We start from the raw sequence: 53,998 nt of genomic DNA, 5'->3' as shown, positions 1-53,998 counted from the left end.
CCGGCGCGGTGGCCGCCCTGCAGGCCGCGCTGGCCGCCGAGCACGCCGCCGTCTACGGCTACGGCGTGGTCGGTGCCCGGATGCCGGCCGGCCCGCAGCGGGACGCAGCCCGCGCCGGATACGCCGCCCACCAGGCCCGGCGGGACGCGCTGCAGCGCGAGCTCGACGGGGCCGGGGCCACCCCCGCGGCCGCCGCGGCCGGCTACCGGCTGCCGTTCGCGGTCGCCGACGCCACCGCCGCCGGGCAGCTCGCCGCGCACATCGAGACCCAGCTGACCGCGGTGTGGGCGGACGCCGTCGCCGGTACCACCGGGGTGCTGCGGCAGACCGCCGCCACCGCCCTGCGGGAGACCGCGCTGCGCGCCGCGCAGTGGGGGGCCGACCTGTCCGCGCTGCCCGGCCTGCCGGACGGGGATGCGGCCGACGGGGCGAGCGGCACGCCGAGCACGAGCGCGTCGGCGAGCGGCTGACCAGCGGCTTCCTGCCGATGGCCGACAATGGACGGGCCGCAACACGGTGCGGCGCACCGAACGAGAGGCCACCATGTCGGCACTGCCAGGCCAGCAGATCACCGTCCCCGAGCGGCTCGCGGACACCGTGCAGGCCGTGGCGGGCGAGGAGGGGCGGGTGTGGCTGTCCACCCTGCCCCAGTTGGTCGCCTCCCACCTGGACCGCTGGGGCCTGACCCTGGAACGGGTCGCCGACCCGGGCGGCCCGATCAGCCTGATCGGCTTCGTGCACCGGGACGACGACCTCGCACCGGCCGTCCTCAAGGCCGGACTGGTGACACCGGAGACCGACCGGGAGCACGCCGCGCTGCGGCACTGGGCGGGCCGCGGGGCCGTGCTGCTGATCGACGCCGACCCGGAGGCCGGGGTGCTGCTGCTGGAGCGGCTGCACGGTGACATCCCGCTGCGGTCGCTCGCCGAGTCGAAGGCGATGCTGGAGGCGACCGGTCTGCTGCAGCGGCTGTGGGTGCCGCCCGCCGAGGGCCATCCGTTCCGGCTGGTGGTGGACGTGGCCGCCGAGCTGTCCGGGCGGATCACCCAGCGGCGTGCGCTGCCCGGCGCGGAGGCCGCCGGGGAGCTGATCGACGAGGCGCTGGAGACGGCCGCCGCGCTGGCCGGGTCCGAGCCCGAGCGGTTCCTGCTGCACGGGGACTTCCACCACGGCAACGTGCTCGCCGCGGACCGCTCGCCCTGGCTGGCGATCGACCCGAAGCCGGTGGTCGGCGAGCGCGCCTTTGACCTCGCCCGGCTGGCCCAGGACCGGATGGACACCCTGGCCGGCTCGCCCGGCCCCCGGGCGGCCGTCCGGCGCCGGCTGCAGCAGCTCTCCGGCGCACTGGAGGTCGACCGGGACCGGCTGCGCGGCTGGACGCTCTTCCGCACCGTGGAGGCCGGCCTGGCGAGCCTGTCGGCGGGCGACCGCGCGACGGCCGAGCTCTACCTGGAGTTCGCGGCCTGGCTCTGAACCGCGGCGAGCGGCAGCCGCGCCCCCATCACCGCGTACGGGCGGACGGTGTTCGGGAAGCGCACCGCCCGGGCGAGGTCCCGGTAGCCGAGCGAGCGGTACAGTCGCCGGGCCGGGGTCTCGGCGTCGATCGCGGACAGGATGCTGCGGTCCTTGCCGGAGCGGTCGCACAGGCCGCGGATCAGCGCGCTGCCGAGGCCGCGTCCCTGGTAGCCGGGCAGCACGTGCAGCTCGGTGACGGCGAAGACGCCGTCCAGCCAGTCGCCGTACCCGCCGGCCTCCAGATAGGGCTGGATGACGGTTGACCACCAGTGCTCGCGGGAGTTCGGCATGCCGTAGCCGAAGCCGACCAGCCGGCCGCCGCTCATCGCACCGAGGGCGAGCACACCGGGCTGCTGGGCGTGCCGCCCGACGATGTGCAGCCGGACCGCGACCTCTTCGGGCGTCAGCCCGAAGGCGAGCGCCTGGACCTCCAGCGCGTACGGCGCCCAGGCCGCCAGGTCGATGGCCTCGATCGTCACGTCGGTGAGCTGCTCCATGACCGGGACGTTACTCCTCGAAGGTCCGCCGTGACCTGCGAAGACCGGGATCCGCCGGCGCTCAGAACAGGACGCTCATGAAGGCGCCGACCTCGGTGAAACCGACCCGTTTGTAGGCGGCCCTGGCACGCAGGTTGAAATCGTTCACATAGAGCGAGACGACGGGGGCGACCTCGCGCAGCGCGATGTCCAGGACGGCGGCCATGCCGGTCTTGGACAGGCCCCGGCCGCGGTGCTCGGGGGCGACCCAGACGCCCTGGATCTGGCAGGCGCCCTCGGTGACCGCGCCGACCTCGGCCTTGAAGAGCACCTCGCCGTCCTCGGAGAAGCGGGCGAAGGAGCGGCCGGCCGAGACCAGTTCGGCCACCCGGGCCTGGTAGAGCAGGCCGCCGTCGCCGGCCAGCGGCGAGATGCCGACCTCCTCGGTGAACATGGCGACGCAGGCCGGCATGAGCGTCTCGATCTCGTTCCGCCGCACCCGGCGGACCAGCGGGTCCGGCTCGACCTCCACGGAGGGGGCGCTGGCGGCCATCAGCGGCTGGTGCGCCCGGACGTCCCGGGCGGGGCCCCAGCTGCGCTCCAGCAGGGCCCACAGGTCCGCCGTGGGCCCGGCCGGGCCGACGATGGAGGAGCAGCGGCGGCCCTGTCGCCGGGCGCGCTCGGCGAAGGCCCGGACGGCCTCCGGTCCGGCGTTGACCAGGACGAGGTTGGCGCCGGCGTAGCAGAGCGATTCGAGCCGCCCGTCCTCGCCGTACCAGCCCCACATCTCGCCGCCGAGCCGCCACGGGTCGAGGCCGACCGCCTCGACGCGGGTCGCGACGAAGGCGTTGGCCACCGGGTCCCGGTGCAGGACCTCCAGCGCGTCGTCGAGATCCGGGGCGTCGAGCACGCGGGTGGCCGCCAGGGCCCGCGCGACCTGGAAGGGTCCGGGGAGCATCACACCTCGATCGAGCACGGGCACCTCACTAGACACGCCCCACGGGAGTTCTGCCGCACCCTACTCCCCCGGGCGGCGCGGCAGGGAACACGAGGGCCGTCCGTACACCCCCGCCGGCCCCCGGGCGGGGGTGCGGGGGTCGTGCGGACGGCCCCGGAGTCAGCGTTGGCTACCGGGTCACTCGGCGGCGACCACGACGGGGGCGCCGGACTCGACGCCCTGCTCCTGCATCTGCTCGGCCAGCTTGAGGGCCTCCTCGATGAGGGTCTCGACGATCTTCGACTCGGGGACGGTCTTGATGACCTCGCCCTTGACGAAGATCTGGCCCTTGCCGTTGCCGGAGGCGACGCCGAGGTCGGCCTCGCGGGCCTCGCCGGGGCCGTTGACGACGCAGCCCATGACGGCGACGCGCAGCGGCACCTCCATGCCCTCGAGGCCGGCGGTGACCTCCTCGGCGAGCTTGTAGACGTCGACCTGGGCGCGGCCGCAGGACGGGCAGGAGACGATCTCCAGGCCGCGCTGGCGCAGGCCGAGCGACTCCAGGATCTGGTTGCCGACCTTGATCTCCTCGGCCGGCGGGGCGGAGAGGGAGACCCGGATGGTGTCACCGATGCCCTCGGCGAGCAGGGCGCCGAAGGCGACGGCCGACTTGATGGTGCCCTGGAAGGCGGGGCCGGCCTCGGTGACGCCGAGGTGCAGCGGGTAGTCGCAGGCGGCGGCGAGCTGCCGGTAGGCGTTGATCATCACGACCGGGTCGTTGTGCTTGACCGAGATCTTGATGTCGCGGAAGTCGTGCTCCTCGAAGAGCGAGCACTCCCACAGCGCGGACTCGACCAGGGCCTCGGGGGTGGCGCGGCCGTACTTCTCCAGCAGTCGCTTGTCGAGCGAGCCGGCGTTGACGCCGATCCGGATCGGGACGCCGGCGTCCTTGGCGGCCTTGGCGATCTCGCCGACCTTGTCGTCGAAGGCCTTGATGTTGCCGGGGTTCACCCGGACCGCGGCGCAGCCGGCGTCGATCGCGGCGAAGACGTACTTCGGCTGGAAGTGGATGTCGGCGATCACCGGGATCTGCGACTTCTTCGCGATGATCGGCAGCGCGTCGGCGTCGTCCTGGGAGGGGACGGCGACCCGGACGATCTGGCAGCCGGAGGCGGTGAGCTGCGCGATCTGCTGGAGGGTGGCGTTGACGTCACTGGTCAGCGTGGTGGTCATCGACTGGACCGAGATCGGGGCGTCGCCGCCGACCGGGACGTTGCCGACCATGATCTGACGCGAGTAGCGGCGCTTGGCGAGCGGCTTGAGCGGCAGGGACGGAATACCGAGCGAGATCGCGGACATGTGCGCAGGGTTCCCCTGGGTGAGGTCGGTGAGCCGGCCGGTTTGCTCTGGCCGGGCCGGGTGCGTCGATGAGGCCGCACCCGGCACACAACGGTACGGCACGCCCGTGGGCCCCAGCACATCCGGCAGTGCCGCGCCGGGCCGGGCGGGCGGTGGGCGGTCAGTTCAGCTTGACCGGGTTGACCACGTCGGCGGCCATGACGAGCACGGTGAAGCAGATGAAGACGGTGGCCACGACGTAGGCGAACGGCATCAGCTTCGCCACGTCGAAGGGGCCCGGGTCGGGGCGCTTGAGCAGCCCGGCGAGGCGGCGGCGGACCGACTCCCAGACCGCGCCGGCGATGTGGCCGCCGTCCAGCGGCAGCAGCGGCAGCATGTTGAACAGGAACAGCGACAGGTTGATGCCGGCCAGCAGCTGGACGAAGAAGGCGATCTGCTGGGTGGCCGGGATGTCCATCGCGAAGACGTCGCCGCCGAGGCGGGCGGCGCCGACCATGCCGATCGGGTCGTCGGTGGAGCGGGGGGTGCCGTCGACGACGGCGTGCCACAGGCCCGGGATCTTGCCCGGCAGGGCGACCAGCGAGGAGACGCCGTGCTCGGCCATCGAGTACATCTCGTCGGTGGACTCGCCGAGGCTCATCCGGACGACGCCGGTGGTCGGGGTGAAGCCGAGGAAACCGGCGGTGACCGGGGCGCCCTTGACGGTGCGGCCGTCCTTGTCGACCGGGTTCACCGTGTTGCTGGTGATGGCGGCGGTGAGCGTGAGCCGCTGGCCGCCGCGCTCGACGACGATCGGGACCTGCTTGCCGGGCGACTTGCGGATGTCCGCCTGGAGCTGCTTGTAGCTGTGGATCTCGTCGCCGTCGAAGGAGACGAAGCGGTCGCCGGCCCGCAGCCCGGCCAGGTTCGCCGGGGACTTCGGCGCGTCGGCCGGGCAGGTGTCGGTCGGCTGGCCGGCCTTCACGACGCACTGGCTGACGGTGGAGACGGTGGGCACCGCCGTCTGCACGCCCATGCCCATGAACAGGAACAGGAAGAGCACCACCGACAGGATCAGGTTCATGAACGGGCCGGCGAACATCACGATGACCCGCTGCCAGGGCTTGCGGGTGTAGAAGAGCCGGTGCTCGTCACCGGGCTGCAGCTCCTCGTAGGAGGCCTCCCGGGCGTCCTCGATCATGGTGCGCCAGGGCGAGCTGCTGCGCTTGGTGATCCGGCCGTCCGCGCCCGGCGGGAACATCCCGATCATCCGGATGTAGCCGCCGAGCGGGATCGCCTTGATGCCGTACTCGGTCTCGCCCTTCTTGCGCGACCACACGGTCGGGCCGAAGCCGACCATGTACTGCGGAACGCGGATCTTGAACAGCTTGGCGGTGGAGAGGTGCCCCAGCTCGTGCCACGCGATCGAGAACAGCAGCCCGATCAGGAAGATCAGGATGCCGAGCACCCACATCAGATTGCTCACCGCTCGCCCTCCGCCATGCCGTCGTCGCTCCGCTCGCCGCCGTCGTGCTCTCAGCCCGCCGCCAGCTCGCGGGCCCGGGCGCGGGCCCAGTCCTCCGCCTGGAGGACGTCCGCGACCGTGAGCGAAGTTCCCCGCGCGGGGGTGCCGTGCTCGGCGACGACCTTCGCCACAGTGTCCACGATTCCCGTGAAGGGCAGCCGGCCGCCGAGGAAGGCGTCCACGCACTCCTCGTTCGCCGCGTTGAAGACCGCGGGGGCGGTGCCGCCGAGCGTACCGACCTCGCGGGCGAGCGAGACGGCCGGGAAGGCCTCGTCGTCGAGCGGGAAGAACTCCCAGGTCGCGGCCTTCGTCCAGTCGCAGCCGGGGGCGGCGTCGGGCACCCGCTCCGGCCAGCCGAGGCCGAGCGCGATCGGCATCCGCATGTCCGGCGGGCTGGCCTGGGCGAGCGTCGAACCGTCGGTGAATTCGACCATCGAGTGGACGACCGACTGGGGGTGCACCACCACCTCGATCCGGTCGAACGGGACGTCGTAGAGCAGGTGCGCCTCGATGACCTCCAGGCCCTTGTTGACCAGGGTGGCGGAGTTGATCGTCACCACCGGGCCCATCGCCCAGGTCGGGTGGGCGAGCGCCTCGGACGGAGTCACCCCGGCCAGCTCGGCCCGGCTGCGGCCGCGGAACGGGCCGCCGCTCGCGGTGACCACCAGCTTGCGGACCTCGGCCCGGGTGCCGGCCGCCAGCGCCTGGAAGAGCGCTGCGTGCTCGGAGTCCACCGGCACGATCTGGCCGGGCGCGGCCACGGCCTTCACCAGCGGGCCGCCGACGATCAGCGACTCCTTGTTGGCGAGCACCAGCACCCGGCCGGCCTCCAACGCGGCCAGGGTCGGCCGCAGGCCGATCGAGCCGGTGATGCCGTTGAGCACCGAGTGGCACTCCATGGCCGCGAGCTCGGTCGCGGCGTCCGGGCCCGCGAGGATCTCCGGCAGCGGGCGGCCCGCGGCCCCGGCGGCGAGTGCCTCGCGCAGCGCCGGGACGGCGCTCTCGTCGGCCACCGCCACCGTCCGCACGCCGAGCTGCAACGCCTGCTCCGCGAGCAGCGCGACCCGGCCGCCGTTGGCGGACAGCGCCACCACGCGGAAGCGGTCGGGGTTGCGCAGCACCACGTCGATGGCCTGGGTGCCGATCGAGCCGGTGGAGCCGAGGATCACGAGCTCCCGCGGACCGTCCGGGTCCTTGACCGCCGGGGTGAAACGGAGCTGGGGGTGGGCGAGCGAGTTCATGCCCCCATTGTGTCGTGCGGTGGGTGGTGCCTGACGCAGGGTTGTGCGGTACGGCCTACTTCCAGGCCCAGATCTTCCCCACCGCCTTGCCGTCCGCGCCGACCTCCCACTCGAAGGCGCCCGCGACGCCCCTGAGGTCCGCGAACTCGGGCGAGTCGCTGCTGTAGACGATGGTGCCTCGCCAGCTGGTGCCGCCGCCCTCGGTGAAGCGGCCGACCCCGCCGCCCTGCCAGGAGGCGTGCGCGCCGGTGGGGCTCATGATGACGCCCTGCCCCTCGCCGTACAGGGTGCCGTCGGGACGCAGCCGTCCGGTGTAGCTGCCCATGTCGTTGACGGTGACGCCGAGCAGTTGTCCCGTGCCGGTGAACGAGGTCTCCACGACGGGCGGCAGCCCGTGGTCACTGCGGACCACCCGCTGGCCGGTGATCTGTGCCTGTTCCTCTCCGATGAGGTCGCCGAGCATGGTCGACCTCCCTTCCTCCCCTTCCGGACTACGCCCCCTCCCGGGGGCTGTCAAGGCGGGGCCGACCGGCCCGGGGACGCGGAAACGCCCCGCCACCGGGAGCCGGTGACGGGGCGTCGGGTCGGCCGGACATCGACCGTCCGTAACTGTCCGGGCCGTCAGAGGTCCAGGCCGGTGAGCACCAGGACGCGCTCGTAGGTGAAGTCCTCCATCGCGTACTTGACGCCCTCACGGCCGACGCCGGAGTCCTTCACACCGCCGTAGGGCATCTGGTCGGCGCGGTAGGACGGCGCGTCACCGATGATCACACCGCCGACCTGCAGCTCGCGGTGGGCGCGGAAGGCGGCCTGCACGTCGTGGGTGAACACGCCGGCCTGAAGGCCGAAGGCGGAGTCGTTGACCGCGGCGAAGGCCTCGTCGGTGGAGTTCACCTTGTGCAGCGAGAGCACCGGGCCGAAGACCTCGGCGGTGGCCAGGATCGCGTCGTCGGAGAGGTCCGCGACCACGGTCGGGGCGTAGGCGGCACCCTCACGGACGCCGCCGGTGAGCACCTTGGCGCCCTTGGCGACCGCGTCGTCCACCCAGGACTCGACGCGCTTGGCGGCGTTCTCGTCGACCAGCGGGCCGACGTCCACCGAGTCGTCCGACGGGTCGCCGGTGACCTGGTCCTGCACCTTGGCGACGATCCTCTCCACCAGCGCGTCGTAGACGGCGGCGTCGGCGATCACACGCTGCACCGAGATGCAGGACTGGCCGCCCTGGTAGTTGGAGAACATCGCGATCCGGGTCGCCGCCCAGTCGAGGTCGGCCTCGGAGTTCCAGTCGGCGAGCACCACCGCGGCGGCGTTGCCGCCGAGCTCCAGGGTGACGTGCTTGCGCGGCACCGAGTCCATGATCTGGTAGCCGACCTTGTCCGAGCCGGTGAAGGAGATGACCGGCAGGCGGTCGTCCTGCACCAGGGCCGGCATCTTCTCGTTCGGCACCGGCAGGACGCTCCAGGAGCCGGCCGGCAGGTCGGTCTCGGCGAGGATCTCACCGAGGACGAGCGCCGAGATCGGGGTCGCCGGGGCGGGCTTGAGGATGATCGGGGCGCCGACCGCGATCGCCGGGGCGACCTTGTGCGCCACCAGGTTCAGCGGGAAGTTGAACGGGGCGATGCCCAGCACCACGCCCTTGGGGAAGCGGCGCACCACCGCGAAGCGGCCCGTGCCGCCCGGGTCGGTGTCCAGGCGCATGGTCTCGCCGTTGGTGCGGCGCGCCTCCTCGGCGGCCCAGCGGAACACCGAGACGGCACGGCCGACCTCGCCGCGCGCCCACTTGATCGGCTTGCCGTTCTCGGCGGTGATCAGGCGGGCGATCTCCTCGGTGCGCTCGGCCAGCCGCTTGGACACGTGGTCCAGGGCGGCCGCGCGGACGTGCGCGGGGGTCGCGGCGAAGACCGGCGCGGCGGCGGCCGCGGCGGCGACGGCCTCCTCGACCTGCGCGTCGGTCGGGACGCTGACCTTGCCGACCAGGCTGCCGTCGAACGAGTGGCGGACCTCGAAGTCCGACTCGCCGCTCGCCCGGCGGCCGGCCAGCCAGAACTCATGGGTGGTGGTCACGGTCGTACCGGCCCTTCCCTCGATTGGTGGATACCAGCCCACGGTAGGGCGGCCGGAACACCAACCGGATTGGACACCGCGGAGTGGATCCGGCCGACGGCCGTACACAGTGGCGCGTTGCGGAGTCCGGGATCACCCTCCGCGGATCACTCCTCGCCGGCGCGCAGCGCGAGCCACAGCTCCATCCGGACGTCGGTGTCGTCCAGCGAGCGGCCCAGCAGTTCCTCGACACGGCGCATCCGGTAACGCAGGGTGTGCCGGTGCACGCCCAGGTCGGCGGCGGCCGCGTCCCACTGGCCGTGCCGGGACAGCCAGGCGCGCAGGCTCGCCACCAGGTCGCCGCGGGCCGTCCGGTCGTGCTCGCGCAGCGGCCGCAACAGGCCCTCGGCGAAGGCCGTCACCGCCTCCTCGCCGAGCAGCGGCAGCAGCGAGCCGGCACCGACCTCCTCGTGGTCGACCGAGCGGCGGCCGCCGCGCAGCGCCACCGCGAGCGCCCGCTCGGCCTGCGCGTACGCCGTACCGGCGTCGTCCAGCGAGGTCGGCGCGGAGACGCCGAGCGCCAGACCCTCGTGCTCCTCGACCGCACCCAGGCACGCGCGGTGGGCGGCGCCGTTGTCCTGCGCCAGCACCAGCAGCCGCGGCCCGTGCGGGCCGTCCTCGCGGGAGACGAGCAGCCGCTCGCCGACCCGGCCGCCGGCCTGCTCGGCCCGGTCGCCGAGCTCGCTCAGCGCCTCCGCGGCCTCCGGGCCGTTGCCCGCGCCGGCCACCATCACCCGGGCCTCGCCCTCCGGCAGGCCGCCGAACAGGCCCGCCGACACCTGCCGCGCGGTCGCCACCTCGCCCGACAGCACCATGTGCAGCAGCGCGGCGCCCATCCGCTCCTCGGCCTGCCGCAGCTCCCGCGACCGCTCCAGGGTCAGCGTCAGCAGCGCCACCGCGGCGTTCAGCACGTACCGCTCGGTCGGCGTGATCCGGTCCTCGGTGCCCACCGCCAGGAAGCCGCGCGGGCGGCGGTCCGCCCCGAGCGACTGGACGACCACGAAGTCCTCGTCCGCGGTGTCGATACCCGGCGAGCGGCCCTGCAACGCCGCACTCGACGGCGCCGGGCGGCGGCGCAGCCGGTCGACCTCGGCCGCCAGCCGGCCGGCCCGGCGGGCCGCCCAGTCCGGCGCCACCGCGGAGAGCGCGCCCGACCCGTCGTACAGCGCCGCCCAGCCGCCGAGCCGGGCCGCCAGCCGGCGGACCACCGCCGTCGTGCCGTCCTTGCCGAGCGCGGCCCGGGTCAGCTCCTCCTGCGCCTCGAAGCTGGTGGTCACCGCCTCGTACTGCTCGGCCGCCAGCGCCGCCGAGACCGCCTTGCTGATCGCGATGAACGGCGTCGCCTCCGGCACCCGCAGCAGCGGCAGGCCGCGCTGCGCCGCCGCCTCCACCAGGGCGTGCGGCACCTCGGTGTGCGAGAGGCCGACACCCAGACCAAGCCCGACCACCCCGGCGTCGGCCAGCCGGTGCACGTACGCCTGCAGCCGGGAGGCGGCCTTGCCCAGCTTGATGCCCGTGGTGAGCAGCAGCTCGCCGCCCTCCAGAAAGGGCGTCGGGTCGTCGAGTTCGCTGGTGTGCACCCAGCGGACCTGGCGCTCCAAGTGGTCCGCCCCCGCCAGCACGGTCAGATGGAGCGCGGTGTTGCGGACGACGGAGGCGAGTGTGGGGGGCATGGCACCTTCGCTGGTACGACACGGTCGCTCCGTTGCGACCGCGCAGGTGAGGGGTTCGGGGGGCTGACTCCATTATGTACGCCCCGGACAAGCGGCAGCACGGAATCCTCCGCGGCGGAGTCAGCGCCACGACCTGCGCCACCCGGGGATCCGCGCGAACCGGGCGGCCGTCAGTCCCGCAGGTCCACCAGCAGCGGCGGGACCTGGTCCCCGTCCACGGTCGTCAGCGACACCACGGCGTGCCCGCTCGGCAGGGCGTGCGCCAGGTCGGACGGCGACCAGCGGTGCCGCTCGACGTCCCGGGTGGTCACCGACTCGGTCTGCGCGGTCGTCCCGGACAGCGCCTTGCGGCCCGCCCTGGCGGCCTTGCGGACCAGACCGCCGGAGGTGTCCGGAGTGTGCGTCACCGCGGTCTCGGTGACCAGGTGGGTGCCCCAGGCCTCGGAGAACAGCCGGCCGTCCCACGGGGCGATCCCCGGGAACGCCATCCGGCAGCCGACCGCGCCGAACAGCGGCGCCCGCAGCGGCTCCGGCAGGTCCACCAGGGTGCGCAGCAGCAGCACGGCGCCCGCGTTCGCCGCCCGCATCCGCTGCAGCCCGCGGACGATCTGCGCATCCACCGCCGCGGAGGCGTCGTCCACCACCAGGCCGGCGAACAGCGAGCGCTCGGTGCGCGCCGAGGCGGCCTGCACGAACTGGGCGACCACCAGCCGCGACAGCATCCGGGCGACCTCCGGGTGGCTGCGCTCCGGCAGCTTCACCCGGACCCGCAGCGGGTGCTCCAGCGCCCGCATCGCGAACGGCGGCAGCGCGTCCGGGCCGCCCGCGAAGCTGCGTGCGAAGACTGGGCGGTCCAGCAGCGCCAGCCGGTCGGCGAGCAGCGTCCCCGGGTCGTCGACCCGGCCGTGCCGGCTCTCGCGGTGCTGCAGGTCGGCCTCGTGCACGGCCAGCCGCCCGGCCGCGTGCAGCGCCTTGCGCAGCACCGCCCAGGCGTCCTGGTCACCGCCGAGCAGCGCCCGCAGCTCGCGCACCCCCGGGTAGCGGCCGTATGCCGCGTGGTACGGGCCGACCACCTGCTGCAGCGCGGTGCGGGCCGTCTCGGCCCGGGCGGCCAGTTCGTCCGGCAGCAGTGCGTCGGCCAGCCGGGCCGCGGCCTCGTCCGTGTCGGTGGCGGCGCCGTACAGGTCGAGGCCGTACGGGGAGCCCGGGTCGCCCGGCGCGATCACCACGTCGTACCAGGCGTCCGGGCCGAGGTCGGACTCGGCGGCGCCGATCACCACCGCGCAGGCGGCACCGGCGAGCGCCTGCAGGCAGAGCGCCTCGGCGACCGGGCGGGCCAGCCGGGCGGTCTTGCCGGTGCCGGCCGGGCCGACCGCCAGCAGGGAGGTGCCGAGCAGCTGCGGGTCCAGGGCGAAGCCGGCGCTGCGGTGGGCGGGCGGGTTCTTCACCACGTTCTGTGCGGTGCCGAGGCGGACCTGACGGGTCAGCAGGTCGTGCCGGCCGCTGCGGCCCGGCAGGTCACGGGCCTCGGAGGGGTGGGCGCAGGCGGCGGCGCCGCGCACCTCGACCTGCTCGGCGAAGGCCGGCAGCAACTCCGGGTCCGCCAGCACGGTCTCCCAGGCGTGGCGGATCCGCGCGTAGTCGACGTCACCGACCGGCTCGCCGTCCAACCGCCCCGCGGCCTGCGGCGCCGCAGCCCGCAGTTCGGCCCACGGGTCGGTGGTGAGGGGGGCTTCGGCGTCCGCCGCGGGCTCCTCGTGGGTGACGGTCCTGGACAGCGCCGGTGCGACCCAGCGCCGCCACACCTCGGCCCAGCGGCCCATCGATCCGAAGATCATGAACACCCCGATGAGCACGGCGACGTTCACGGCCAGGGCGATGAGGAAGGAGACGACGAACGAGCTGGGAATGGTGAGGCCGACAGCCGTGAGCAGGCTCTGGATCAGCGGCACGCCCTGGAGGTACACCACGGTGCCGACGGCGAGGTTGAGGGCGGCGCGCAGGAGGAGGGGGCGGGCGGGGACGGCGGCCTGTTCGGCGCGGGTCTCGTCGTGGGGGCGGTGGCCGAGGCGGAAGATGCCGGGCGCGGCCGCGGGGCGGGGTTCGGTCGCCCAGGCGGCGAGGTCGAAGGGGAGGGTCCGCTGCGGGGGGACGGCCGACGTCCGTTGCGCCTGCGGCGCCTGCTGCCCCCGAGTGCCGTCCAGTCCCATCCCGGCCCCACTCCCTGTCCCACCGCCGGCAATGCCATACCCATGCCGCCGGTCCGGCGACACGCCCGCGCTCAATGTAGTGGAGCAGGGGCGCGTGTTCGCTGAACCGGGCGCGCTGGCCGCGCCGGACAATTCGGACGACGCACTGCTACCGAGTGGCGCATGCCCGGGCCACGGGCGCGGTCGTAGCCTTCGAGGACCGAGCACTGAGATATGGAGAAACCCGCCATGAGCGCTGCAACCCCGCTCCCGCAGGAGCGCCGCCTGGTCACCTCGATCCCCGGCCCGAAGTCGCAGGAGCTGCAGGCCCGCAAGCTCGGTGCGGTGGCCGCGGGTGTCGGCACCACCCTCCCCGTGTACGTGGCCCGCGCCAACGGCGGCGTGCTGGAGGACGTGGACGGCAACAGCCTGATCGACTTCGGTTCCGGCATCGCCGTGACCAACGTCGGCAACAGCGCCGAGGCGGTCGTCGCCAAGGCGTCCGAGCAGCTCGCCGCGTTCACGCACACCTGTTTCATGGTGACCCCGTACGAGGGCTACGTGGCCGTGGCCGAGCAGCTGAACGAGCTGACTCCGGGCGACCACGAGAAGCGCACCGCGCTGTTCAACTCCGGCGCCGAGGCCGTCGAGAACGCGGTGAAGATCGCCCGCGCGTACACCAAGCGCACCGCCGTCGTGGTGTTCGACCACGGCTACCACGGCCGCACCAACCTGACCATGGGCCTGACGGCGAAGAACATGCCGTACAAGCAGGGCTTCGGTCCGTTCGCGCCGGAGATCTACCGCGTGCCGGTGGCCTACCCGTACCGCTGGCTGACCGGTGCGGAGAACTGCGCCGCCGAGGCCGCCGCGCAGGCGATCGACATGATCAACAAGCAGATCGGCGCCGAGAACGTCGCGGCGATCATCATCGAGCCGATCCAGGGCGAGGGTGGCTTCATCGAGCCGGCCAAGGGGTTCCTGCCGGCGATCGTGGAGTACGCGAAGGCCAACGGCATCGTGTTCGTCGCGGACGAGATCCAGACCGGCTTCTGCCGCACCGGCCAGTGGTTCGCCTGCGAGGACGAGGGCATCGTCCCGGACCTGATCACCACCGCCAAGGGCATCGCCGGCGGTCTGCCGCTGGCCGCCGTCACCGGCCGCGCCGAGATCATGGACGCCGCGCACGCGGGCGGCCTGGGCGGCACCTACGGCGGCAACCCGGTGGCCTGCGCCGCCGCGCTCGGCTCGATCCAGACCATGAAGGAGCTGGACCTCAACGCCAAGGCGCAGCACATCGGCGAGGTCATGCTCGGCCGTCTGCGGGCCATGCAGGAGAAGTTCGACGTGATCGGCGAGGTCCGCGGCCGCGGCGCGATGATCGCGATCGAGCTGGTGAAGCCGGGCAGCAAGGAGCCCAACCCGGAGGTCACCGCCGCCGTGGCGAAGGCCTGCCACGCCGAGGGCCTGGTGGTGCTGACCGCCGGCACCTACGGCAACGTGCTGCGCTTCCTGCCGCCGCTGGTGATGCCGGAGCACCTGCTCGCCGAGGGCCTGGACATCATCGAGGGCGCCTTCGCCGGCGTCTGACGCGCCCGGGGCGGTGGACAGCGCCCCGCAGCGAGCGGCCCGGTCCGACCAGGACCGGGCCGCTCCGCGTCCACCCGCGGACCGTCTGCGGACTGTCCGCCGCTCGGGTGCCCGTGGGACGGGTACCGCAGCGTGGAGGTTGTACTCCCGCTGGTGAAGATGCTGTGCGAAACCACTTGCGCATCTCTGCTGGGCACTGCCTTTGACGTACTGTCGTGACAGATGGACAGCGAGCCACGACCCTTAGCGACACCTCCTGCCGCCCAGGCACCGGCGGCAGAGCATCCAGACCGATCGACCGACCGCCAGGCCCACACCCCCCGGGCCGCGCGGAGCGGCGATCACCTCGGCCGCCCCGGAGCTCTCCCCCCTGCTCCGGGGCGGCTTTCGTTGCTTGTCGTGCCCACGACGCTCGCGGTGCTGCTGGTGCTGATCTCCTGGCAGGTCGCGACCGACGGGCCGCTGCTCGGACTGGACACCGGGACGCGGCACGCCGTCCACGAGCTGCGCCGCGCACTGCACAGCACGCTGGTCAACCACCTCGGCGCCGGCCTGTCCGACCTGGGTGGCGCGGTGCCGGCCGTGCCGGTCCTGCTGGGTGCCGCGGGCCTGGCGGCCGTGCGCCGTCGCGACGCGGCGCCGAGCCGCTGGTGGCTGCCGCTGCCGCTCGCCGCGGCGGCCGCGGTGCTGATCCCGCTGCTGGTGGTGCCCGCCAAGGCCTGGTTCGCCCGCCCGGGTCCGTACGGGCTCCCGCTCGCGCCCGACCAGTGGGGCTGGTACCCCTCCGGGCACACCGCGACCTCGGCGATCGCCTACGGGACGGCCGCACTGCTGCTCGGCGGGACGCTCGCGGCGGACGCCCGGCTCGTGCTGTACACCTGCACCGCCATGCTCTGCCTCGGGGTGGGGGCGGGCCTGGTGTGGAGCGACTACCACTGGCTGCTGGACGTGGTCGCCAGCTGGTGCCTGGCCGGACTGCTGCTGTGGGTGGCGGCAGCGCTGGTGCGGCGCGCACTGCCACGGGTACCGGCCGACGGGGAGCGCCCGCCGCCGCACTGGGGATCCGGCTGACCGGTCCCGCACACGGCCGGTGCGGGCGGCTGTCGACGGGCGGCTGCTGGCTAGCGGCTGCCGGCGGCGGTTCAGCCGGCGGCCGGGGGCTCCTCCTGGTTGCGGTGGACGAGGCCGGGCTCGCCGTTGTCGCGGTGCCACTCCACGACCAGTTCGTCGCGGGCACCGAACCGGACGAGGTGGCGGCCCACCACGTCCTCCAGGTCGGCGAGGCGGTCGGCCTCGCCGTCGACGACCAGCAGCAGGCCGTCGGCCTCCGCGGTGAGCGCGGCGGTGCCGTAGGAGAAGGTGACGGTGCCGCGACCGGTCTCCTCGGACCAGTCGGCGGTCACCCGGCGCCCGAGGTGGGCGGCGAGCTGCTTGCCGTAGCGGCCGGGGCGGTCGGTGGCGACACGGGCTTCGGATCGGGACACGGGATCTCCAGGGTTCCGGGACACGGGATCGAGGGGGCGCTCCGCGCACGCGGACGCCCGAGGACGCGGGCCCGCCGGGCAGGCACCGGACCGTCCACCACTACGGTAAACCGAATAGTGAGCCTTACTCAACAAGTTTTGGGGTGCGCCGCACCGATACCCTGGCCCCGCCCGCCCCGGGCCGGGCCGGGGCACTCCGAGCCGGGAGCCCGCCATGACCACGCCGCCGACCGCCGACACCGCCGCGGAGCTCGCCGACGCGCTGACCCGGGCGATGAAGCGGATCCGGCGGCAGACCATGCACCGGCTGGAGCCCTACGGCATCACCCCTGCGCAGGCCCGCGCGCTGCGCACCCTCGCCCACGCCCCCGGCTGCGGCGAGGAGGCCGGCGCCGCTCCGATGCGGCTCAGCGACCTGGCCGACCGGCTGCGGATCGCGCCGCGCTCCGCGACCACGGTGGTGGACGCCCTGGAGGACGCCGACCTGGTCTCCCGCACCCCGGACCCGGCCGACCGCCGGGCGGTCCGGGTGGTGCTGACCGATGCGGGCCGGGCCGCGCTCGACCGGATCGGACGGGTCCGCCACGAGGTCGCCCAGGAGTACTTCGAGCCGGTCAGCCGCGCGGAGCAGGAGGCTCTGCTGCGGGCGCTGCGGGCCGCCGAAGCAGCATACGAATCAGCGCCGCCGACCGGTCGGCCCGCAGGGCGGTGAGTCCGATCCCGGCGATCACCAGGACGGCAGCGGCACCGGCGAGCGCACTGAACCGCTCGCCGAGCAGCAGCCAGGACGAGGACATCCCGAACACCGGAACCAACAGCGAGTAGGGCGCCACCGCGGAGGCGTCGTACCGGCGCAGCAGGTGGCTCCAGGCGACAAAGCCGAACAGGGTGGAGACCAGACCGACGTAGGCGATGGCGCCGATGCCCGCCGCCGAGACCCCGGCGAGTGCCCTGAGGTCGGCCTCCGGCCCCTCGACCAGCAGGGACAGCGCGAGCAGCGGCAGCGGCGGCACCGCGCTGACCCAGACCATCCAGCGCAGGGCGTCCGCCGGGGCGGCTTTGCGGGTCAGCACATTGGACAGCCCCCAGAACGCGGCCGCCGCGATGACCAGCGCGAACGCGCCGACCGGGCCGCCGAGGCCGTGGTCGGCGGCGGCGAGGGCGATGCCGCCGAAGGCCACGGCGAGGCCGGCCGTCCGCTGCCCGGTGGGCCGCTCGCGCAGCAGCACGGTCGCGAACAGCGCGGTGAACACGGCCTGGCTCTGCAGTACCAGGGAGGACAGCCCGGCCGGCATCCCGGCGTGCATCCCGAGGAAGAGCAGTCCGAACTTGGCCACGCCGAGCGTGCACCCGACCGCCGCCACCCACGTCCAGGCGACCCGGGGCGGCCCGACGAAGAAGACGGCGGGCACGGCGACGACGGCGAACCGCAGCGCGCAGAAGAGCAACGGCGGAAAGGTCTCCAGGCCGATGTGGATCAGCACGAAGTTGAGGCCCCAGACGGCGGCGATCAGCACCGCAAGGCCGATGTCGCGCGGGGCCATGGCGGCACCGGCCGGCGCGGCGGCGGAAGAGCCCGCGCTGACGGAGGAGCGTGCGGTGACGGAGGAGCCTGAGGAGACGGAGGAACCTGAGGAGACGGACGGGCCGGGGACGGAAGCGGTGGTCGGTGGCATGGACCGAGCCTGGCGGGTGAGCACTGTTCAGCACCAGCGATGAATTCTGAACCGAACCGTTCAGCAACGCTTTACCATGGCCTTCATGTTGGATCTCGGCAGACTGCGGGCGCTGCACGCGGTGGCGGTGCACGGTTCGGTCGGCGGCGCGGCGGCCGCCCTCGGGTTCACGGCCTCCGCCGTCTCACAGCAGATCTCCAAGCTGGAGCGCGAGACCCGCACGGTGCTGCTGGAGCGCCAGGGCCGCGGTGTGGTGCTCACCGACGCGGCCGTGCGGCTGGCCGACACCGCCCGCCAGCTGCTCGCCCTGGTCGAGCAGGCCGAGGTGACGCTGGAGGAGCGGCGCGGGCAGGCGGTCGGCCGGCTGCTGGTCGCCTCCTTCGCGACCGGCGCCCGCGGGGTCATGCCCGGCGCCCTCGCTGACCTGCGGGAGCACTGCCCCGACCTTGACGTCCGGCTGCTGGAGACCGACCCCTACCTGGCCGTCGACCTGGTCACCCGCGGCGAGGTCGACCTCGCCCTCGTCCAGGACTGGCCGACCGTGCCGCTCCCCGTGCAGGACGGCCTCTCCCGTCTGGACCTCGGCCTGGACCCGGTGGACCTGCTGCTGCCGGCCGGGCATCCGCTGGCCGCTCTCGACACCGTCCCGGTGGAACGGCTGCTCGGGCAACGGTGGATCAGCGTGCCGCCGGGCAACATCTGCCACGACTGGCTGGTGCGCACGCTCCGCGAGGCCGGCGAGGAGCCCGACGTGCTCTACCAGGTCGGCGAGTTCGAGACCCAGATCGCCCTGATCCGGGCCGGGCTCGGGCTCGGCCTGGTGCCCCGGCTGGGCCGCGCCCCGCTGCCCGACGGGGTGGTCGCCCGCACGGTCTCCCCCGAGCCCACCCGGCGGGTGTACGCGCTGTGGCGCACCCAGGCCTCCCGTCGCCCGGCGATCACGGCGGCCCTGCGGGCGGTCCGCGAGCAGTGGACCCTCGTCGAGGCGGCCTCCGCCACGGCGGTCACGGGCGCGTCCGGATAGTCGGCCACGCCCGGCCCGTGGCCGAACCCGGGTTCAGTCGGCGAAGCCGATCACCAGCCACATGAAGCCCACGCCGAGCAGCGTGCACAGCAGCGTGGTGCGGGAGGGGTGCGGGCTGTGCGCCTCCGGCAGGATGTCCGAGGTCGCCAGGTACAGCAGGAAGCCGGCGAAGAAGCCCAGGTAGAGGCCGAGCACCTCGACCGGGATCGTGAAGAGCAGCGTGATCGCCGCACCGGTCACCGGGGCCACCGCGTCGGCCGCCAGCAGCGTGAGCGCCCGCCTGCGGTCGTTCCCGTACATCCGGGTGATCGTGTACGTGTTGAAGCCGTCCGCGAAGTCGTGCGCCACCACCGCTATCGCCACCACTGTGCCCACCGTGGTGCCCGCCTGGAACGCGGCCCCGATCGCGAACCCGTCCATCAGGCTGTGGCCGACCAGGGCTCCGGCCGCGGTCAGGCCGATGCCCTGCCGGGCGTGGTCGTGGTGTCCGTGGCCGTGCGTGTGGGCGGCGTACTCGCCCTCGTGGCTGCGGTGGATGGCCACCGCGCGCTCGATGATGTGGATGGTCAGGAAGCCCGCCGCGAACATCAGCAGCGCCTGCGGGACGCCGTGGATCTCGTCCGGCGCGGCACGGACCGCCTCCGGCAGCAGGTCGAACGCGACCACCCCGAGCATCAGCCCGGCGGCGAACCCGAGCACCAGGTGCCGGCGGTCGCCGGTCCGCTGGGCGACCCAGCCGCCGACCAGCGTCATCAGGAAGGCCGCGGCGGCGACGAGGACGGCGGTCACCGGTCGGCCCCCTGCACTCGCGGCGGCGGGAAGGGCGCGTATCGGTGCGCAGCTGCGGGCACGGGCACGGGTCTGGGCACGGGCACGGACACAGGTCTGGGCGCGGACACGGGTCTGGGCGCGGACACGGCGGGCGGACTCAGCCGTCGGTGGCGGCGAGGTAGGCCGTGGCGAGCTGGGGCGAGCCCTCGACCGCCCAGCCGTGGCCGATCGCCGTGACATCGAGCTCGCGCCCGCCGGGCAGGACCACCAGCGGACGGTCGTGTTCGTCGAGCCGCCAGACCGTGCCGGGCACGCTCCGGTGCAGCACCGTGCCGAGGTACAGGCCGGCGTCGTTGCCCAGCCACTCCGAGACCTCCGGATCGTCGCGCCAGCGGGGCAGCAGTTGGTCGAGCTGGGTCAGCGAGGTCACACCGTCGTCGAGCCGCACGCCCGAGTCGTCGGCGAGGTCGCGCAGCAGCCCGCACTCGGCGAGGAGGGCGGCCATGGTCGGCTCGTCCGGCTGCGGCGGGATGCCGCCCGGGTGGTGGGCGTGCCGGGCACGCCACCTGTCCAGGAACCCGATTCCCATCCCTCCAGACTGACAGGGCCGCGGTGTCGGTGCAGCGGGCCGGCTTCCCGCCGGGTGCCGGGGGCGCTCAGCCCGCTGCCAGGGGCAGGCCGAGATGCGTCCGGGACAGCTCCCGCACGCCCTCGCCGTCGATCAGGTGGATACGCCGGTATCCCTCCTCCGCGGCCAGGTCGAGCGCCGCCTCGCCGAACATGCCGGTGGTCAGGCGCAGCCCGCGCTCGGCCCCCTCCTCGCGGACCGCCTCGGCGAGGGTGCGCAGCTCGTCCTCGCCCACCGGGTCGGTGTTCCGGGACGCCCAGACCACCCAGCGGCCCGGCAGGGCACTGCCCCGCGTGCCCTCGGCGGTGGCGACCAGCCCGAACGGCCCACGCAGCCGCACGCTCCAGGAACCGAGCCCGCCGCGGGTGAGCAGCTCGCGCACCAGCTGGGCGAACTCGTTGGGGGACAGCTCGGCCGCGGAGGGCACCGTCGCACCGGCGGTGCCGTTCGGCACCACCGGCACCGGCCCGTACGGGTCGGGCGTGACCACGGCGGACAGCTCGCGCAGCCGCAGGAGCGCCTCGTCGTGTTCGGCGTCGGCGTACACGCCCGGGGCCGGCTCGTCCTCGTCCACCGACGTGGGCCCGGCACCCGCCGGGTCGGCCACCAGGCGGGTGCGGGCCAGCGCATCGCGGTCGGCGTCCACGCTGAGCAGGCAGAGCGGGTCGGCGCCGGGCCGGCGCAGCCAGCCGTTCAGCACCACTCCGGCGAGGATCCCGTCGGTGTCCACCGCGTCGGCGGCCTGCAGTGCGCGGAGCGCCAGGCGGGCGGTCAGGCGGAGGTAGTCGGAGGACCGCTCGGCCGGGGCCCGCGGGACGGGCTCGGGCGTGCCGTCCTCGGCGAGCCGGTAGCCGGAGAGCGAGGGCACCACGTCGAGCGGCGGCAGGTCGAGGTCGAGGACGGCCGTCCGGGTCAGCGGGCGGAACAGCGCCCGGCAGGGGGACGGGATGTCGCGGGTGGCCACCTCGGCGGCGGCGAGGGCCCGCTCCAGCAGCGACTCCACCGCGGCCGGTTCGGACAGCCGGTAGGCGCGCCGGCACTCCTCCAGGCTCTCGTTGTACTCCCGCACCGCCCGGGCCTTCGCCTGCTCGGCCTGCTCGTGGGCGGTTCGCGCGGCCTGGGCCTCGGCCGCGGCGCCCTCGGCCTGACGGGCCCGCCACTCGCGCAGGTCGCGCTGGTGGCGCAGCCGGGCCTGGGCGAGCTCGCGCTGGTAGCCGGAGTCGAGCAGTCGGCGGGAGACCGGCTCGTCGGGGTCGGCGGCGGGGGGCTGCGGCGGGGCGTAGTCGGCCCAGCGCGGCTCCGCCTCGGCCGGCGGGAGGTCTGCGTCGGCCGGGAAGGGCCGCGGTTCGTAGCTGCGCAGCTGGCTCTCGAAGTCCATCGCGGAGACCGGGAGCGCGGCACGGCGGAGCAGGTCCGCGAGGTGCTCGTGCTCGGCCTGCACGGTGAGGGTCCGATGGTGCGTCAGGGCGGCCGCGCGGGCGTGCACGGCGACGGTGTCCTCCTCCGACGGACCGTCGGGGACCTCCGCGCCGAGGTCGCGGAAGAGCGTGGTGAGGAAGCCGGCCTGCAGCGGCTCGGCCGTCTCCGGGAAGGCCTGGGTTGCGGATGCCCGGGCCGAGGTGGTGGCCGACTGGGTACCGTCCGGGCGGCTGTCGGGTGAATGCTGCATCAGCGGTCGATCCCCCACTACTACGTCACTGAGCCACTACGTCACTGATCGTCCGGCGAGATCGCAGGGCCCGGACCAGCCCGCACGCGCTCGCAGGGGCCGCTCGGCCGCGGCCCCTGCGCAGCATTCTCCACCGTTCGGATGCAATGGTCAGCCAACAGCGGGAGTTGGCCACCGCAGCACACCGACCGAGCCACCCGTGGGGGTACCTGTCGGCCACCGTGTTGCCGCTGCGGCGGAACCCGGTGGGTCGGCCGGGGTCAGGTGGGGTCGGAGTGGGTGCTGTGTCGTCTGTTCCCGGTCTTCTGGTTCCTCTCCGTCGGTGGGTCAGTTGGTGCGCGTGTTGGTGAGGTGCTGTCCGATGTAGCCGACGTAGATGCGGCCGCTGCCGGAGCAGTCGTCGAGGTAGTGCAGACGGGGGGCGGTCGATCCGCCACCGATCCGCAGGTGGGCACCCATGAAGGCGCGTCGGGAGGCGTCCACGCAGGACGGCACCGGCAGCATCCGTTCCCGCTTCCACTTGGCGTGGCTCTCGACCGTGCGGGACTCCCAGCGGACCGCCTTGCGCGGCGGGAAGTGGTGGCAGCCGGGCGGTGTGTGCTCGCACCACGCCTTGAAGTCACCGCCGGCCTCGCCACGGACGGCCGCCGCCGCGTACTCCTGAAGGGCCGTCAAGCCGTCCCAGGCGAGGCGGGCCCAGCCGGCGCCGTCGGGCTGCCCGTCCAGCGCGACGGTCTCCTTCTCGTCCCCGGTGAACTGCAGCAGCGGGAACTCCGCGAAGCGGCAGACCAGCTCCCCGAAGCTGTCGGGCACCAGCTCCTTGTCCGTCGCGACGTCCCTGGCGAGGCGGGCGAATGCTGCCTCGGCGGGAGCGCGCAGGGCGGCCGTCGACCGCGGACCCGACTCCTCCAGGGCGGCGATGAGGGGTGCCGGGACCACGCAGAGTCGGCTGCCGGACCGGACCGGGCGCTGACCGGTGCGGCGGCGCCGCTCGTCGACCCGGGGACGCGGGGCCTCGGGCGCCGTCCCGGAGCGCACGGGCTGCCGGTGCTCCGCCGGCACGACCAGCGGGGGCACGGCGGCCAGCGCCGACGGCTGCGGGATCGCGGCGGCGATCTGCCGGGGCTCGCGGGCCAGCAGGCCGGCCGCCCGGCGGGTGTCCTCCGCCATCCGGCGGGTGGCGAGCACCTGGTGCCGTCCGGCGTCCGCGCGGGACGCCGGGTCGACCTCGGGGAGGTAGGTGCGCATCGCTCCGCCGTACACCTTGTGGAACTCGAAGGCGACGTTGAACAGCGGCAGCGCGGCGTGGTCGAGGACGTGCAGCGAGGCCAGGCCCGTGAGCTGGTGCAGGACCGGCTGCACCTGCTCGGCGAGCCACTCCTCCAGCGGCGTGGACGGGGGCACGCTGACGACGACGGCGGCCAGGCGGCGCTCCGGGTCGCAGAGCTGGTCGATCAGGTCGTCGACCTCGGCAGCGGTGACGACCCGGGGCTGGACGGTCAGCGGTGCGGGACCGTCGTGGGCGTCCAGCAGGGGCAGCAGGGTCCGTGCGACCTCGGGCACCGGTACCCGGCCCGGACTGCGCACCGGCGGGCCCGAGGTGAGGTGCTCCGCCTCGAGCCGGAGCACCACGGGCTCCTGGACCTCGGAGTCGGTCTCCGCCCGTTCGCCGCCCGTCGGGGCGCCCGGGTCGGCACGGGTCGTGGTCGAGGTGGTGGCGACGGTGACGGTCAGCAGGTGGGTGCGGTGCGCACCGTCCGGAGTGCGCAGTCGGCGGCGGGCGTAGCGGCCGACGGGGCCGACCGGATGTGCGGCATCGGGACCGGGGACGGCAGGGGCAGTGCCGGCCGGGCCGGCAGCGGGATCGGGGTGGCCGGAAGGGTCGGATTGGCCGGAAGGGTCGGATTGGCAGGCAGGGCCGGATTGGCTGACGGTGGCGGAAGCAGTGGCGGGGAAGAGTGCGGCCGGTGTCCCGATGGACCCGGGCAGTGGCCCGGCGTCGCGGTCCAGGAGCACGCGCTCACCGAGTCTCAGCCGTTCCGCCCTCGGGGACCGGCCCACCGGCGGGGGCTCGTCGTGGCCCTCCTGCTTGAGCCAGGCGCCGAGCGCCTCGTCCACCAGGGAGAGGACGTCGTCGAAGGGCAGCGTCGTGGTGAGGGTCGTCCGATACGGGACGGCGCGTCCGGGCTGGTCGGCCTGCCTGGGCAGGCCCGGTGTTTCGGCTTGGCGGCCGGAGGTCGGGGCGTGGTCTGAGGTCATGCTCGGTACCTCCCGTGGTGCAGGGGTCGGGTCTGCGGTCCTCCATCGATGGGGTGGATGTCCGGCGTCGACCGGCGGGTGCCGGCGCGACGTCCTTGTGCTGGAAACGGAGACGCCCGGAGCGGAAGTTCCGGCTCCGGGCATGGTTAATTCGTTCGAGTGTCACTCGATCGGCAGTTCGCGGTAACTCCATCCGGCCGCCACCGCGCCGGAGGAACCGCCGGTGGCCTCGGCGAGCCAGGCGTGAAAGTCCGTCACCCCGGCTTCCGGCACCCCCACTTCGATCCGCACCCCGGCCGCCTCGTAGGCCAGGTCGCGCACCTCGTACCCCGCCGTGCGCAGGTCGTTCTCCAGCCGTCCGGCCTTGGTGTGGTCGGCCGACACGGTGAACAGCGCCACCGGGCGGCGTTCCAGCAGGCCGACGGCGTCCACGGCCTCGGACACCGCGCCGCCGTACGCCCGGACGAGTCCTCCCGCGCCGAGTTTGATGCCGCCGAAGTAGCGGGTCACCACCGCCACCGTGTCGGTCAGGCCGCGCCGGCGGAGCACCTCCAGCATCGGCACACCGGCCGTTCCGCTCGGCTCGCCGTCGTCGTTGGAGCGTTCGCGCCGCTGGTCGTCGCCGACCACGAAGGCGGTGCAGTTGTGCCGGGCGTCCCAGTACTGCTTGCGGACGGCGGCGATGAAGGCCTGCGCCTCGTCCTCGTCGGCGACCCGGGCGAGATGGCAGATGAAGCGGGACTTCTTGATCTCGATCTCGTGGCTGCCGGAGCCCCGGACGGTCAGGTACGGCTTCGGGCTGGGCTCCGACATGGCGGGACGGGTCTCCGGGACGGTGGGCGGCGGCGGACGGCGCGGGACCGCGGTGCCGCCGCGGCGCACCGGTCGTCCCGCACGGGGCGTGCCGCCAGCCTAACGCTCCGGGAACGGCACCCGTCCGCGCCGTTCCCGCCGCCGGCTCCGCCCCCCCCGGCGAACGGCGCCTACGGCGTCGGGCGCTGCCGGTCAGCGTCCGGCGAGGGCGTCCAGGGCGGCCCGGTCGAGGCCGGTGAGCCGGACGACCTCCGCCGGGTCGACGGCTCCGCAGTCCAGGCCACGGAGCAGGTAACCACTGAGAGCGCGGGCGGTGGCCGGCTCGTCCATCACGTCGCCGCCGGCCTTGGCGACGTAGGCGGCGAGCCGGGCCGCGGCCGCCTCCAGGCCCTCTCGGTAGAAGGCGTAGACCGCGGCGTACCGGGTCGGCAGGTGCGCCGGGTGCATGTCCCAGCCCTGGTAGTAGGCGCGGGCCAGCGAGCGGCGGACGAGGCCGTGGTGCAGCCGCCACGCGGCGTGGACCTGCTCGGTGGAACCGGTGGGGATGACGTTGGTGGAACCGTCGGACAGCCGTACGCCGGTGCCGGCCGCGGCGACCTGCATCACCGCCTTGGCGTGGTCGGCCACCGGGTGGTCCATGCTCTGGTAGGCCGCGCTGACCCCGCAGGCGGCGCTGTAGTCGAAGGTGCCGTAGTGCAGGCCGGTCGCACGGCCCTCGGCGGCGTCGATCATGCGGGCCACCGTCGCGCGGCCGTCCGGGCCGAGGATCGCCTGCGTCGTCTCGATCTGGATCTCGAACCCGATCCGGCCCGCGGGCAGGCCCGCCTGCCGCTCGAAGTCCTCCAGCAGCCGGACCAGCGCCGTGACCTGCTCGGCGTAGGTCACCTTCGGCAGGGTCAGCACCAGCCCGTCGGGCAGGCCGCCCCCGGCGAGCAGCGTGGCGAGGAACAGCTCCAGGGTGCGGATGCCGCGGTCGCGGACGGCCGCCTCCATGCACTTGATCCGGATTCCGATGTACGGCGGGGCGGTGCCCGCGGCCACTGCCTCGGAGACCAGCCGGGCGGCCCGCACCGCGGCCGCGTCCTCCTCGGCGTCCGGCCGGGGGCCGTACCCGTCCTCGAAGTCGATCCGCAGGTCCTCGATCGGCTCGCGCTCCAGCTTGGCCCGGACCCGGGCGTGCACATCGGTGAGCAGGGCGTCCGCGGGGACGCCGAGCGCCTGCGCGAGCTGCGCGGGAGTCGCGGCGTGCGCGTCGAACGCCTCCAGGGCCTGGCGGCCCCACTCGCCCACGGTGCCGGCACCGAAGGCGTCCGCCGGGACGTACACGGTGTGCACGGGCTGCCGGCTGCCGGAGTCCCCTGGATAGCGGCGGGCCAGCTCGGCGTCGACCGGGGCCAGCAGTGCGGCCACGGCTGTCCGGGCCGCGTCGGAGAACGAGGCCCCACCTGCGGGAACGGTGCCGTCCAGCTCGACCTGCGCCATCAGATCTCCTCCACGACGCACCGGCCGCACACCGCACCGGTGCTTCAACAAATTGTTGAGGCGACGGTAGTGTTCGCCGCGCCGGGGCGTCAATGGCGCACCCGCCGGTCGGAGCCGGCCGACGGGCTCTGGAGTTGTGGTGATGCACGGTTGCGCCGGTGGCCCGGAGCGTGCCCGCGGGCGGGACTGCCGGGCCGGCCGCGACCCGGCTGCGGACGGCTGCACGCAGCCGGCGGCGACCCTACTCCCGGCCGGAGCTGACGTAGCGGTTCTGCAGCTGGGCCCAGATGCGGTTGACGTCCGCCGGGTTCACCGAGCCGTCCGGGCGCGAGCCCGTGACCCCGTAGTGGGAGGTGAGGAACTCGGCGAGGCTCTGCGGGTCGGGCTGCTGCTCGAAGGTGTCGATGTACGAGATCAGCGCGTCGAAGCAGAGGTCCGGGTCGAGCGGGTCGGCCCCGGAGCGGCGGCCGCCCTGCGGGCCGGCGGGGTCGACGCCCTCGGCCTCGAAGTCCAGCTCCGCCAGCTCGGCGCGGTCCGCCTCGGCCTGGTCGAACGGCAGCGGCTCCGCCACGGCCTCCTCCCGCGGGAACCGCCGCACGTCCTGCTGGAGCTGCTCGGGCTCGGCGTGGACGGTCTGCTCCAGCCGGATCGGACGACCGAGCCGGCCAGGAGACACCTGGCCGGGAACGGGACGGGCCGCACCCTGCTGGGGCATGCCCTGAGGACGGACCGCCGCAGCGGGCACCGGACGGGCCGGGCGCTCGCCCTGGGCCGCCGGGCCGCCGAGGACCTGCGGGCCGGACGGCGGCAGGTCGCCCATCGGGCCCGCCTGGGGCCCGACCGGCCGCGGCGTGCCCACCCGCGGCGGCTTGAACCACGGGGACATCCGGGCGCCCGGCGCCTCGATGTCGTCGGAGGGCTGCGAGTAGCTGCGGACCGCGCGGGCCATCCAGACGTTGGCCTGGGCGGCCTCCGGCTCGGAGACCGGGGTGCTGTCGTGCTCCGGCTCCTGGGCGTCCCGCAGCCGGACCGCGGCCAGCTTGGCCAGGGTCGGCACCGCGACGGCGGCCGACACCGCGGCCGGGCCGGCGGCCGACACCTCGCCCTTCGTCACCTCGAGCGGACCGTCGATCCGGTCGAGGATGCCCGGGTCGAGCGGCACGCCGTACTTGGCCAGCTTCAGCGGCAGCAGGGCCTGGAAGGGGGCGGAACGGCGCCAGCCGCGGCCGTACCGGAACCTCAGCTGCGCGCGGTACACCAGCCGGTTCTGCTCCAGCCGGACCGTCTCGTCGTAGGAGCGGAGCTCCCACAGCTTCATCCGGCGCCAGAGCCGGAAGGTCGGCACCGGCGAGAGGACCCAGCGCATCAGGCGCACCGACTCCATGTGGCGGTCGGCGGTGATCGCCGCGATCCTGCCCACGGCGTGCCGGGAGGCCTCGACGACCACCACGAACAGCACCGGGATCACCGCGTGCATCGCCATGCCGAGTGCATCGCCCCAGGACGCCGCCGCGTTGAAGGCGATCGTCGCGGCGGTGAGCAGCCAGGCCGTCTGCCGCAGCAGCGGGAAGGGTATGCGCAGCCAGGTCAGCACCAGGTCCAGCGCGAGCAGGACCACGATGCCGGCGTCGACGCCGATCGGGAAGGCGTAGGAGAAGGCTCCGAACCCCTTCTCCATCGCAAGTTCGCGCACCGCGTTGTACGAGCCGGCGAAGCCGATGCCGGAAATCAGACAGGCGCCGGCGGCGACCACGCCGAGGAGGGCCCGATGAGCGCGAGTGAGGGATGGGCGTGCCATGTAGTAGATCAACCCCTGGGGACCGGCTGCTGCCGTAAGCGACCGTTACTGCCGAATCCACCCTCGGCCCGACACGGGGTCTCCGTGCTGTGGACCGTCTCGGCCCACCGGATACTACTCGTACACGCGTTTCATCACGCCTCCCACCCGGACGCCGGTGTCCGCTGTGGTGTGCCGTTGAGGTGCGCCAACACCGCCAGCACACGGCGGTTGGCGTCCTCGGCCGGTGCCAGCTCCAACTTCGTGAAGATATTGGCAATGTGTTTCGCCACCGCGCCGTCACTGACGGTGAGTCGGGCGGCGATCGCGGAGTTGGAGCAGCCCTCCGCCATCAGTTCCAGCACCTCCCGCTCCCTGGGCGACAACCGCTGGAGGGGGCCCGAACCGGCCCGGCTCTCCATCAGTTTGGCGATCACGTCCGGATCCATGGCCGTACCTCCTGCCGCCACCCGGCGGACGGCGTCGACGAACTGCTCGGCGTTGAACACCCGGTCTTTCAGCAGGTACCCGACACCGCCGGAGCCGTCGGCCAACAGCTCCCGCGCGTAGAGCTGTTGGACGTGCTGCGACAGCACGAGGACCGGAAGGCCGGGGACCTGGCGCCGGGCGGCGAGCGCCGCCTGAAGCCCCTCGTCGGTCAGTGTCGGGGGAAGCCTGACGTCCACCACGGCGACATCGGGCTTCTCGTTGAGCAGGGCCTCCAACAATTCGGGGCCGGTCTCGACCGCCGCCGCGATGGTGAAGCCGTGCACCTCCAGGAGCTTGATCAGCCCTTGTCGAAGGAGGTAGAGATCCTCTGCGAGGACAACGCGCACGGCAGCTCCATGGTGATGGTCGTCGGCCCGCCGGGCGGGCTGCTCAGCGAGAGCGTGCCATCGAAGGTACCCAACCTGCGCTCGATGCCGCGCAGCCCACTCCCCCGTCCGGGCTGGGCGCCCCCACAGCCGTCGTCGGTGACCGTCACCCGGAGCAGGCCGGCCCGGTGGAGGATGTCCACCCAGACCTGACGGGCACCCGAGTGCTTGGCGGCGTTGGCGAGCAGTTCGCTGATGCAGAAGTAGACGGCCGCCTCCACCGGAGGCTCGGGCCGCTCCGGCAGGCAGACGGTGACCTCCGTGGGCAGCGGGCTGTCCAGGGCCAGGGAGCGCACCGCATCGCCCAGCCCGCGCTCGGCGAGCACCGGCGGGTGGATGCCCCGCACCAGGTCACGCAGCTCCTGGAGCGCCTTGGCGGACGACTGCCGGGCCTCGGAGAGCAGCTCACGGGCCGCCGCCTGGTCGGTCTCCATCAGGTGCTCGATCGTGCCGAGGGTCATGCCGATCGCCACCAGCCGTGCCTGGGCCCCGTCGTGCAGGTCCCGCTCGATCCGGCGGAGCTCGGCCGCCTGACTGCCCAGCGCATCCGCGCGAGTCAGCGTCAGCTCCTCCACGCGACGCTTCAGCTGGGTGTTGCTCGCCCGCCTGCCCGGCTCCAGCACGCGCGCGGCCACGTCGAGGTGCGCCCGCAACGCGTACGGCGTGATCAGCAGGCCCACCACGGCCACCAGGACGCCGAGCAGGAGCGATATGACGGAACTCAGCGGACGGCTGCTGCCCAGGTCTCCGTCGACCACGGCGGCGAACGCGAACACCACCCCACCACCGAGCATCAGGACGGGCGGCACCAGGAAGAACGTCGCGGACCAGGGGTTGAGAAGCCACCAGATCGCGTCCCGCCGGGTCGCGGCGTCCCGCACGCTCCAGTGCACGAAGCGGGCCACCCGGGCCACGCCGTGCCGGCGGTGGTACGAGAACCCCGTCCACCAGTGGCCGCGCTCGTCCCGCTCCAGGGGCGGCATGGGCGAGTACTCCGCCCGGACCCTGATGCCGCACCAGCGCCGGATCTGCGCCCGCGTCCAGCCCGCGCTGCGACGGGAGCACCAGTACGCCGCCACCACACCGGTCACAGCCGCCGCCAGGAGCACGCCCACCGGCCCGGATGCCGGGGCGTCGAGGTACTGGTCCACCACGATGCCGGTGAAGAACACCACCAGGAACGGGACGACGACGCTGAAACCGGCACCGGCTGCGACCACCAGGGACCGGCCCACTGCCAGGACCGAGTCCCTGAGCCGCGCCGGTACGGCACGGCCGGCAGCCTTCATGTCTTCAAGGGGGGTTGTGGCTGCCACAGGGCTTGCTCCTGACATCGACGGGCTGCGGGCGATGGCATCAGTTTCATGGCTGACCCCATCGCAGCACATTGGCTGTGCCACCCGTCTTTGGGGTGGACCTAGCACCACCCTGCCCGGCCGGCCGGAACCGGGTCCGGGAATGCGAGAAGCCCCGCCCGGTGTCCCCGGGCGGGGCTTCTCTGAAGAATTGTTCGGCGGCGTCCTACTCTCCCACAGGGTCCCCCCTGCAGTACCATCGGCGCTACGAGGCTTAGCTTCCGGGTTCGGAATGTAACCGGGCGTTTCCCTCGCGCTATGACCACCGAAACACTATGAAACTCTCCGACACAGACATGGCCTGTTCGTGGTTTCAGAACCAACACAGTGGACGCGAGCAACTGAGGACAAGCCCTCGGCCTATTAGTACCGGTCAACTCCACCCATTACTGGGCTTCCATATCCGGCCTATCAACCCAGTCGTCTACTGGGAGCCTTACCCTCTCAAGGAGGTGGGAGTGCTCATCTCGAAGCAGGCTTCCCGCTTAGATGCTTTCAGCGGTTATCCCTCCCGAACGTAGCCAACCAGCCATGCCCTTGGCAGGACAACTGGCACACCAGAGGTTCGTCCGTCCCGGTCCTCTCGTACTAGGGACAGCCCTTCTCAACACTCCTACGCGCACAGCGGATAGGGACCGAACTGTCTCACGACGTTCTAAACCCAGCTCGCGTACCGCTTTAATGGGCGAACAGCCCAACCCTTGGGACCTACTCCAGCCCCAGGATGCGACGAGCCGACATCGAGGTGCCAAACCATCCCGTCGATATGGACTCTTGGGGAAGATCAGCCTGTTATCCCCGGGGTACCTTTTATCCGTTGAGCGACGGCGCTTCCACAAGCCACCGCCGGATCACTAGTCCCTACTTTCGTACCTGCTCGACCCGTCAGTCTCACAGTCAAGCTCCCTTGTGCACTTACACTCAACACCTGATTGCCAACCAGGCTGAGGGAACCTTTGGGCGCCTCCGTTACCCTTTAGGAGGCAACCGCCCCAGTTAAACTACCCACCAGACACTGTCCCTGATCCGGATCACGGACCCAGGTTAGACATCCAGCACGACCAGAGTGGTATTTCAACGGCGACTCCACAACAACTGGCGTTGCTGCTTCACAGTCTCCCACCTATCCTACACAAGCCGAACCGAACACCAATATCAAGCTATAGTAAAGGTCCCGGGGTCTTTCCGTCCTGCTGCGCGAAACGAGCATCTTTACTCGTAATGCAATTTCACCGGGCCTGTGGTTGAGACAGTCGAGAAGTCGTTACGCCATTCGTGCAGGTCGGAACTTACCCGACAAGGAATTTCGCTACCTTAGGATGGTTATAGTTACCACCGCCGTTTACTGGCGCTTAAGTTCTCAGCTTCGCCCGACCGAAATCGGACTAACCGGTCCCCTTAACGTTCCAGCACCGGGCAGGCGTCAGTCCGTATACATCGCCTTACGGCTTCGCACGGACCTGTGTTTTTAGTAAACAGTCGCTTCTCGCTGGTCTCTGCGGCCACCCCCAGCTCAGACCGTAAAGGTCATCACCAGGGCTGGCCCCCCTTCTCCCGAAGTTACGGGGGCATTTTGCCGAGTTCCTTAACCACAGTTCACCCGAACGCCTCGGTATTCTCTACCTGACCACCTGAGTCGGTTTGGGGTACGGGCCGCCATGAAACTCGCTAGAGGCTTTTCTCGACAGCATAGGATCATCCACTTCACCACAATCGGCTCGGCATCAGGTCTCAGACTACGTGCAGGGCGGATTTGCCTACCCTGCGTCCTACACCCTTACCCCGGGACAACCACCGCCCGGGCTGGACTACCTTCCTGCGTCACCCCATCGCTCACCTACTACCACCTTGGGCCACCGGCTCCACCACTCCCCTTCACCCGAAGGATCCAGGACGGCTTCACGGGCTTAGCATCAGAGGGTTCAGCGTTGGCGCTTCAAAGCGGGTACGGGAATATCAACCCGTTGTCCATCGACTACGCCTGTCGGCCTCGCCTTAGGTCCCGACTTACCCTGGGCAGATCAGCTTGACCCAGGAACCCTTGGTCAATCGGCGCAAGAGTTTCCCACTCTTGTATCGCTACTCATGCCTGCATTCTCACTCGTGAACCGTCCACGACTCGATTCCTCGGCCGCTTCACCCGGCACACGACGCTCCCCTACCCATCACAGCCTCCGTTGGGAGTATTGCTGCAATGACACGACTTCGGTGATGTGCTTGAGCCCCGCTACATTGTCGGCGCGGAATCACTTGACCAGTGAGCTATTACGCACTCTTTCAAGGGTGGCTGCTTCTAAGCCAACCTCCTGGTTGTCTCTGCGACTCCACATCCTTTCCCACTTAGCACACGCTTAGGGACCTTAGTCGGTGTTCTGGGCTGTTTCCCTCTCGACCATGGAGCTTATCCCCCACAGTCTCACTGCCGCGCTCTCACTTACCGGCATTCGGAGTTTGGCTAAGGTCAGTAACCCGGTGAGGCCCATCGCCTATCCAGTGCTCTACCTCCGGCAAGAAACACGCGACGCTGCACCTAAATGCATTTCGGGGAGAACCAGCTATCACGGAGTTTGATTGGCCTTTCACCCCTAACCACAGGTCATCCCCCAGGTTTTCAACCCTGGTGGGTTCGGTCCTCCACACGGTCTTACCCGCGCTTCAACCTGCCCATGGCTAGATCACTCCGCTTCGGGTCTTGGGCATGCAACTCAAACGCCCTATTCGGACTCGCTTTCGCTACGGCTACCCCACACGGGTTAACCTCGCTACACACCGCAAACTCGCAGGCTCATTCTTCAAAAGGCACGCAGTCACAGTCCGAAGACTGCCCCCACGGCTTGTAGGCACACGGTTTCAGGTACTATTTCACTCCGCTCCCGCGGTACTTTTCACCATTCCCTCACGGTACTATCCGCTATCGGTCACCAGGGAATATTTAGGCTTAGCGGGTGGTCCCGCCAGATTCACACGGGATTTCTCGGGCCCCGTGCTACTTGGGAGATGAGCAAGCAAGCCGCTGATGTTTCGTCTACGGGGGTCTTACCCTCTACGCCGGACCTTTCGCATGTCCTTCGACTACACCAACGGTTTCTGACTCGCCGACCGGCCGGCAGACCGATCAAGCTCATTCCCACAACCCCCCGAGCGCAACCCCTGCCGGGTCTCACACGCTCAAGGTTTAGCCTCATCCGGTTTCGCTCGCCACTACTCCCGGAATCACGGTTGTTTTCTCTTCCTGCGGGTACTGAGATGTTTCACTTCCCCGCGTTCCCTCCACTTACCCTATGTGTTCAGGTAAGGGTGACAGCCCATGACGACTGCCGGGTTTCCCCATTCGGACACCCCCGGATCAAAGCTCGGTTGACAGCTCCCCGGGGCCTATCGCGGCCTCCCACGTCCTTCATCGGTTCCTGGTGCCAAGGCATCCACCGTGCGCCCTTAAAAACTTGGCCACAGATGCTCGCGTCCACTGTGCAGTTCTCAAACAACGACCAGACACCCACCATCCACACCCGAGAGTGCATCAAGTGGAGCCGGCATCCACGAGGAAACCTTCGTTCCCTCAGGACCCAACAGCGTGCCCGACACAAGACCATCACCCATCGCGTTCCACGCCGAAGCAGTACTGACGAAAGCTCATGCCCTGTGCCGAATAGTCAACGTTCCACCCATGAGCTAGCACTCCGGAACACTCGTCCGAAGCTGCTGTGCGCTCCTTAGAAAGGAGGTGATCCAGCCGCACCTTCCGGTACGGCTACCTTGTTACGACTTCGTCCCAATCGCTGGTCCCACCTTCGACGGCTCCCTCCCAAGGGTTAGGCCACCGGCTTCGGGTGTTACCGACTTTCGTGACGTGACGGGCGGTGTGTACAAGGCCCGGGAACGTATTCACCGCAGCATGCTGATCTGCGATTACTAGCAACTCCAACTTCATGGGGTCGAGTTGCAGACCCCAATCCGAACTGAGACCGGCTTTTTGGGATTCGCTCCGCCTCACGGCATCGCAGCCCTTTGTACCGGCCATTGTAGCACGTGTGCAGCCCAAGACATAAGGGGCATGATGATTTGACGTCGTCCCCACCTTCCTCCGAGTTGACCCCGGCAGTCTCCTGTGAGTCCCCGACATTACTCGCTGGCAACACAGAACAAGGGTTGCGCTCGTTGCGGGACTTAACCCAACATCTCACGACACGAGCTGACGACAACCATGCACCACCTGTACACCGACCACAAGGGGGCTGATATCTCTACCAGTTTCCGGTGTATGTCAAGCCTTGGTAAGGTTCTTCGCGTTGCGTCGAATTAAGCCACATGCTCCGCTGCTTGTGCGGGCCCCCGTCAATTCCTTTGAGTTTTAGCCTTGCGGCCGTACTCCCCAGGCGGGGAACTTAATGCGTTAGCTGCGGCACCGACGACGTGGAATGTCGCCAACACCTAGTTCCCAACGTTTACGGCGTGGACTACCAGGGTATCTAATCCTGTTCGCTCCCCACGCTTTCGCTCCTCAGCGTCAGTAATGGCCCAGAGATCCGCCTTCGCCACCGGTGTTCCTCCTGATATCTGCGCATTTCACCGCTACACCAGGAATTCCGATCTCCCCTACCACACTCTAGCCTGCCCGTATCGAATGCAGACCCGGGGTTAAGCCCCGGGCTTTCACATCCGACGCGACAGGCCGCCTACGAGCTCTTTACGCCCAATAATTCCGGACAACGCTCGCACCCTACGTATTACCGCGGCTGCTGGCACGTAGTTAGCCGGTGCTTCTTCTGCAGGTACCGTCACTTGCGCTTCTTCCCTGCTGAAAGAGGTTTACAACCCGAAGGCCGTCATCCCTCACGCGGCGTCGCTGCATCAGGCTTTCGCCCATTGTGCAATATTCCCCACTGCTGCCTCCCGTAGGAGTCTGGGCCGTGTCTCAGTCCCAGTGTGGCCGGTCGCCCTCTCAGGCCGGCTACCCGTCGTCGCCTTGGTAGGCCATTACCCCACCAACAAGCTGATAGGCCGCGGGCTCATCCTGCACCGCCGGAGCTTTCCACCAACCCCCATGCAGAGGAAGGTCGTATCCGGTATTAGACCCCGTTTCCAGGGCTTGTCCCAGAGTGCAGGGCAGATTGCCCACGTGTTACTCACCCGTTCGCCACTGATCCACCCCGAAGGGCTTCACCGTTCGACTTGCATGTGTTAAGCACGCCGCCAGCGTTCGTCCTGAGCCAGGATCAAACTCTCCGTGAATGATTACCGGCTATCCGGTGCACACTCGCGTTGAGCGGCACGGCAACCACCGGAATAGGGTGATCCCGCGCACTGCATCCTCGCTGTGTTATTTCAAAAGGAATCTCCAACCGATCGATTGCCCGACCGGCCGGGGATGTCAACATATCTGGCGTTGACTTTTGGCACGCTGTTGAGTTCTCAAGGAACGGACACTTCCTTCGGACCGCCTTCCAGCGGACCCTCCGGGCGTTTCGCTCTTTCGTGTTTCCAGCTTATCAGATCCGAGTCCGTGCTCTTCACCGACTTGCTTTCTTCACCGCTTTGTCGGAACCGGCCTGACGACCTGTCCGACGTTTCAAACCTTAGCCGATCCCCGCTCCGAAAAGCGAATCGGCCTCGATCCGAAGTGCAATTCCTATAAACAGGCACGCCGAATTCGCACAGGGGCGCGACAAGACGCGACCCGGTGAGGATCTGGAAGTGGTGTTTCAAGGGATTGGCCGCTCCGGGACCGTCCGCGCAGACGCGTGTCCGGTGCTCCCTGTCGAGCGACTAGGAAACAGTACGCCCATCGGCGGCCGCAGGCAAATCCGGCACGCGAACCAGCCAGCTGCAGGCGGCACGGCCGGCCTTCACGTACTCGCCGTTGGGGTGGTCGTTGGCGGCGATCCGCAGCGCGGCGGCTTCGTGGTCCTGGCCGCCACCGGTGTGCCGGTCGGTCAGACGGCGGTGGCGGAGGTCGTCGTCGGCGTCGACGTACCAGAGCTCGCGGCACAGGGCGCGGACTGCCGACCACGGCGCCTCGGGAGCTGCGAGGTAGTTTCCCTCGGTCACCACGAGGCGGGTGTGGGGCCTGATGACGTGGCGGGCGGCGACGGGCTCGTCGAGGGTCCGGTCGAAGTCCGGCACGTAGATGTCGTGGAACCGCTCTGCGGTGACCCGCTGGAGCAGCGCGACGTAGCCGCCCGCGTCGAATGTCTCGGGTGCGCCCTTGCGGGCCCGCAGGCCGAGGCGGTCGAGTTGTGCGTTGGCCAGGTGGAAGCCGTCGAGGGGGAGGTAGGCGGCGGCCTCCGGGCCCTCCTGGCGGACGACCTCCTCCACCAGGTGCCGGGCGAGGGTCGACTTGCCGGCCGCGGGCGGGCCGGCCAGGCCGAGGATCACGCGCCCGCGGCCGCTGCCGGGACCGCGCAGCAGACCGAGCGCCCGCGCGACGAGCGCTTCCGGTGCCGCGACCTCGGATGCCCCGGAAGCCCCGGCGGCGGGAGGGGTGTGCGGGGGACGGCCGCCCGCCGCCGTCCGACCGTTCTCCGACGTGTGGCCTCCGTGTACGTCAACGTGCATGGCCGCACCCTACTCAGCCGGGGCGCCCGGAGCACCGAACCGCGCGACCGCGGCCGGGCCGTCACGAGGGCGGTCCGCTCGGGCGGCGGACACGAGGGCGGCCCGCTCAGGCGGGGGTCTCGTCGACCACCGCATCGCCGAACACCGGTTCGTCGAGGGTGAGGGTGCCGGCGTCCGCGTCCAGGACCGCGGGGACGCCCAGCGGGACGGTGAGGCTGCTCGGGCCGTGGCCGAAGCCGAGCTCCCAGATCACCGGGACACCGAGCGGTGCGAGCCGGTCGAGCATGACCTCGCGGACCGGCCCGGGTGGACCGCAGCCCTCCCAGGAGCCGAGGGCGATGCCGGCGACGCCGTCCAGTGCGCCCGAGCGGAGCAGCTGGGTGAGGGTGCGGTCGAGGCGGTAGGGCTGCTCGTTGACGTCCTCCAGCAGCAGGATGGTGCCGGCGAAGGAACGGCGGGCGGTGGGGGTGCCGCGGTCGGTGGCGAGCAGCGCGGCGCAGCCGCCGGCGGTGGTTCCGGCGGCCCGGCCGGGGACGAGGGGCTCGGCGGTGGCGGAGGTGAGGACGCGGGTGGTCGCGGGCTCGAAGAGGGTGCGCCGGAGGTGGTCGGCGGTGGCGGGGTCGTCGAGAAAGGCCGCCGCGGTGCCCATCGGGCCGTAGAGGGTGGGGAGGCCGAGGCGGAGGTCGACCGCCTCGTGGAGCACGGTGATGTCGCTGAAGCCGACCAGGATCTTGGGCGGTGCGGCACGCAGGGCGTCCCAGTCGACGAGGTCGACCATGCGCTGGACGCCGTAGCCGCCGCGGGCGCAGACGACGGCCGAGATGCCGGGGTCGAGCCAGGCCCGTTGGAAGTCGGCGGCGCGGTCGGCGTCGGTACCGGCGAGGTAGCCGTGGGCGGGGTGGCGGTCGAGGAGGTGGGCACCGGGCATGACGTGCAGGCCCCAGGAGCGGAGGAGGGCGGTGCCGGCGGCGAGGCGCTGCGGGTCGATCGGGCCGCTGGGTGCCAGCAGGGCGACGCGGTCGCCGGTGGTCAGCCGTCGCGGACGGCGACGCGGGCCCGCGACCGGCAGATCCGCGGCGGGCAGAGACCTGGCCGGCAGGGACGCGGCCGGTACGGATGGGGCGGGCAGAGGCGGGCCGGCCGGCCGGGGGGCGGGGTCGTGGCCGTCCGCGGCACTGCCGGTCGTCAGCTGATCCATCGACAGGTCCTCCCCCGTGGTCGCAGGTTCGTCTGCTCACGGTATTCCCCGGTGCGGGGATGGACCGATCCACCCCCGCACCGGGAATGCCGCCGTTTCACACGGTGCCCATCGCCTCGCGGACCTCGGCGAGGGTGCTGTCGGCCACGGCGTTGGCGCGTTCGTTGCCGGCGCGCAGCACCTCGCGGAGGTGTCCGCGGTCGGCGGCGAGCTCGGCACGGCGGGCCCGGTGCGGGCGGAAGTACTCGTTGACGGCCTCGGTGACGAGCTTCTTCAGCCGGGCGGCGCCGCCGTCGCCGATCTCCTCGGCGACGGCCTCGGGCGCGCGGTCCTGGCAGAGGGCGGCGAGCTGGAGGAGGCCGGCGACGCCGGGGCGGTTTCCGGGGTCGTAGGTGATGCGGCGGTCGGCGTCGGTGGTCGCGGCGCGCAGGAGGCGGGCGGTCTCGTCCTCGGTGGCGCCGAGCGGGACGGCGTTGCCGCGGCTCTTGCTCATCTTGCCGCCGTCGGTGCCGAGCAGCAGCGGGGCGGCGGAGAGCAGGGCGTCGGGTTCCGGGAAGACGGGTGCGCCGTACCGCTCGTTGAAGCGCCGGGCGACGGTGCGGGTGGTCTCCAGGTGCGGGAGCTGGTCCTGGCCGACGGGGACGAGGTCGGCCTTGCAGAAGAGGATGTCGGCGGCCTGGTGGACGGGGTAGGTGAACATGAGCCCGCTGACGGTCGTGCGGCCGGAGTGGGCGATCTCGTCCTTGACGGTGGGGTTGCGGCCGAGTTCGGCGACGCTCACCAGGCTGAGGAAGGGCAGCAGCAGCTGGTTGAGGGCGGGTACGGCGCTGTGGGCGAAGACGGTGGCGCGGTCGGGGTCGACGCCGGCGGCGAGGTAGTCGAGGACGAGGTTCTCGGCGTGCTCGGCGAGGTCGTCGGCGCGGTCGCGGTCGGTGAGGACCTGGTAGTCGGCGACGACGAGGAAGAGGTCGACGCCTAGGCGCTGCAGTTCGACACGGTTCTGCAGGGTGCCGAAGTAGTGGCCGAGGTGGAGCGGGCCGGTCGGCCGGTCCCCGGTGAGGATGCGGTGGCGCTCGGGGGTGCGGCGGATGCTGTCGACGGTGGTGATCACTGAGGTTCTCCTCGGGCGGCGGGCGGGCGGTGGCACCGTCCGCCGGGCGTTGCCGCCCGAGGGTGGAATGCACCAGGGCCGCCCGTACGGACGGCCCTGTGGTCATGCGTGAGGGGTGGCCGTCCTAGGACGGCCACCAGTTCAGGCACGACTGACGCTTCATGGCACCAGGGTACGGGTGAGTCCGGCCTTTCTCCGCACGGGTTTTCGGCCGGCACCGCGCCGCGGGCCGGCCGGGACGGCGGAACGGGTCCGTCCGCCGCCGACACATGGTGGACCGCCCTGGCTCCCAAGCGCGGTGTGCGGCAGGATCGTTCGTGCCGCAGACCGAAGGGCCCGCACCCATGACCCCGCTCGACCCGCCAGCCTCCGACCGTTCCTCCGACGCTCCCGTCCCCACGGCGACAGGCCCCACGGCGACAGGCCCCACGGCGACAGGCCAGGCAGCGACAGGCCAGGCAGCGGCCGGAGCCGAGTCGGCCGACCCCACGGCGGCGAGGCTGCTGGCGGGGCTGGCGGCCCGGCTGCGCGGGGCGTACGAGCGGGGCACGCACCCCGCCGACCTGGCGGCGGCATGCCACCGGTCGGAGGCGGAGGTGCGCCAATTGCTGGCGGCGGCCGGGGCGGACCTCGACGCGGCCCGACCGGTGCGCAACGCCTTCGGTGCCCCCGCGGGCCCGCCGGACGACCCAGCCGACAGCGGTCGGCAGTTGCGTCAGGCGCGCCGACCGGTGCCGTCGCGGCGGTTGCGGCGGCTGCACCCGCGTCCGCCCGAGCGGCAGGAGCTGTGGCACCCGGCCGGCGGGGGCGGCCTGGCGCAGGAGGGCGGCGAGCCCGGGGACGGGCCGCCGCTGGGCATATTGATCGGCGGATCGTCGTCGGCGCCGAGCGAAAGGGCACGGCAGCCCGAACGGGTCGAGGCGCGGCCGGTGCGCCTGGGCACCGGCACCTGCCTGGTGGTGCTGCCGGCCTGGCGGGAGGCGATCGCCGTGGCCGTGCCGACCGAGCGCCTGCTCGCCTCGACCGGGCTGGCCCTCGAGGAGTTGGCGGGCGCGCGCCTCTCGGTACTGATCAATCCGGAGGCGCTGCACGACCGCGATCTCGGGCTGCACGGCTGGCGGGCGGACCAGCCGCACTGAACCGGTCGGCGCCTGACGCACGGTGTCCCGTCGTCAGTTCAGCGGCTCCCGGGAGCAATCACCCCGCGGTGGTCCGGAGCGGCTCGTCGGGACGGCTGTTCGGCGTGCCGTGCGGGACGTGGCCCAGGTGCACTGGCCCGACGGCACCGACGACGCCACCGCGCCCGTCGGAGGCGGCGGCCAGCAGCGCCGGCAGTTGCGGCGGCCAGAGTGCGTCGGCCTCGGGTGAGGCGAGCTCCTCCGGGCTCCACCAGCGCCATTCGAGGATGCCGTCGGCCCGGTGCACCCCGCTGACGTCGCCGACGGGTCCGCGGCGCGGGCCGGTGGCCAGGTAGATGTGCTCGTGCTGGTGGACGGGGATGCCGTGCCAGGTGAAGTCGTGCTCCCAGGTGCACAGCAGGCTGCCGGGTTCGATGTCCGTCCAGCCGGTCTCCTCCTGCAGTTCCCGTAGCGCGCCCGCGGTCGGGGTCTCGCCCTCCTCCAGTCCGCCGCCCGGTGCGGTCCAGTGCACGCCGACCTCGACGTTGTCGCTGCGGAGCAGGAAGACGGCGCCGTCCGGGGCGAGGACGACCGTGCGGGCCGCGGCCCTCGGTGTGCGGCTGCCCGCCGTACCGTCAGGGCGAGTGTTCGGTGCGCCCGGTGGGCGTCCGAGGAGCCGGCCCAGCACGGGGCCCAGGAGTCGTGGCAGCTTCGGCATCGGATCACCGTGGCACGCACCGCCCGGGGTGTCGACCGGTATTCGGGGCGCGGCGGCCGGTCCCGGCCATCCGCCGGCCGGGGTCGACGGACCCGCACGCGGACGGCGTGTGCGCGGCGGCGCGCGCGGTGCGGTCCGCCGTACCCTGTGGGCCATGACCACCCCGGCCGTCCTGGTGCCCGCCGATCCGCTGTCGCCGCGCAGGCCCGACCCGCACTACGTGTGGGAGGCGCAGTTGGTGCGCGACCTCGGCGGCACCTGCGTGCTGCTCGACCACGACGCGCTGCTGGCGGGCGACGCGGAGGCGGCGGTGCAGCGGGTGCCGGCCGGCGTCGGACCGCTCTGGTACCGCGGCTGGATGGTCCCGGTGCCCGCGTACCAGGACTTGGCGCGGGTGCTGGCGGCGCGGGGAGGAGTGCTGCTGACCACGCCGGCCGGATACGGGGACGCCCACGAGCTCCCCGGCTGGTACGGGGTGTTCGAGGGGGCGACGCCGGAGAGCCGCTGGCTGCCGGGTGCGGCCGCGCCGTCCCGGGAGGAGCTCGCCGCGCTGGCGGGGCGGCTCGGCGGCGGGCCGGCGATCGTCAAGGACTACGTGAAGTCCCGCAAGTACGAGTGGGAGGAGGCCTGCTTCGTCCCGGACCTCGCGGACACCGACCGGCTGTACGCGGTGGTGACCCGGTTCGTGGAGCTGCAGGACGGAGCACCGACCGGCGGGATCGTGCTGCGCCGGTACGAGGAGTTCGTCCGGGACGCGCAGGGGCGGGCCGAGGAGGCACGGGTCTGGTGGGTGGACGGTGAGCCGGTGCTGCGCGGCGCCCACCCGGACGCGCCGCCGGGGCCGGCCCCGCACGCGGACCTGTCGGTGGTCGGGCCGCTGGTGCACACGCTGGGCTGTCGGTTCGTCACCACCGACCTGGCGCGGCGGGCGGACGGTTCCGGCTGGCGGGTGGTGGAGGTCGGCGACGGCCAGGTGAGCGACCTGCCGAGGGGTGCCGACGCGGCCTCGCTGTACGCCGCGCTGCTCGCGGTCTGACCCGGCCGGCGGCCGGCACGCCCTGCGGACCCCGGTGGGGGTCCGCAGGGGCGGCGGTCAGCCGACCGGGGTGGCGCGGCCGTCGGAGACGAAGGCCTGCCAGAGGCGGTGGTAGGTGCCGCCCGCGGCGAGGAGTTCGCCGTGGGTGCCGTCCTCGACGATCCGGCCGTGGTCGAGGACGACGATCCGGTCGGCGCGTTCGGCGGTGGTCAGGCGGTGTGCGATGACCAGGGTGGTGCGGCCTCCGCTGAGACGGTCGGCGGCCTGGTTGACGGCGGCCTCGCTGGCGAGGTCGAGGGCGGCGGTGGCCTCGTCCAGCAGCAGGATGTCGGGGTCGACGAGTTCGGCGCGGGCGAGTGCGACGAGCTGGCGCTGGCCGGCGGAGAGGTTCCTTCCGCGGGGGGCGACCTCGTGGTCGTACCCGCCGGAGAGGCCGAGGATCATCTCGTGCGCGCCGACCGCACGGGCCGCGGCCTCGACCTCGGTGCGGGTGGCCCCGGGGCGGCCGTAGGCGATCGCCTCGTGGAGGGTGCCGGCGAACAGGTACGCCTCCTGCGGGACGACGCCGAGCCGGTGGCGGTACTGGGAGAGGTCGTAGCCGGTGATGTCGGTGCCGTCGACCCGGACGGTGCCGGAGGTGGCGTCGTAGAACCGGGCGACCAGCTTGACCAGGGTGGACTTGCCTGCGCCGGTCTCGCCGACCAGGGCGACGGTCTGGCCTGCCGGGATGTGCAGGTCGATGTCGGTGAGCACGTTCGGCAGGCTCGCGCCCTCGCCGTTGTAGGCGAAGCCGACGCCGTCGAGCCGGATGTCGCCCTTGAGGCGGGTCACCGGCACGGGCGGGTCCGCCTCGGGGGTGCTGGTCGGGGTGCGCAGCAGTTCGCGGATCCGGCCGAGGCTGACGCTGGCCTGCTGGTAGCCGTCGAAGACCTGGGAGAGCTGGTTGACCGGGGCGAAAAACAGGTCGATGTAGAGCAGGTAGGCGACCAGGGCGCCGATGGTGAGGGTGCCGTCGTCGACCCGGGCGGCGCCGACGATCAGGACGAGCGCGGAGGCGACGCTGGAGAGGAACTGGACGAACGGGAAGTACAGCGAGATGTAGAGCTGGGCGCGGGCCCGGGCGTCCCGGTACTCCAGGCCGCGGGCGACGAAGCGGGCGGTGTTGACGTCCTGCCGGCGGAAGGCCTGGACGATCCGCATGCCGGCGACGTTCTCCTGCAGGTCGGCGTTGACGGTGGAGATCAGGTCCCGGGAGATCTGGTACTGGGTGGTGGACTTGCGGCGGAAGACCAGGGTGGCCACGACCAGCACGGGCAGGACGGCGAGGACCACCAGGGCGAGGCCGGCGTCGAGGATCAGCAGCGCGGCGAAGATCCCGAAGAAGGTGAGCAGGCTGACCACCGCGGTGACGACGCCGGTCTGCAGGAAGGTCGAGATCGAGTCGACGTCGGTGGTCATCCGGGTCATGATCCGGCCGGTGAGCTCGCGCTCGAAGTAGTCGAGGCCGAGCCGGTTCAGGTGGGCGAAGATCTTCAGCCGCAGGGTGTAGAGGACGCGCTCGCCGGTGCGGCCGCTGACCCTGGTCTCGGCGCTCTGCACCAGCCAGTCCAGCAGGACGACGACCAGGGCGCCGAGGGCGGCGACGGTGACGCCGGTCATCGCGGCCTTGCTGACGCCGTCGTCGATGCCGTGCCGGATCAGGATCGGCAGGGTGAGGCCGGCGGCGGTGTCCAGGGCGACCAGCAGCAGGGCGAGGGCCAGCGGGCCGCGGAAGGGGGCGAGCAGCCGGCGGAGGCTGAAGCGCATGTCACCGGCCTCGGCGTCCTCGACCCGGATGTCGGGGGTGTCGGTGGCGGGCTGCAGGGCGGCCACCTTGGCGAGGAGTTCGCTGTCGGCGGCGGGCTTCTTCGCCGCGGCGCGTTCGCCGCTCTTCGCGGCCTCGGTGCCCTCCGCCGCGGTGGCGCCATTGGCGCCGACGGTCGCGGCGGTGCCGCGGGCGGAGGCGTCGGCGGCGTCCGGATCGGTGATCAGTGCCCGGTAGAGCGGACATCGGTCGTCCAGCTCGCGATGGGTGCCGACGTCGACGAGGCGGCCGCGGTCGAGGACGGCGATCCGGTCGGCGAGCTGCAGGGTGGAGCGGCGGTGCGCGATGAGCAGGGTGGTGCGCCCGGCCATGACCGAGCGGAGCGCCTCGAAGATCTCCGCCTCGACCTGCGGGTCGACCGCGGAGGTCGCGTCGTCGAGCAGCAGGATGCGTGGGTCGGTGAGGATGGCGCGGGCCAGCGCGATCCGCTGCCGCTGGCCGCCGGAGAGGGTGAGTCCCTGCTCGCCGACCCTGGTGTCGTAGCCGTCCGGGAGCTCGCGGATGAAGCCGTCGGCCTGGGCGGCGCGGGCGGCGGCCTCGATCTGCTCGTCGGTGGCCTCGGGGTGGCCGTAGGCGATGTTGGTGCGGACGCTCTCGGAGAACAGGAAGCTCTCCTCGGGCACGATGCCGATGGTGGCGCGCAGCGAGTCGAGGGTGATGTCGCGCAGGTCGTGCCCGTAGAGCCGGACGCTGCCGGCGGTGGGGTCGTAGAAGCGCGGGACGAGCTGGGCGACGGTCGACTTGCCGGAACCGGAGGCGCCGACCAGGGCGAGGGTCTCGCCGGGCTCCAGGCGCAGGCTGAGGCCGTCGAGGACGGGGACGGCGTCCTCGTGGCCCTCGTAGTGGAAGTCGACGCCGTCGAGTTCGAGGGCGGCGGTGCCGGGTGCGGGCGCGCCGGGCTCGGCGGAGCCGGGGTCGGTGTCGGCCGGGGTGAGCGGCCGGGCGTCGGGGCGTTCCCGGACGTGCGGGCGCTGGTCGATCAGCTGGAGGACGCGTTCCACGCCGGCCCTGGCCTGCTGGCCGACGGTGATCACCATGGCGAGCATCCGTACGGGGCCGGTCATCTGGGCGACGTAGGTGGAGAAGGCGACGAAGGTGCCGAGCGAGACCTGGCCCCGGACGGCCAGCCAGCCGCCGAGGGCGAGCACGGCGACCTGGGCGAGCGCGGGGACGGCCTGCATGGCCGGGGTGTAGCGGCTGTTCAGCCGGATCGAGCGGAGCCGGGCGGCGTACAGGCCGCGGGAGGCCTTCTCCAGCTTGGCGCGCTCCTGGGCCTCCTGGCCGAAGCCCTTGACCACGCGGACGCCGCCGACGGCCGCGTCGACGACACCGGCGACCGCGGCCGCCTCCTGCTGGGCGGCCCAGGTGGCCGGGAAGAGCCGCTTGCGGCTGAGGGCGGCGCACCACCAGAGGGCGGGTGCCATCACCAGGGCGATCAGGGTGAGCGGCAGCGAGAGCCAGAGCATGACGGCGAGGGACATGCCGAACATCACCAGGTAGCCGGTCATCATCGGCAGCATCGAGAGCAGCCCGTTGATGAGCTGCAGGTCGGAGGTGGCGCGGCCGACGACCTGGCCGGTGTCGAGGCGGTCCTGGCGGCGGCCGTCGAGCCTGGTCAGCGAGGTGAAGAGGTCCGCGCGCAGGTCGTGCTGGACGTCGAGGGCGAGCTGTCCGCCGTAGTAGCGGCGGATCTGCGCGCAGAGGAAGACCACGGCCGCGGCGAGCAGCAGCACGACGGCCCAGGGGGCGAGCGGGCGGGTGTGGGCGGTGATGACGTCGTCGATGATCAGCTTGGTGATCAGCGGGACGACGGCGCTGACGGCCATGCCGACGAGCGAGGCTCCGAAGGCGAGCAGGACGCTCTTGCGGTAGCGCCAGGAGTAGCCGCCCAGTCTGCGCAGCCAGCGGGACTCGTCCGGGGTGTCGGGGCGCCGTGCTCCGAACCGGCGGCGGCGCAGGGGGGTCCTGCCGGGGCGGCTGCGCTGAGGATCAGCCTCCCGGGAAATCTCCGCAGTAGAACCATGAGTCTCAGGCATATTTAGGGATACTAACCATTCGGCTCGACCGCCGTCCATCGCCTTTCGACGGACGCCCGGGAGGCTCAACGACAGGGGGGACGCGAAACCTTCCCGCCGTCTCCCAGGGTCGCCGATCCACCCCCGAGGGCGCACGGGACGCCGGACCGGACGGCCCTCGGGCGCTGGTCCTACACCCCACCGCGGGGGATGTGGGCCCGGCGGCCCTCGCTACGCCGCCCGGGCGGCGGCGCTGTCCGCGGCTGCGGCGAAGGCGCCCTGGGCGAGGCTGTGGAGCAGTGCGGCCATCGCGTCGCGGGGCAGGCCGGAGCGGTCCGCCTGTCCGGAGTGCGGGGCGGCGCTGTGCGGGGTGGAGTTGAGCAGGCCGAACACCGCGTGGACGGCGGCCCGGGCGAGCGGCTCGGCGCCGGGGGCGGCGAGCGGCGGGAAAGCCTCACGGACGACGCCGACCCACAGTTCGACGTAGCCGCGCTGCAGTCGGCGGACGCGGCGGCGGTCCTCCTCCTTCAGATGGAGCAGTTCCCGGTCGTGCAGGATGATCAGGTCGCGGTCGTCCAGGGCGAAGTCCACGTGGCCGCCGATCAGGGCGTCCAGCGCCCCGGCCGGCCCCCGGGCGCTGCCGGCCTCGCCGGCCCGCCGCCGCCCCTCCTCCAGCAGGCGCTCGCTGATGCCCACCAGGAGGTCGGCGAGCATCGCGTCCTTGCCGGCGAAGTGCCGGTACAGGCCGGGGCCGCTGATGCCGACCGCCTTGCCGATCTCGTCCACTCCGACGCCCAGGAAACCGCGGGCGGCGAAGAGCCGCGCGGCCTCCTTGCGGATCTGGTCGCGGCGTGGGAGCGCGGAGGCTGCTGGCACGTTCGGCATGCTGCCCATCGTAGACAGCCGCGTTATCGACGGTTAACCTGGCCGCAGGAGTTAACGCTCATTAACTTTCGGGCGGCGGACCATCCGTTCGCACGCCCACTCGGCTCCGAGGGCAAGGGAGCTCTTGGGATGGTCCTCTCATCCATTGGATCCGCCGTCGGCCCGGCGGCCGGCCCGTTCAGCGGCCCGGCCGCCGGCACCGAACCGCGGCACGCCCTCCGGGGCGCGGCCGCCGCGCCGGCACCGCGGCTGGAGTCCGCCGCCGACCCCGGCTCGGCCGCCTACCGCGCCAACGAGGCCGCCCACCGGGAGCTGGTCGACGAGCTGCGCGGCAAGCTCGCGACCGCCGCGCTCGGCGGCGGCGCCAAGGCCCGGGCCCGGCACACCGCGCGCGGCAAGCTGCTCCCCCGCGACCGCGTCGACACCCTGCTCGACCCGGGTTCCCCCTTCCTGGAGCTGTGCCCCCTCGCCGCCGACGGCCTCTACGACGGCGCCGCTCCGGCGGCCGGTGTGATCGCCGGCATCGGACGGGTGGCCGGCCGTGAGGTCGTGGTCGTCGCCAACGACGCCACCGTCAAGGGCGGCACCTACTACCCGATGACGGTCAAGAAGCACCTGCGCGCGCAGGAGGTGGCCCTGGAGAACCGGCTGCCCTGCGTCTACCTCGTCGACTCGGGCGGCGCCTTCCTGCCGATGCAGGACGAGGTCTTCCCCGACCGGGACCACTTCGGCCGGATCTTCTACAACCAGGCCCGACTCTCCGGCGCGGGCATCCCGCAGATCGCCGCGGTGCTCGGCTCGTGCACGGCCGGCGGCGCCTACGTGCCGGCCATGAGCGACCAGGCCGTGATCGTCCGCAACCAGGGCACGATCTTCCTCGGCGGCCCGCCGCTGGTGAAGGCGGCGACCGGCGAGGTCGTCACCGCCGAGGAGCTCGGCGGCGGCGAGCTGCACTCGAAGACCTCAGGCGTCACCGACCACCTGGCCGAGGACGACGCGCACGCGCTGTCGATCGTCCGCACCATCGTCGCCGGGCTCGGCCCGCGCACCCCCGCGCCGTGGCCGCTCGCGCCGGTGGAGGCGCCCGCGGTGGACCCGGCCGGCCTGTACGGCGCGGTGCCGGTCGACCCGCGCACCCCGTACGACGTGCGCGAGGTGATCGCCCGGCTGGTGGACGGCAGCCGCTTCGCGGAGTTCAAGGCCGAGTACGGGCCGACCCTGGTCACCGGCTTCGCCCGGATCCACGGCCACCAGGTCGGCATCGTCGCCAACAACGGGGTGCTCTTCGCCGAGTCGGCGCTCAAGGGCGCGCACTTCATCGAGCTGTGCGACCAGCGCGGCATCCCGCTGCTCTTCCTGCAGAACATCACCGGCTTCATGGTCGGCCGGCAGTACGAGGCGGGCGGCATCGCCAAGCACGGCGCCAAGATGGTGACGGCCGTGGCCTGCACCCGGGTGCCCAAGCTGACGGTGGTGATCGGCGGCTCGTACGGCGCCGGCAACTACTCGATGTGCGGCCGGGCGTACTCGCCGCGCTTCCTGTGGATGTGGCCCGGTGCCAAGATCTCGGTGATGGGCGGCGAGCAGGCGGCCTCCGTCCTCGCCACCGTGCGCCGCGACCAGTTCGAGGCGCAGGGCGAGGACTGGCCGGCCGAGGCGGAGGAGGAGTTCAAGCGCCCCGTCCGCGAGCAGTACGAGCGGCAGGGCAGCGCCTACTACGCCACCGCCCGGCTCTGGGACGACGGCGTGATCGACCCGATGGAGACCCGGACCGTCCTCGGCCTGGCGCTCACCGCCTGCGCGAACGCACCGCTCCCCGAGCCCCGCCCGTACGGCGTCTTCCGCATGTGACCGGTCGGGCCGGGCGGACACCCGCCGCCCGGCCCGACCCGGCCCCGCCGCGCACCCCGCGGCACCGCACCCGCCGGCCAGGCCGGCCCCGCCGCACCCGCGCCGCCCGACCCGCCACCGCCGCACCGGCAGCGCCATCCCTCGACCCGGAGGAAGACCTCCCATGTTCGACACCGTTCTGGTCGCCAACCGGGGTGAGATCGCCCTCCGGGTGATCCGCACCCTGCGGCGGCTCGGCATCCGCTCCGTCGCCGTGCACAGCGACGCCGACGCCGACGCCCCGCACGTCCGCGAGGCCGACCTCGCCGTCCGGCTCGGCCCGGAGGGGCGCAGCGACAGCTCGGCGGCCGAGACCTACCTGCGCACCGACCTGCTGCTGTCGGCCGCCCGCCGCACCGGCGCGCAGGCCGTGCACCCCGGGTACGGCTTCCTCGCCGAGAACCCCGGCTTCGCCCGGGCGTGCGCCGAGGCCGGGCTGGTGTTCATCGGCCCGCCGCCGGCCGCGGTGGAGCTGATGGGCGACAAGATCAACGCCAAGGAGGCCGTCCGCGCCGCGGGCGTGCCGGTGGTGCCCGGCAGCAGCGGCGGCTCGCCGAGCGACGCCGAGCTGGTCGCGGCCGCCGAGGCGATCGGCTACCCGGTGCTGCTGAAGCCGTCCGCGGGCGGCGGCGGCAAGGGCATGCGGCTGGTCCGCGACCCCGCCGACCTGCCGACCGAGATCGACGCGGCGCGGCGGGTGGCCCGCACCGCGTTCGGCGACGACACCCTGCTGCTGGAGCGCTGGGTGGACCGGCCGCGCCACATCGAGGTGCAGGTGCTCGCGGACGCCCGCGGCACCACGGTGCACCTCGGCGAGCGCGAGTGCAGCCTGCAGCGCCGCCACCAGAAGCTGATCGAGGAGGCACCCTCCGTCCTGCTCAACGAGGAGACCCGGGCGGCCATGGGTGCGGCGGCCGTGCGGGCCGCCGAGGCCTGCGGCTACACCGGCGCCGGCACGGTGGAGTTCATCGTGCCGGGCCTGGAGCCGGGCACGGAGGCCGCCGAGGGCGTCCTGGACTTCTTCTTCATGGAGATGAACACCCGCCTGCAGGTGGAGCACCCCGTCACCGAGCTGGCGATCGCGGTGCGCACCGGCGACGGCGCCGAGCCGCAACGGCTCGACCTCGTCGAGTGGCAGCTGCGGGTGGCGGCCGGCGAGGCACTGCCCTTCGGCCAGGACGGCATCGCCTTCCAGGGCCACGCGATCGAGGCGCGGATCTGCGCCGAGGACCCGGACCGCGACTTCCTGCCGACCGGCGGCCGCATCCTGCGGCTGGACGAGCCCGTCGGCGAGGGCATCCGGGTGGACTCCGGCGTGGCGGCGGGCACCGAGGTCGGCAGCCTCTACGACCCGATGCTCGCCAAGGTGATCGCGTACGGGCCGGACCGGCCGACCGCGCTGCGCCGGCTGCGGGCCGCGCTCGCGGACACCCGGATCCTGGGCGTCACCACCAACACCGGCTTCCTGCGGCGGCTGCTGGCCCACCCCGAGGTGGCCGCGGGCCGGCTCGACACCGGGCTGGTGGAGCGGACCGCTCAGCAGACCCCCGTCCTGCTGAGCTCCCCCTACACCCGCACCGGTGCCGACGCCGCGACGACCCCCCGGGACGGGGACAGCGCGGACCTGCTGCCGATCGCCGCGGCGATCGCCCGGCAGCTGGACCTCGCCCCGGCCGTCGCCCCCGACGGCTGGACCGACCCCTTCGCCGTCCCCTCCGGCTGGCGCCTGGGTGGCGGCGCCGCCTGGACGGCCCACCGTCTGCGGCTCGCCGGCCACGAACCGGTCACCGTCCTGGTGCGGCCGACCGCACCCGGCTCGGTGGCCGAGGCCGCCGGCAACCCCGCCCCCGGCGCCACCGGCCTGCAGGTGCAGGTCGGCGACGGACCGGTGCGGCAGGCCACGGCCCACCGCTCCGGCGGCCGTCTGCAGGTCTCCCTCGACGGCCTGCAGACGACGTTCGCACACACCACTGACAACGGGCCCGCGGGCCGCGTCGACTGGCTCGCCGTGGACGGCGACGCCTGGGCGGTCCACGCGTACGACCCGGTGGCGGACCGCGCCGCCGCGGGCGGGGCCCACCACGGCGCGCTGACCGCGCCCATGCCGGGCACCGTCACCGTGGTCAAGGCCGCGGTCGGCGAGCGGGTGAGCCGCGGTCAGACCCTGCTGGTCCTGGAGGCCATGAAGATGGAACACGTGATCGCGGCGCCGCACGACGGCACCGTCAGCGAGCTGCGGGCGGCCGCCGGCGCGACCGTCGCCATGGACGAGCTGCTGGCCGTGGTCGCACCGGCCGAGGGCGAGGGCGGGCACGCCGAGGTGACCCCGTGACCGCGGAGCAGGGCGGGACGGCGGCGGAGCCGGGCGTGCTGGAGCTGGGCCTGCCGGACCCGGTGCGCGACCCCGCGCTGCCGGCCCGGGTACGGATCCACGAGGTCGGCGCGCGGGACGGCCTGCAGAACGAAGCCGGGCTCGTGCCGGTCGAGGTGAAGGCCGAGTTCATCACCCGGCTGGCCGCCGCCGGCCTGCGCACCGTCGAGGCGACCAGCTTCGTCCATCCGAAGTGGGTGCCGCAGCTGGCCGACGCCGAGGAGCTGATGCCGCGGCTGTCCGGCCTGGCCGGGCAGTACCCGGGCCTCCGGCTGCCGGTGCTGGTGCCCAACGAGCGCGGCCTGGACCGGGCGCTCGCCCACGGCGCGGCGGAGGTCGCGGTCTTCGCCAGCGCCACCGAGACCTTCGCCCGGCGGAACCTCAACCGCTCCGCCGACGAGGCCATGGCGATGTTCCGGCCGGTCGTGGCCCGGGCCACCGCCGCCGGCGTGCCCGTCCGCGGCTACCTCTCGATGTGCTTCGGGGACCCGTGGGAGGGCCCCGTGCCGGCCGCCCAGGTGATCGGCCACGGGCTGCGCCTGCTGGAGATGGGCTGTGCCGAGCTGAGCCTCGGCGACACCATCGGCACCGCCACCCCGGGCCAGGTCACGGCGCTGCTGACCGGTTTCGCCGAGGCCGGGGTGCCGATGGACCGGCTCGCCGTGCACTTCCACGACACCTACGGCCAGGCGCTGGCCAACACGCTCGCCGCGCTGCACTGCGGGGTGACCGTGGTGGACGCCTCGGCCGGCGGCCTCGGCGGCTGCCCCTACGCGAAGAGCGCCACCGGCAACCTGGCCACCGAGGACCTGGTGTGGATGCTCCACGGCCTCGGCATCGACACCGGCGTCGACCTCGGCGCCCTGGCCGCCACCAGCGGCTGGATGGCCCGTCAGCTCGGACGCCCCAGCCAGTCGCGGACCGTCCGGGCGCTGCTCGGCCCGTCCGCCTGACACACCCCGTCAAACCGTCGTCACCGCGGCCCGACCGGCCGCGATCCAGGAGGATCCCCATGCTCGACCACCGGCTGAGCACCGAGTACGAAGAACTGCGACGGACCGTCGAGGAGTTCGCAAACGACCGGGTCGCGCCGAAGATCGGCGAGTTCTACGAGCAGAACGAGTTCCCGTACGAGATCGTCCGCGAGATGGGCGAGATGGGCCTGTTCGGCCTGCCGTTCCCCGAGGAGTACGGCGGCATGGGCGGCGACTACTTCGCCCTCGGCATCGCCCTGGAGGAGCTGGCCCGGGTCGACTCCTCGGTCGCGATCACCCTGGAGGCGGCCGTCTCGCTCGGCGCCATGCCGGTGTACCGCTTCGGCACCGAGGAGCAGAAGCGCACCTGGCTGCCGAAGCTGACCTCGGGCGAGATGCTCGGCGCCTTCGGCCTCACCGAGCCCGAGGGCGGCTCGGACGCCGGTGCCACCCGCACCACGGCCCGCTACGACGAGGCGACCGACGAGTGGGTGATCAACGGCACCAAGTGCTTCATCACCAACTCCGGCACGGACATCACCGGCCTGGTCACGGTGACCGCGCTGACCGAGCCTTCCACTCGTTCGGGTGAAGACGGGTCAACCCTCTCGCCCACGCGGGAGATCTCGTCCATCATCGTGCCGACCGGGACACCCGGGTTCCAGGTCTCCAAGAAGTACTCCAAGGTCGGGTGGAACGCCTCCGACACCCGCGAACTCTCCTTCACCGACTGCCGCGTCCCCGCGGCCAACCTGCTGGGCGAGCGCGGCCGTGGCTACGCCCAGTTCCTGCGCATCCTCGACGAGGGGCGCATCGCCATCGCAGCCCTCGCCACCGGCCTGGCCCAGGGATGCGTCGACCAGTCCGTCGCCTACGCCGGTCAGCGGCGCGCCTTCGGGCGGCCGATCGGCGCCAACCAGGTCATCCAGTTCAAGCTCGCCGACATGGAGATGCGCGCCCACACCGCCCGCCTGGCCTGGCGGGACGCCGCATCCCGGCTGCTGCACTCCGAGCCGTTCAAGAAGGAGGCCGCGATCGCGAAGCTGTACGCCTCGGAGGCCGCCGTGGACAACGCCCGCGAGGCCACCCAGATCCACGGCGGGTACGGCTTCATGAACGAGTTCCCGGTCGCCCGGTTCTGGCGCGACTGCAAGATCCTCGAGATCGGCGAGGGGACCTCGGAGGTCCAGCGGATGCTCATCGCGCGAGAGCTCGGTGTGACCTCCTGACCCGATCGGGCCGATCACCCCGACGGCGCGTCAGGGGATGACGATCACCGGGCGGTTGGCGCGCCGCGCCAACCGCCCGGACACCGAACCGAAGACCTTGCCGAGCAGGCCGCGGGTGCTGCCGACGACGATCGCGTCGGCGGCGTACTCGCGGCCGACCTCTTCGATCTCGTGGCAGATGTCGCCGCCGCGCTCGACCAGGATCCACGGCACGCCGGCGAGGAAGTCCGCACAGGCCAGCTCCAGGCCGAGGATCTCGGTGCGGTGGTCCGGCAGGTCGACGAAGACCGGCGGCTCGCAGCCCGCCCAGACCGTGGCCGGCAGCCGGTTCGCCACGTGCACGATCACCAGGCCGCACTGCGACCGGCGCGCCATGCCGACCGCGTAGGCGAGTGCGCGCTCGCTGGACAGCGACCCGTCGAAGCCGACCACCACGCCGTGCTGGAACACCGGGTCGCAGGCCCGGGCCGGCTGGTCCTTCAGCAGGTGGTCGCCGTCGCCCTCGGTGCGGCCCGTCAGCGGACCGGGCCCGTCACTCATCGGGCGTCCCCCGTCCGCTCCGGCGCCCCGGGCCGCGCCACGGCCGCCGCTGCCCGGCACCGGGCCGCCCGGGCCCGCAGCGCCCGCTGCGGCG

The 53,998-nt window shown here is 72.5% G+C and carries 38 protein-coding genes, 3 rRNA genes and 1 pseudogene; 12 read left to right on the top strand and 30 right to left on the bottom strand.

Features of this window, described 5'->3' with window-relative positions; translation table 11 throughout:
- The first annotated feature begins 8 nt into the window (after window positions 1-8).
- Both KSNIM_RS24580 and KSNIM_RS24575 read left to right on the top strand, forming a co-directional pair.
- The gene (locus tag KSNIM_RS24580) at window positions 9-470 is read left to right on the top strand and encodes a ferritin-like domain-containing protein (protein WP_263108096.1); all 462 of its coding nucleotides are present in this window, start codon (window positions 9-11) and stop codon (window positions 468-470) included.
- A gap of 73 nt (window positions 471-543) precedes the next feature.
- The gene (locus tag KSNIM_RS24575; protein WP_263105315.1) at window positions 544-1,473 is read left to right on the top strand and encodes an aminoglycoside phosphotransferase family protein; all 930 of its coding nucleotides are present in this window, start codon (window positions 544-546) and stop codon (window positions 1,471-1,473) included.
- On the opposite strand, the gene KSNIM_RS24570 is transcribed toward KSNIM_RS24575, so the two are convergent.
- The 9 genes from KSNIM_RS24570 to KSNIM_RS24530 form a co-directional block, all read right to left on the bottom strand.
- Window positions 1,446-2,012 (bottom strand): GNAT family N-acetyltransferase, encoded by a 567-nt coding sequence (locus tag KSNIM_RS24570; RefSeq protein ID WP_263105314.1) that lies wholly within the window; start codon window positions 2,010-2,012, stop codon window positions 1,446-1,448. The genes KSNIM_RS24575 and KSNIM_RS24570 overlap by 28 nt on opposite strands.
- Before the next feature lie 61 nt (window positions 2,013-2,073).
- On the bottom strand, window positions 2,074-2,949 hold the full coding sequence (locus KSNIM_RS24565; RefSeq protein ID WP_263105313.1) for a GNAT family N-acetyltransferase: 876 nt from the start codon (window positions 2,947-2,949) through the stop codon (window positions 2,074-2,076).
- A 177-nt stretch (window positions 2,950-3,126) separates the two neighbouring features.
- Window positions 3,127-4,287: a flavodoxin-dependent (E)-4-hydroxy-3-methylbut-2-enyl-diphosphate synthase gene (ispG, locus tag KSNIM_RS24560; RefSeq protein ID WP_263105312.1), complete on the bottom strand. Its 1,161-nt coding sequence runs from the start codon at window positions 4,285-4,287 to the stop codon at window positions 3,127-3,129.
- A 160-nt stretch (window positions 4,288-4,447) separates the two neighbouring features.
- Window positions 4,448-5,752, bottom strand: a complete 1,305-nt coding sequence (locus KSNIM_RS24555; RefSeq protein WP_263105311.1) for a M50 family metallopeptidase — start codon at window positions 5,750-5,752, stop codon at window positions 4,448-4,450.
- A gap of 50 nt (window positions 5,753-5,802) precedes the next feature.
- Window positions 5,803-7,032, bottom strand: coding sequence for a 1-deoxy-D-xylulose-5-phosphate reductoisomerase (dxr, locus tag KSNIM_RS24550; protein ID WP_263105310.1), 1,230 nt, complete (start codon window positions 7,030-7,032; stop codon window positions 5,803-5,805).
- Between the two features lie 55 nt (window positions 7,033-7,087).
- Entirely contained in the window at window positions 7,088-7,495 is a 408-nt protein-coding gene (locus KSNIM_RS24545) for a hypothetical protein (RefSeq protein WP_263105309.1), read from the bottom strand.
- Between the two features lie 158 nt (window positions 7,496-7,653).
- Window positions 7,654-9,096, bottom strand: a complete 1,443-nt coding sequence (locus KSNIM_RS24540) for an aldehyde dehydrogenase family protein (RefSeq protein ID WP_263105308.1) — start codon at window positions 9,094-9,096, stop codon at window positions 7,654-7,656.
- A 146-nt stretch (window positions 9,097-9,242) separates the two neighbouring features.
- Window positions 9,243-10,808, bottom strand: coding sequence for a PucR family transcriptional regulator (locus KSNIM_RS24535; RefSeq protein WP_263105307.1), 1,566 nt, complete (start codon window positions 10,806-10,808; stop codon window positions 9,243-9,245).
- Between the two features lie 170 nt (window positions 10,809-10,978).
- A complete protein-coding gene (locus KSNIM_RS24530) occupies window positions 10,979-13,018 on the bottom strand; it encodes an ATP-binding protein (RefSeq protein WP_263105306.1) in 2,040 nt (679 codons plus the stop codon).
- 228 nt (window positions 13,019-13,246) lie between these two features.
- Between KSNIM_RS24530 and gabT the strand changes: the two genes are divergently transcribed.
- Window positions 13,247-14,587 carry a 4-aminobutyrate--2-oxoglutarate transaminase gene (gene gabT / locus KSNIM_RS24525; RefSeq protein WP_263105305.1) on the top strand — a complete coding sequence of 447 codons (1,341 nt, stop codon included), beginning with the start codon at window positions 13,247-13,249 and terminating at the stop codon, window positions 14,585-14,587.
- Window positions 14,588-14,986: 399 nt separating this feature from the next.
- The gene (locus KSNIM_RS24520) at window positions 14,987-15,658 is read left to right on the top strand and encodes a phosphatase PAP2 family protein (protein ID WP_263105304.1); all 672 of its coding nucleotides are present in this window, start codon (window positions 14,987-14,989) and stop codon (window positions 15,656-15,658) included.
- Between the two features lie 71 nt (window positions 15,659-15,729).
- On the opposite strand, the gene KSNIM_RS24515 is transcribed toward KSNIM_RS24520, so the two are convergent.
- Entirely contained in the window at window positions 15,730-16,071 is a 342-nt protein-coding gene (locus KSNIM_RS24515) for a DUF2218 domain-containing protein (protein ID WP_263105303.1), read from the bottom strand.
- 214 nt (window positions 16,072-16,285) lie between these two features.
- On the opposite strand from KSNIM_RS24515, the gene KSNIM_RS24510 reads away from it, so the two are divergent.
- Window positions 16,286-16,783: a MarR family winged helix-turn-helix transcriptional regulator gene (locus KSNIM_RS24510; protein ID WP_263105302.1), complete on the top strand. Its 498-nt coding sequence runs from the start codon at window positions 16,286-16,288 to the stop codon at window positions 16,781-16,783.
- Here the strand turns inward: KSNIM_RS24510 and KSNIM_RS24505 are convergent.
- Window positions 16,686-17,615 carry an EamA family transporter gene (locus KSNIM_RS24505; protein ID WP_263108095.1) on the bottom strand — a complete coding sequence of 310 codons (930 nt, stop codon included), beginning with the start codon at window positions 17,613-17,615 and terminating at the stop codon, window positions 16,686-16,688. The two genes, KSNIM_RS24510 and KSNIM_RS24505, sit on opposite strands and share 98 nt — an antisense overlap.
- Before the next feature lie 217 nt (window positions 17,616-17,832).
- Between KSNIM_RS24505 and KSNIM_RS24500 the strand changes: the two genes are divergently transcribed.
- Window positions 17,833-18,771 (top strand): LysR family transcriptional regulator, encoded by a 939-nt coding sequence (locus KSNIM_RS24500; RefSeq protein WP_263105301.1) that lies wholly within the window; start codon window positions 17,833-17,835, stop codon window positions 18,769-18,771.
- A 33-nt stretch (window positions 18,772-18,804) separates the two neighbouring features.
- On the opposite strand, the gene KSNIM_RS24495 is transcribed toward KSNIM_RS24500, so the two are convergent.
- From KSNIM_RS24495 to trpS, 15 genes are all read right to left on the bottom strand, one after another.
- Window positions 18,805-19,524, bottom strand: a complete 720-nt coding sequence (locus tag KSNIM_RS24495; RefSeq protein WP_263108094.1) for a ZIP family metal transporter — start codon at window positions 19,522-19,524, stop codon at window positions 18,805-18,807.
- A gap of 175 nt (window positions 19,525-19,699) precedes the next feature.
- On the bottom strand, window positions 19,700-20,131 hold the full coding sequence (locus KSNIM_RS24490; RefSeq protein WP_263105300.1) for a DUF6278 family protein: 432 nt from the start codon (window positions 20,129-20,131) through the stop codon (window positions 19,700-19,702).
- A 67-nt stretch (window positions 20,132-20,198) separates the two neighbouring features.
- A complete protein-coding gene (locus KSNIM_RS24485) occupies window positions 20,199-21,839 on the bottom strand; it encodes a restriction endonuclease (protein ID WP_263105299.1) in 1,641 nt (546 codons plus the stop codon).
- A 327-nt stretch (window positions 21,840-22,166) separates the two neighbouring features.
- Window positions 22,167-24,098, bottom strand: coding sequence for a hypothetical protein (locus KSNIM_RS24480; protein WP_263105298.1), 1,932 nt, complete (start codon window positions 24,096-24,098; stop codon window positions 22,167-22,169).
- A gap of 162 nt (window positions 24,099-24,260) precedes the next feature.
- Complete coding sequence (locus KSNIM_RS24475; RefSeq protein ID WP_263105297.1) at window positions 24,261-24,911, bottom strand: YigZ family protein; 651 nt, start codon at window positions 24,909-24,911, stop codon at window positions 24,261-24,263.
- Between the two features lie 192 nt (window positions 24,912-25,103).
- Window positions 25,104-26,393 (bottom strand): DUF6986 family protein, encoded by a 1,290-nt coding sequence (locus tag KSNIM_RS24470; RefSeq protein WP_263105296.1) that lies wholly within the window; start codon window positions 26,391-26,393, stop codon window positions 25,104-25,106.
- A 241-nt stretch (window positions 26,394-26,634) separates the two neighbouring features.
- Window positions 26,635-28,191: a DUF2637 domain-containing protein gene (locus KSNIM_RS24465; protein WP_263105295.1), complete on the bottom strand. Its 1,557-nt coding sequence runs from the start codon at window positions 28,189-28,191 to the stop codon at window positions 26,635-26,637.
- A 134-nt stretch (window positions 28,192-28,325) separates the two neighbouring features.
- Window positions 28,326-29,006, bottom strand: coding sequence for a response regulator transcription factor (locus tag KSNIM_RS24460; RefSeq protein WP_263105294.1), 681 nt, complete (start codon window positions 29,004-29,006; stop codon window positions 28,326-28,328).
- Window positions 28,958-30,361 (bottom strand): sensor histidine kinase, encoded by a 1,404-nt coding sequence (locus tag KSNIM_RS24455; RefSeq protein ID WP_263105293.1) that lies wholly within the window; start codon window positions 30,359-30,361, stop codon window positions 28,958-28,960. Before KSNIM_RS24455 ends, KSNIM_RS24460 begins: the two co-directional genes overlap by 49 nt.
- A gap of 192 nt (window positions 30,362-30,553) precedes the next feature.
- Window positions 30,554-30,670: ribosomal RNA gene (gene rrf / locus KSNIM_RS24450) — 5S ribosomal RNA — on the bottom strand.
- Window positions 30,671-30,743: 73 nt separating this feature from the next.
- Window positions 30,744-33,849: ribosomal RNA gene (locus tag KSNIM_RS24445) — 23S ribosomal RNA — on the bottom strand.
- A 268-nt stretch (window positions 33,850-34,117) separates the two neighbouring features.
- Window positions 34,118-35,632 (bottom strand): 16S ribosomal RNA (locus KSNIM_RS24440).
- Together the 16S, 23S and 5S rRNA genes form the textbook arrangement of a ribosomal RNA operon.
- 534 nt (window positions 35,633-36,166) lie before the next feature.
- A complete protein-coding gene (locus KSNIM_RS24435; RefSeq protein WP_263105292.1) occupies window positions 36,167-36,955 on the bottom strand; it encodes a nucleoside/nucleotide kinase family protein in 789 nt (262 codons plus the stop codon).
- A 106-nt stretch (window positions 36,956-37,061) separates the two neighbouring features.
- Entirely contained in the window at window positions 37,062-38,153 is a 1,092-nt protein-coding gene (locus tag KSNIM_RS24430; RefSeq protein WP_263105291.1) for an LD-carboxypeptidase, read from the bottom strand.
- Window positions 38,154-38,250: 97 nt separating this feature from the next.
- Window positions 38,251-39,264, bottom strand: coding sequence for a tryptophan--tRNA ligase (gene trpS / locus KSNIM_RS24425; protein ID WP_263105290.1), 1,014 nt, complete (start codon window positions 39,262-39,264; stop codon window positions 38,251-38,253).
- A gap of 596 nt (window positions 39,265-39,860) precedes the next feature.
- On the opposite strand from trpS, the gene KSNIM_RS24420 reads away from it, so the two are divergent.
- Window positions 39,861-40,403 carry a hypothetical protein gene (locus KSNIM_RS24420; RefSeq protein WP_263105289.1) on the top strand — a complete coding sequence of 181 codons (543 nt, stop codon included), beginning with the start codon at window positions 39,861-39,863 and terminating at the stop codon, window positions 40,401-40,403.
- A gap of 58 nt (window positions 40,404-40,461) precedes the next feature.
- Here the strand turns inward: KSNIM_RS24420 and KSNIM_RS24415 are convergent, their stop codons facing one another.
- On the bottom strand, window positions 40,462-41,100 hold the full coding sequence (locus tag KSNIM_RS24415) for an NUDIX hydrolase (protein ID WP_317634053.1): 639 nt from the start codon (window positions 41,098-41,100) through the stop codon (window positions 40,462-40,464).
- Window positions 41,101-41,254: 154 nt separating this feature from the next.
- Here KSNIM_RS24415 and KSNIM_RS24410 point away from each other — a divergent pair, with 154 nt between their 5' ends.
- On the top strand, window positions 41,255-42,136 hold the full coding sequence (locus tag KSNIM_RS24410; RefSeq protein ID WP_263105288.1) for an ATP-grasp domain-containing protein: 882 nt from the start codon (window positions 41,255-41,257) through the stop codon (window positions 42,134-42,136).
- A 57-nt stretch (window positions 42,137-42,193) separates the two neighbouring features.
- On the opposite strand, the gene KSNIM_RS24405 is transcribed toward KSNIM_RS24410, so the two are convergent.
- Both KSNIM_RS24405 and KSNIM_RS24400 read right to left on the bottom strand, forming a co-directional pair.
- On the bottom strand, window positions 42,194-46,036 hold the full coding sequence (locus KSNIM_RS24405; RefSeq protein WP_263105287.1) for an ABC transporter ATP-binding protein: 3,843 nt from the start codon (window positions 46,034-46,036) through the stop codon (window positions 42,194-42,196).
- A 210-nt stretch (window positions 46,037-46,246) separates the two neighbouring features.
- The gene (locus KSNIM_RS24400) at window positions 46,247-46,900 is read right to left on the bottom strand and encodes a TetR/AcrR family transcriptional regulator (RefSeq protein WP_263105286.1); all 654 of its coding nucleotides are present in this window, start codon (window positions 46,898-46,900) and stop codon (window positions 46,247-46,249) included.
- A gap of 129 nt (window positions 46,901-47,029) precedes the next feature.
- Between KSNIM_RS24400 and KSNIM_RS24395 the strand changes: the two genes are divergently transcribed.
- The 4 genes from KSNIM_RS24395 to KSNIM_RS24380 all read left to right on the top strand — a co-directional run bounded on the left by KSNIM_RS24395 (window position 47,030) and on the right by KSNIM_RS24380 (window position 53,364).
- Window positions 47,030-48,751: a carboxyl transferase domain-containing protein gene (locus tag KSNIM_RS24395; protein WP_263105285.1), complete on the top strand. Its 1,722-nt coding sequence runs from the start codon at window positions 47,030-47,032 to the stop codon at window positions 48,749-48,751.
- 163 nt (window positions 48,752-48,914) lie between these two features.
- Window positions 48,915-51,122: a biotin carboxylase N-terminal domain-containing protein gene (locus KSNIM_RS24390; RefSeq protein WP_263105284.1), complete on the top strand. Its 2,208-nt coding sequence runs from the start codon at window positions 48,915-48,917 to the stop codon at window positions 51,120-51,122.
- Window positions 51,119-52,114, top strand: a complete 996-nt coding sequence (locus KSNIM_RS24385; protein WP_411543767.1) for a hydroxymethylglutaryl-CoA lyase — start codon at window positions 51,119-51,121, stop codon at window positions 52,112-52,114. Before KSNIM_RS24390 ends, KSNIM_RS24385 begins: the two co-directional genes overlap by 4 nt.
- 59 nt (window positions 52,115-52,173) lie before the next feature.
- Complete coding sequence (locus tag KSNIM_RS24380; RefSeq protein WP_263105283.1) at window positions 52,174-53,364, top strand: acyl-CoA dehydrogenase family protein; 1,191 nt, start codon at window positions 52,174-52,176, stop codon at window positions 53,362-53,364.
- Window positions 53,365-53,394: 30 nt separating this feature from the next.
- Here the strand turns inward: KSNIM_RS24380 and KSNIM_RS24375 are convergent.
- Window positions 53,395-53,832: pseudogene (locus tag KSNIM_RS24375) on the bottom strand (universal stress protein); the annotation flags it as partial.
- Window positions 53,833-53,998 lie beyond the last annotated feature (166 nt).

This window comes from Kitasatospora sp. DSM 101779, assembly GCF_025655475.1.
GTDB lineage: Bacteria > Actinomycetota > Actinomycetes > Streptomycetales > Streptomycetaceae > Kitasatospora.
The sequence above is the reverse complement of the archived record's forward strand: the minus strand, read 5'-3'. Positions and strand labels throughout refer to the sequence as shown.

Coding starts and splice junctions, on each gene's coding strand:
- KSNIM_RS24575 (WP_263105315.1), top strand. CDS start 544: ATGTCGGCACTGCCAGGCCAGCAGATCACCGTCCCCGAGCGGCTCGCG.
- KSNIM_RS24570 (WP_263105314.1), bottom strand. CDS start 2,012: ATGGAGCAGCTCACCGACGTGACGATCGAGGCCATCGACCTGGCGGCC.
- KSNIM_RS24565 (WP_263105313.1), bottom strand. CDS start 2,949: ATGCTCCCCGGACCCTTCCAGGTCGCGCGGGCCCTGGCGGCCACCCGC.
- ispG (WP_263105312.1), bottom strand. CDS start 4,287: ATGTCCGCGATCTCGCTCGGTATTCCGTCCCTGCCGCTCAAGCCGCTC.
- dxr (WP_263105310.1), bottom strand. CDS start 7,032: ATGAACTCGCTCGCCCACCCCCAGCTCCGTTTCACCCCGGCGGTCAAG.
- KSNIM_RS24545 (WP_263105309.1), bottom strand. CDS start 7,495: ATGCTCGGCGACCTCATCGGAGAGGAACAGGCACAGATCACCGGCCAG.
- KSNIM_RS24535 (WP_263105307.1), bottom strand. CDS start 10,808: ATGCCCCCCACACTCGCCTCCGTCGTCCGCAACACCGCGCTCCATCTG.
- KSNIM_RS24530 (WP_263105306.1), bottom strand. CDS start 13,018: ATGGGACTGGACGGCACTCGGGGGCAGCAGGCGCCGCAGGCGCAACGG.
- gabT (WP_263105305.1), top strand. CDS start 13,247: ATGAGCGCTGCAACCCCGCTCCCGCAGGAGCGCCGCCTGGTCACCTCG.
- KSNIM_RS24510 (WP_263105302.1), top strand. CDS start 16,286: ATGACCACGCCGCCGACCGCCGACACCGCCGCGGAGCTCGCCGACGCG.
- KSNIM_RS24505 (WP_263108095.1), bottom strand. CDS start 17,615: ATGGCCCCGCGCGACATCGGCCTTGCGGTGCTGATCGCCGCCGTCTGG.
- KSNIM_RS24500 (WP_263105301.1), top strand. CDS start 17,833: ATGTTGGATCTCGGCAGACTGCGGGCGCTGCACGCGGTGGCGGTGCAC.
- KSNIM_RS24495 (WP_263108094.1), bottom strand. CDS start 19,524: ATGACGCTGGTCGGCGGCTGGGTCGCCCAGCGGACCGGCGACCGCCGG.
- KSNIM_RS24490 (WP_263105300.1), bottom strand. CDS start 20,131: ATGGGAATCGGGTTCCTGGACAGGTGGCGTGCCCGGCACGCCCACCAC.
- KSNIM_RS24485 (WP_263105299.1), bottom strand. CDS start 21,839: ATGCAGCATTCACCCGACAGCCGCCCGGACGGTACCCAGTCGGCCACC.
- KSNIM_RS24480 (WP_263105298.1), bottom strand. CDS start 24,098: ATGACCTCAGACCACGCCCCGACCTCCGGCCGCCAAGCCGAAACACCG.
- KSNIM_RS24475 (WP_263105297.1), bottom strand. CDS start 24,911: ATGTCGGAGCCCAGCCCGAAGCCGTACCTGACCGTCCGGGGCTCCGGC.
- KSNIM_RS24470 (WP_263105296.1), bottom strand. CDS start 26,393: ATGGCGCAGGTCGAGCTGGACGGCACCGTTCCCGCAGGTGGGGCCTCG.
- KSNIM_RS24465 (WP_263105295.1), bottom strand. CDS start 28,191: ATGGCACGCCCATCCCTCACTCGCGCTCATCGGGCCCTCCTCGGCGTG.
- KSNIM_RS24435 (WP_263105292.1), bottom strand. CDS start 36,955: ATGCACGTTGACGTACACGGAGGCCACACGTCGGAGAACGGTCGGACG.
- KSNIM_RS24430 (WP_263105291.1), bottom strand. CDS start 38,153: ATGGATCAGCTGACGACCGGCAGTGCCGCGGACGGCCACGACCCCGCC.
- KSNIM_RS24415 (WP_317634053.1), bottom strand. CDS start 41,100: ATGCCGAAGCTGCCACGACTCCTGGGCCCCGTGCTGGGCCGGCTCCTC.
- KSNIM_RS24410 (WP_263105288.1), top strand. CDS start 41,255: ATGACCACCCCGGCCGTCCTGGTGCCCGCCGATCCGCTGTCGCCGCGC.
- KSNIM_RS24405 (WP_263105287.1), bottom strand. CDS start 46,036: ATGCCTGAGACTCATGGTTCTACTGCGGAGATTTCCCGGGAGGCTGAT.
- KSNIM_RS24400 (WP_263105286.1), bottom strand. CDS start 46,900: ATGCCGAACGTGCCAGCAGCCTCCGCGCTCCCACGCCGCGACCAGATC.
- KSNIM_RS24395 (WP_263105285.1), top strand. CDS start 47,030: ATGGTCCTCTCATCCATTGGATCCGCCGTCGGCCCGGCGGCCGGCCCG.
- KSNIM_RS24390 (WP_263105284.1), top strand. CDS start 48,915: ATGTTCGACACCGTTCTGGTCGCCAACCGGGGTGAGATCGCCCTCCGG.
- KSNIM_RS24380 (WP_263105283.1), top strand. CDS start 52,174: ATGCTCGACCACCGGCTGAGCACCGAGTACGAAGAACTGCGACGGACC.